This is a genomic window from Rhodoblastus sp., assembly GCF_019449565.1.
Lineage (GTDB): Bacteria > Pseudomonadota > Alphaproteobacteria > Rhizobiales > Beijerinckiaceae > Rhodoblastus.
Genome location: NZ_JAGRPM010000080.1, coordinates 57,672 through 115,159, shown reverse-complemented (window position 1 = coordinate 115,159; position 57,488 = coordinate 57,672). Strand labels below are relative to the sequence as shown.

Genomic DNA, 57,488 nt, shown 5'->3' with positions numbered 1-57,488 from the left:
GAAACGCTCAATCTGAAGGCGGTTGGTCGGCGCCGAAATGTCTTCCGCCGAAATGAAATGGCTCATCGCCAGAACCGGCGTGAACGAGTTCGACAGGGCGCGAGCGAGCTTGAGATCGCGCGCGGCGAGGCCGAGCCGGTTCATGCCAGTGTCGATATGCAGCCCCGCCGGGTGGGCGACGCCGTCAGAGGCGCAAAATTCCGCCCATTCGGCGATTTCCGGCAGCGAGCCGAGGATCGGAATCAGTTGCGATTCGACATAGAAACGCGCGGAAGCAGGGGCCAGGCCATTCAGGATGAAGATGCGCGGCTCCGGCGCGCTGTCTCGCAGGACCCGCCGAAGGATCTCGCCCTCGCCGAGATGAGCGACGAAAAAGGTCCGGCAGCCTACATCGAACAGGGCTTGCGCAACCGGCCCGATGCCGAGGCCATAGGCATTGGCCTTGACCACGGCGGCGCATTCGGCGCCCCGGGCGCGGGTGGAAAGGCGGCGCCAGTTCTCCGCCAGAGCGCCGAGATCGACCGTGAGGATGGATTGGCCCATCGCGCGGGTCTCTTCGGAAGCCGCCCCATCCGTCATGAAACGTCCTCACATATGAGCAGGCAGGTGATCGTCCTGCGCCAGATCGCTGAACCGGGTATATTCGCCCTCGAAGGCCAGCTCCACCGTGCCGGTCGGCCCGTGGCGCTGCTTGCCGATGATCACCTCGGCCTTGCCGTGGGCGCGCTCCATTTCGCTCTGCCAGGTCATGAATTCCGGCGTGCCCTCGCGCGGCTGCTTGTTCTTCAAGTAATATTCCTCGCGATAGACGAAAAGCACGACGTCGGCGTCCTGTTCGATCGAGCCGGATTCGCGCAGATCCGACAATTGCGGCCGCTTGTCGTCGCGCGATTCGACCTGACGCGACAATTGCGACAGGGCGATGATCGGCACATTCAATTCTTTTGCCAAGGCCTTCATGCCGGTGGTGATTTCCGTCAGCTCCTGCACGCGGTTGTCGCTGCGCGCGCGCGATCCTGACAGCAATTGCAGGTAATCCACCACCAGCAGATCGAGGCCGCGCTGCCTTTTGAGACGTCGCGCGCGGGCCGTGAGCTGCGCGATGGAAATGCCGCCGGTATGGTCGATATAGAAGGGAATGCTCTGCATTTCCCGCGCGGCGTGGGTTATGCGATGGAATTCGGCCTCGGTGATGTCGCCGCGTCGGATCTTGTAGCCCGGAACCTGGGCCTGCTCGGCGATAATGCGGGTGGCGAGCTGTTCGGACGACATTTCCAGCGAGAAAAAGCCGACAATGCCGCCATTGACCGTGAGATGCGTTCCGTCGGGCTGCGCCTCGCCGCGATAGGCGCGCGCGACATTGAAGGCGATATTGGTCGCCAGCGCGGTCTTGCCCATGCCGGGACGTCCCGCGACGATGATCATGTCGGACGGCTGAAGCCCGCCCATCATCCTGTCGAGGTCGTTCATGCCGGTGGCGACGCCGGAAAGGCCGCCATCGCGCTCCCAGGCCCGGGCCGCCATGTCCACGGCGCTGGTCAGGGCCTCCGAGAAGCGATGAAATCCGCCTTCATAGCGCCCCGTCTCGGCGATGGCGTAGAGCTTGCGCTCGGCCTCCTCAATCTGGGCGCGCGGACTCGCGTCTACGCCAGCGTCGAAGGCGGTGTTGACGACATCCTCGCCGATGGAGATCAGATCGCGCCGCAAGGCGAGGTCGTGGATGGCGTGGCCGTAATCCACCGCATTGATGATGGTGGTCGCTTCCGCCGCCAGCCGCGCCAGATATTGCGGGATGGTCATGCCGCCGAGGTCGATATCGCCCAAAAAGGTCTTCAGCGTGACTGGCGTGGCGAGCTTGCCGGCGCGGATCAGCTGCCCCGCGATTTCATAAATCCGACGGTGCAGCTCCTCGGCGAAATGCTCCGGCTTCAGAAAGTCGGAAACGCGGTCGAAAGCATCGTTATTGACGAGAATCGCGCCCAACAGGGCCTGTTCCGCCTCGATATTGGCGGGAGGCGTGCGAAAATTGGTTTCGGGAGCGGCGACCGTCATCAAAGCGCGGTCGAATTTCTTTTCAAGTGCGGCCATTGCAGCGCCATTCCTCGCGCAACGGGCTGACCGTCGCGCCGAATCATTGTGGATTATCGGATTGATGCGACGGAATACGCAATCGCCGCATTGTTCTGGCACGGCTTCGGACGGAATAAATCAACGAAACGTTAAGCGCCTCGCCTTGTCCACATTGTCCACATGGCCACGGCTAAATTGAGCGCGCGCGCCGAATTGGCTTGACCGCGCCTCTGGCGCCACGCACGAAAAAGCCGGACGGGATTGCGCCCGTCCGGCTTTGTGTTTCAAAGACTTGCTTGAGATCAGAGCTCGACGTCGCCGGCTTCGGCCAGGGCGGCGCCGACTTCCAGGCCCAGGTCGGCCATGGTGGTCTCTTCGCGCACGACGGCCGATTCGCCCTTGGCCTGACGCTCGGCTTCTTCGGCGGAGCGGGCGACATTGACGGTGATCTCGACATCGACTTCCGGATGCAGATGCACCGGGGTCTTGTGCAGGCCCAGCGTCTTGATCGGCGTATGCAGCACGATCTGATGACGCTCGACGGTGAAGCCGCCGGCCGTGGCGGCCTCGGCGACGTCGCGGGTCGAGACCGAACCATAAAGCTGGCCGGATTCGCCGGCCTGGCGCAGGATCACGAAGATCTGGCCGTTCAGCTTCTCGGCGACGGCCTCGGCTTCGCTCTTGCGTTCAAGGTTACGGACTTCGAGCTGCGCGCGCTCGCCTTCGAAATGCTTCTTGTTGGCTTCGGTGGCGCGCAGCGCCTTGCCGCGCGGCAGCAGGAAGTTGCGGGCGTAGCCGTCGCGCACGCGGACGACTTCGCCCATCTGGCCCAGCTTGGCGACACGTTCGAGAAGAATGACTTGCATGATTTGAACTCCAGTTTGATCAGATTTTGACGGTGGTAGAGCGCGCCTTGCGGGCGCGAAGGGAAAAGGCGGAATCGATCACGCCGAACACGGCGAGAACCACGACCGACCAGGGTTCGAGCACCAGGACGGCGGCATAGAGGCCCGAGAGCCAGGCGCCGCGAAAGCGGCTGTCGCGGGTCAGTCCATGAAGAGCGGCGAGGCCATGGAGCGCCAGGCCGAAGCCGGTCGCCGCAGCGACGGCGCCGCTGAGCACGCCGATCAGGCCGCCCTTGAACGCCAGGCCGGCGGCGAGCAGGAACGCCGGCGCGACGAGACGCGGCAGCGCGAGGTTTTCCGGCAACGACGGCCAGGGACGCCGCAGGCGGCCGGAAATTTCGATGGTCTTCGCCGCGAGCCAGAGGTTGACCGACAGAAGCAGCGTCTGCGAGGCGGCGACGCCGGCGGGCGCGCTGATGACCAGAAGGCGCTTGATCTTGTCCGCATCGAAATCCGGCGCCGCCGGGCGCAGGCTTTCAACCAGCTCGTCCAGAGCCGGGCCAAGGCGCTTCAGGATGGCGGTCAGCGTCGCGTCGAAACCGTGATAATGGGCGACCAAAGCGACGACGCCCAATCCGGCGACGCCGATGGCCAGCAGGATGATCGTCGCCAGCAGGGCGCCCGGCGTCATGAAACGAGGCGCGGGCGAGGGGGGATCGCGCGAGGGCAAGGGTGAGGAGCGCAAGGGGGCTTGAAGCAGAGCCGCGAGCAACAACGCCGGTCCCGCAAAGCCAAGGAAATAGCCGAGGCCAAACGGGAGTTGCGCGGCAAATACGAGCAGCGCCGCACCCGCGAGCGCGCCGGCCAAGGCGGCCGGAAATGAAAATCCGGCGGCGGCGATCATCAAGGGCAGCGGAGAAAAATAGGCGAGCGCCATCGCGAGGCTGGAGCCACGCGTCGAAACGACGAAAAGGAGGGCGCTGGCGAGCCCGGCGCCGAAAGCCACGGCGCGGTCGGGCCAATTGGCCGGCGGAAAATTGTCGTTCATTTACCCTGCTGTCCCGGAACCTTGCGCCTGACCTGTTCCAAATGCGGAATCGGGGTCCTGCGAGGGCGGTTAGAGACGGGTCACAGCCCGCCCCAACGAAAGCGGCGCCGCGCGAAAGGCCCGCGCGGCGCGAGTTTCAATTCAGACGATCACGTAAGGCAGCAGGCCGAGGAAGCGGGCGCGCTTGATGGCCTGGGCCAGTTCGCGCTGCTTCTTGGCCGAGACGGCGGTGATGCGCGAGGGCACGATCTTGCCGCGCTCGGAAATGTAGCGCGACAGCAAACGCGTGTCCTTGTAATCGATCTTCGGCGCGTTCGGCCCGGTGAAGGGGCAGGTCTTGCGACGGCGGAAGAAGGGGCGGCGCGCGGGGGCGGCGGCGGCGGTGGTCATCAGAACTGTCCTCCTTCGGCGTTGTCGTCACGGCGCGGGCGCGGCGGGCGGCCGCCGGGGCCGCCACGACCGGGGCGGTCGCCACGATCGCCGCGATCGCCGCGGTCATCGTCATCGCGCTTGCGCAGCATGGCGGACGGGCCGTCTTCGAGGGCGTCGACGCGGATGGTCAGGGAGCGCAGGATGTCTTCGCTGATCGACCACTGACGCTCGGCCTCGGCCAGGGCGGCCGGCGGGGCGTCGAGGTTGATAAGGGTGAAATGCGCCTTGCGGTTCTTCTTGATCCGGTAGGCGAGGGACTTGACGCCCCAATATTCCACCTTGCCGACCGTGCCGCCGAGGCTGGTCACAGTGGCCTTGAACTGCTCGGTCAGGGCTTCCGTCTGCTGGGCGGTAAGATCCTGGCGAGCAAGGAAAACGTGCTCGTAAAGAGCCATGTCATTGCCTTTCTCTATGATTTACGGCGGCTTGAGCCGCCAGTTTCATCCATCCCGGCGCGGAGCCCTTCGAGCCCGGAGAAAGGCTCGACGGAATTGTTTCGCATCTCGCTCTGGCGTAAGCCAAATGCTTGATGAAAAACGTCGAAGGCGGGAACACGGGAAGACGGGCAACCCCAGCCGCAAGCGCGGCCTTCCGTTCAGCCCCCGGCCGAGGGACGAAGCGCGCCTTATAGCGGGATTTTGCCGTCGATCAAGCGAAAAGCGCGCAATTGCGGGGCTTTTGCGCGCTCCGCCTTGACAGGGGCGACAGGCGGCGCCATTGGCGACAGCGATTTGACGTAAAACGAGGCAAGACCGCAAGTGACCGTCGCATTTCTCTTTCCGGGGCAGGGCTCCCAGGCCGTCGGCATGGGCAAGGCGCTTTACGAGGCTTTCGCCGCTTCGCGCGCGGTTTTCGAGGAAGTCGACGAGGCGCTTGGCGAAAAGCTCTCGACCCTGATGTTCGAGGGCGACGCGGCGCAATTGCAGCTGACCGCCAACGCCCAGCCGGCCCTGATGGCCGTGAGTCTCGCCGCCCTGCGCGCGCTTGAGGCTGAGAAAGGCGTAAAGCTGGAACGCGACGCGGTTTATGTCGCCGGCCATTCTCTCGGAGAATATTCCGCGCTCGCCGCCGCCGGCGCGCTGTCCGTCTCCGACGCCGCGCGCCTGTTGCGTCTGCGCGGCCAGGCCATGCAGAAGTCCGTTCCGGTCGGCGAGGGCGCCATGGCGGCCCTGCTCGGCGCGGAGCCGGAGCTGGCCGCGAAAATCGCCGGAGAAGCCACGGCGGCCTCCGGCAGCTTGTGCGAAGTCGCCAATGACAATGGCGGCGGGCAGATCGTGGTTTCCGGGGCGAAGCAGGCGGTCGATCTCGCGATTGAAATCGCCAGGGAAAACGGCATCAAGCGCGCCATGCTGCTGCCTGTGTCCGCTCCGTTCCATTGCGCGCTGATGGCGCCCGCCGCCGAGGCCATGCGCGCGGCGCTCGCGGAGACAACCATCCTGCCGTCGGTGGTGGAGGTGGTCGCCAATGTCACAGCCGCGCCGGTGCGCGATCCGGACGAGATCCGCAAATTGCTGGTCGCGCAGGTTTGCGGGACCGTGCGCTGGCGCGAGTGCATGGGCTATATGCATAAGCAGGGCGTCGATCTGTTCGTTGAAATCGGCGCCGGCAAGGTTCTGGCCGGTCTGGTCAAGCGCACGGCGGAAGGCGCGCGCGCGCTCAATGTCGGCGCGCCGGCAGAGGTCGAGAGTTTTTCCCTGACGATTTGATCTCTTATCCGGAGTTTCTCATGTTTGATCTGAGCAATCGCGTCGCGCTCGTCACCGGCGCCAGCGGCGGCCTCGGCTCCGCGATCGCGCGCTCCCTGCACAAGCAGGGCGCGAAAGTCGTGCTTTCGGGCACGCGCCGCGAGGCGCTGGACGTTCTCGCCGCCGAACTCGGAGAAGGCGCCTTCGTCGCGGTCTGCAACCTTTCCGACAAGGACGCCGTCGAAAAGCTCGTGCCCGAGGCCGAGGCTCTTGCGGGCCCGCTCGACATTCTGGTCAATAACGCGGGCGTCACCCGCGACGGCCTGTTCCTGCGCATGAAGGACGAGGACTGGGAGACGGTGCTGACCGTCAATCTGACGTCGGCGTTTCGTTTGTCACGCGCGGTGCTGAAGGGCATGATGAAGCGCCGCTACGGCCGCATCGTGAACATTACCTCCATCGTCGGCGTCACCGGCAATGGGGGGCAAGCCAATTACGCCGCCTCCAAGGCCGGCCTGATCGGGATGAGCAAATCGCTCGCCGCGGAGGTCGCGTCGCGCAACGTCACGGTCAATTGCGTCGCGCCGGGTTTCATCGCCAGCCCGATGACCGACGTCCTGACCGACAAGCAGAAAGAAGCCATTCTGGCGACGATTCCCTCGGGCCAACTCGGCAAGGGTGAGGATATTGGCGCCGCCTGCGTCTTTCTCGCCAGTTCGGAAGCCGCCTACGTCACCGGCCAAACCCTTCACGTCAACGGCGGAATGGCAATGATTTGAATGGCTTGTGTCTGCGGTTCGTGGGCGGCGGCTTTAGCAGCAAGTGGGCCTCGCAATCGTGACGGAAGTATGTTAGCAAGCCTCGGTTTGTACGTTCCAACGTGTGAAATTTCGCTGCGGGCTGAAATTTTCGCGTCGGCGGATCGGTCACTCCCCAGCGCGCCCAGGCCTGCCTTCAGGCGCGCCGTCAGTTCTATATAACGAGGAAACTAAAGATGAGCGATGTCGCCGAGCGCGTGAAAAAGATTGTGATCGAACACCTCGGCGTGGACGCCGACAAGGTAGTCGACAGCGCCAATTTCATCGACGATCTGGGCGCCGACTCGCTCGACACCGTCGAGCTGGTCATGGCCTTCGAGGAAGAATTCGGCGTGGAAATCCCGGATGACGCCGCCGAGACGATCGTGACGGTCGGCGACGCGGTTAAGTTCCTGGAAAAAGCCACGGCTCAGGGCTGATTTCAGCTCATGAGGACTTGTTCGCGCGCGTTCGGCCTGGCGTCGGGCGCGCGCGTTTGACATTGGGGGCGCCGGCTCCGTCCGGCGGGTTCGTCTGGTTGGTCCGCTCTGGCGCAAGATTGCGTCCGAGCGTCGAATGCAAAGCCCGAGGGAGCTAATGCGCAGGGTCGTCGTTACGGGATTGGGCATGGTTTCGCCGCTTGCGAGCGGCTACGAGGAAACCTGGAAACGTCTGCTGGCCGGCGAAAGCGGCGCCGGGCGAATTGAAGGCTTTGAAGCCTCCGATCTCGCTTGTCAGATCGCGATGCAGGTTCCGCGCAGGGACGCCCCCGACGCCTTCAATCCCGACGACTGGATGGAGCCCAAGGAACAGCGCAAGGTCGATGATTTCATCATCTTCGGCGTTGCGGCCGCCGCGCAGGCGCTCAAGGACGCCAATTGGGCGCCCAAGACCTATCAGGATCAGATCGAAACGGGCGTCCTGATCGGCTCCGGCATCGGCGGACTTGGCGGCATTTACGAGACGACCCTGGTTCTGAACGAGAAAGGCCCGCGCCGCGTGTCGCCGTTCTTCGTTCCGGGGCGCCTCATCAATCTCATTGGCGGGCATGTTTCGATCATGCATGGGCTCAAGGGCCCGAATCACGCCGTCGTCACCGCCTGTTCGACCGGCACCCACGCCATCGGCGACGCGGCGCGGTTGATCGCGCTCGGCGACGCCGAGGTCATGGTCGCCGGCGGCGCGGAATCCGCCTGTAACCGGATCGGAATCGCCGGCTTCGCGGCTTGCAAGGCTCTGGCCACTTCTTTCAACGACAATCCGAAGGCGGCGTCGCGCCCCTATGATCGCGACCGCGACGGCTTCGTGATGGGCGAGGGCGCCGGCTGTGTCGTGCTGGAATCGCTGGAGCACGCCCAGGCGCGCGGCGCGCATATCTATGCCGAAATCATCGGCTATGGCATGTCCGGCGACGCCTATCACATCACCGCGCCCTCCGAAGACGGCGACGGCGCCTTCCGCTGCATGCAGGCGGCGATCAAGCGCGCGGGCGTGACGCCCGCCGAGATCGACTATGTCAACGCCCACGGCACCTCGACCATGGCTGACGGCATCGAACTGCGGGCGGTCGAGCGCGTGGTAGGCGAAGCCGCCAAAACGATCTCGATGTCCTCGACCAAGAGCTCGGTCGGCCATCTGCTTGGCGCCGCGGGCGCGGTGGAGGCGATCTTCTCGATCCTCGCCATCCGCGACCAGATCGCTCCGGCGACGATCAACCTCGACAATCCGGCCTTCGAAACGGCGATCGATCTCGTGCCGCACAAGCCGCGTCCGCGTGAAATCAACGTCGTCCTGTCCAATTCCTTCGGTTTCGGTGGCACCAACGCCTCGCTCATCATGAGGCGTTACGCCTGATCGATCCTCAATTCGCCATAAATTAAGGCAAACTGTGGAATGATCTTTCGCCGCGCAAGCGGATCAGAGCAAGGCGCGCCAAAGGCATGAGCGAAAAACCGCGGGACACCGAACCGGGTGGCCAGGAATCTGGAAGCCACGATGGGGGCGGCCATGATTCGGGCGTCCAAGATCATGCGTCCCAGGATCATGCCGTCCAGCACACGCCTGAAAGCGCTCCGGCGGAACGGTCGGGCGCCAGCCTGTTTGGTCGTCGCGGGGCGCTGAGCCCCGCCGAGGCCCTGCATCCCCAAGACGCGCCGCCGCCGCCGCCCCCAGAAAAAAAGCGCAAGCCTTCGCGCCTCGGCGCCGCTTCCGGCTTCCTGACTTTTCTGCTTGCCGCTGCGCTTCTTGCCGGCGTCGGAGCCGTTTTCGCGGACCGCGCCGTGCGCGCGCCCGGGCCGCTGACCGCCGACAAGGTCGTCTACATCCAGCAAGGCTCGGATGCCGATCAGATCATTGAGCAATTGCAGACCCAGGGGGTTATCGACAGCCCGTTCCTGTTCACTCTCACCCTGTTCGTCGAAGGAGCCCGCTCCAAGCTCAAGGCGGGCGAATATCTGTTCAAGCAAAACGCCTCGCTGCAGGAAGTGATCGACACCATCGTGTCCGGCAAGGCGATCCTGCATTCGCTCACCATTCCCGAGGGTCTGACCAGCCAGCAGATCGTTGAGCGACTCCGCGAAAGCGATTTTTTGGCCGGCGATATCCGCGATATTCCGCGCGAAGGCGCGCTCCTGCCGGAAACATATAAGTTCCAGCGCGGCAACAGTCGCGACAAGCTTCTTCAGCAAATGGTGCACGACCAGAAGGCGCTGCTCGACGAGATCTGGCGCCGCCGCGCATCGGACCTGCCGCTGTCCTCGCCCTATGAATTGGTAACGCTTGCCTCGATCGTGGAAAAGGAGACCGGCAAGGCGGACGAGCGTCCGCGCGTCGCCGCCGTTTTCATCAATCGCTTGCGCAAACATATGCGGCTGCAATCGGACCCCACCATCGTCTATGGCCTGGTCGGCGGGCAGGGGCCGCTGGGCCGGCCGCTGACGCGCACGGACATTGACACCGCCAGCGCCTATAACACCTATGTCATCGATGGGTTGCCGCCTGGCCCGATCGCCAATCCCGGCCGCGCCGCGATGGAGGCCGTCGCCAATCCGTCGCGCACGCAGGATCTGTATTTCGTCGCGGATGGGACCGGCGGCCACGTCTTTTCCGATTCGCTCGATTCCCATAACCGCAATGTACAGCGCTGGCGCCAGATCGAGCAGAACAGCAAAGTCAAGGCTCCGGGAGCCCCGGCCGGTCCGGCTCCAGGCGCCCCTGCGACCGCGACTCAGGCTCCTGCAGCTCAGCCGCCGGCGGCGGTCGCTCCGGCCGCCCCGGCGCCTCGCCGCGACAAGGGGGCCGAGCGCGCAAGGCCCTCGCAATATGGCCTCGCGCCGAATGCGCCTGAATTTGACGCTCGTCGCGTCGGCCGGACGCCTTTGCCGCCGCGGCTGGCGCATGACCCGGCCCTGATCGCACGCGTCTCGCCCGTACTTCCCGGCGCGCCCGCAGGTCCGGTTCGCCTTGCCGACTATGTCCCGGCTCAGGGCCTCGCAACGCCGGCGCAATATGCCGGCGCGCTCGGCGACGTCCAGCTCGGCGGCATCACGCGGGCCGAAAATGATCTCGACGGGCCCGCCGCCGAGGTTCAGACGCCGAGGGCGCCGGACGCGCGCGGGCGCGTCGTCGCCGCCGCCGATCTCGACGGCCCGGCGGCGCCGGTGGAAAGCAGCGCCCTCGGCTATGCCGGAGGCATCGTCAATCCCGCCCCCAATGGCAAGCCGCGCATTTACGACGCCGTGGAAGGCACGGCGCTCGATCCGCTTCTGGATAAGGCCTGGGATCTCAACAGCCCCAAATCGGTCGATGCGCCGCCCGCGAAAACCAGCGCCAAGGCTGGAAAATAAGCCGGAAAACAGGCGCCAGCCGATCAGGCCCGGCCGCATAGATTTGCTGAGTTTTGCTTGACGAATCCTGCTATAGGCGATTGAGGTGCGATGGCTGGATCAGGCCATGCCCAATTGACGCCGGACAGGATTTTGAATGACGGTTTCCAGCATGACGGGTTTCGCGAGGGAGTCCGGCTTTTCCGCTCCCTATCGCTGGAACTGGGAGATCAAGACGGTCAATTCGAAGGCGCTCGATCTACGGCTGCGCCTGCCGCCGGGCTTCGACGATCTCGACAAGCCCATACGAACGGCCATTTCCGGGGCGCTGGCGCGCGGAGCCTGCTACGCCAATCTCAGCGTGACGCGCGAATCTCCCTCGCTCTCGGCGCGGGTCAATCGCGACCTGCTCGTCCATCTGATGGACTCGCTCGCTGACATCAAACGTCCGAATCATATCGGCCCCCTGACGCTCGATGGGCTCCTCGCCGTGCGCGGCGTGATCGAAACCGTCGAGACGGAAGAGGACGAGGCTGCTCAAGCGGCGGCGCAGGCGGAAATTCTCGCCGGCCTTGGACGGGCGCTCAAGCAGCTCTGCGCCATGCGGGCGGGCGAGGGCGCCGCTCTGGCGGCCCTTCTCAATCAAAGACTCAACCGGATCGGCGATCTCACAAAGGCCGCCGATCTTTGCCCCGGCCGCCATCCGTCGGCGGTGCGCGAAAGGCTGCGCGCGGCCGTCGCCCTGATCGCCGAAACGGGCCGCCTCGACGACGCCCGGCTGCATCAGGAGGCGGTTCTGATGGCAGCCAAGGCCGATATCCGCGAAGAACTGGACCGGCTGGTCTCGCATGTCTTCGCCGCGCGCAAGCTGCTGGCGGAAGGGGGCGCCGTCGGGCGCCGGCTGGATTTCCTGGCGCAAGAGTTCGGGCGCGAGACCAACACGCTCTGCGCCAAGTCCAATGATGCGGCTTTGACGGCGATCGGCCTTGATTTGAAGGTCGAAGTGGAGCAATTGCGCGAGCAGGCGCAAAATATCGAGTGATCTGAATGGAAATGGAAGCTACGGCGCTTCCCGGCGGCCGCCGGGGGCTGATGCTGATTCTCTCCTCGCCTTCTGGCGCGGGCAAGACCACGCTCACGCGCATGCTGCTGCAGAAGCAGGAGCTCGACTTCAGGCTTTCGATCTCCCTGACGACCCGCAAGCGCCGCTCCAGCGAGGCGGACGGCATCCACTATCATTTCATCGACCAGGAGGAATTCGCGCGCCGCCGCGACGCCGGCGAATTGCTCGAACATGCCGAGGTCCACGGCAATTTCTACGGCACGCCGCGCGGCCAGGTCGAGGCGACCCTGTCGCAGGGCCGGGACGTATTGTTCGACATTGATTATCAAGGCGCCCGGCAGGTGCGGGAGAAAATGCCGCGCGACGTCGTCACCATTTTCGTTCTGCCGCCGTCGATGCGCGAATTGCGGGCGCGACTCGAACGCCGCGCCGAGGACAGCCAGGACACAATCGCCCACAGGCTCGAAAACGCGCGGCACGAGATCGGACGCTGGGCCGACTATGATTACGTCCTGATCAATGACGACATCCAGAAAACCTTTGACGATCTGCTGGCCATCGTGCGCGCCGAACGGCTGCGCAGGCCACGCGTGGCGAAAGCCGTCGACGATTTCGTCGCCACGCTGCTGGCCGAAGACGTCTGACCATTTCGGCTCCGGCCACGGTTCTGCTAGACTTGAGGTCAATGGCGAGGTCGAAAGCCTTGCACACGCCCCCGGAGGCCGGCATGAGCTACAAGCGTGAACCCGAAATCCCGGATGACTCGAAGCCAGCCCCCGTCGCGGAAGCCCTTCGCGCCGTTCAGACGGCGATGGAAGATCTCGCCGCGCTTCTTGGCGTCGATTCCGCCGCCACCCTCGATGCGTTGAAACAGGCGCGCCATGCCGCCGCGAAAAACTTCGCCGGCGTCGCCGACGACGCGCGGGATCTCGGCCTCGCCAAGCTCGAAGACCTCAGCGCGGCGGTGCGCCGCAATCCGCTGGCATGGCTCGTGGGGGCCGTCGGCGTGGGCCTGATCCTCGGGCTCTGGCGGAAAGGGGATCGACGCTCATGAGCGGAATATTCGCGGCCATGGGCGTGGAGACCGCCGTTCTTTCCCGCCGTTTTCGGGTCTTCGCGCTCGCCGCGCTCATCGGCGCGGCGCTCGTCGTGCTGACCGTGGCCTTTCTGGCCTTCGCGGCCTATTTGGCCTTGCTCAGCCAAATCGCGCCCTGGCAGGCGGCGCTCGCGGTCGCTGGAGGAGCGCTGGTCGTCGGCGCGATCCTTCTCCTTGTCGCCGTCAAGGCGTTGACGCGCGCGACGGAGCAGATCGAGGTCGCCGTGAAGACCAATACGCTGGTCCGGGCGGCGCCCATCGCGGCGCGCCTCGCAACCGGCAATCCGCGCCTTGTCATGGGCCTTGCGGCGGCTGCGGCGGCGGTTCTTGCGCTGCTCCGCGCCCTGAGCGCGAAACCGAAGGCCGAAGGCGAAACTTGAGGCCTAGCCGCGTCGCGCCGCATAGGCGCGGGCGAGGGCGCAGAAGCCCGCCACCTCGATCTCCTCGGCCCTGCGGGTCGGCTCGATCGCGGCCTCTTCCAGCAAGGGCGCCGGATCGCCGATTCCCGGCAAGCTTTTCAGCGACTGGCGCAACATCTTTCGTCTTTGCCCGAAGGCGGCGAGCGTGACCATTTCCAGCGCCTTGGCGTCGCAGGGGATCGGTTCGGCACGCGGGCGCAATTCGACGACGCTTGAAACGATCTTGGGCGGCGGCGTGAAGGCCGAGGGCGGCACGTCGAACAGGATGCGCGACGCGCTGCGCCAGCCGGCAAGCACGCCAAGCCGGCCATAGTCGGCCCGCTCGCGCGGCGTCGCCACGATGCGCTCGGCGACCTCGCGCTGGAACATCAGCACCATGCGCTCGTAAAAGGGCGGCCAGGGCTCGGCGGAAAGCCAGCCCGCCAGCAATTGCGTGCCGATATTATAGGGCAGGTTTGCGCAGATCCGGATCTTGCCGGCAATGCCACGTTGGGCGAGAAAGGCTGGATAGTCGAGCGCCAGCGCGTCGCCCGGAACAATCTCGAGACGGCCGGGGTAGGCTCCTGCGATCTCCTCCAGCGCGGCGAGACAGCGTTCGTCGCGCTCCACCGCGATGACCTTTTTAGCGCCATTGGCGAGCAACGCGCGGGTCAGGCCGCCGGGCCCCGGTCCGATCTCGAGCACGGTCGCCCCTTCCAGCGGTCCGGCGGCTCGGGCGATCTTGCCGGTGAGATTGAGATCGAACAGGAAGTTCTGGCCGAGCGATTTCTTCGCCGCGAGGCCATGCTTGGCGACGACCTCGCGCAGGGGCGGCAGGGAATCGCTCATGCGCGCGCCCGCGCCATGCGGCCCGCAAGCGCCACCGCCTCCGCGAGGCTGGTCGGCCGCGCCGCGCCGGTCCCCGCGATATCGAAGGCTGTGCCGTGATCGGGCGAGGTGCGGATGAAGGGCAGGCCCAGGGTCACGTTGACGCCGCTGTCGAAGGCTAGCGTTTTCAGAGGGATGAGCGCCTGATCGTGATAGGCGCAGATGGCGACGTCATAGGTGGCGCGCGCGGCGGCGTGAAACATCGTATCGGCGGGCAGCGGTCCGCGAACGTCGTGGCCCTGCGCCGCGAGGCGCGCAACGGCGGGCGCGATGATTTCAATGTCTTCGCGGCCAATGGCGCCATCCTCGCCGGCGTGCGGATTGAGGCCGGCAAAAACCAGCCGGGGCCGCGCAATGCCGAAATCGCGCTTGCAGGCTTCGATCACGATCGCGCCGATCTCGACGAGCTCCTCCGTCTTGAGCAGGTTGGGAACGCGCGCCAGCGGGACATGAATGGTGGCCGGAACGACCACGAGATCGCGCGACCACAGCATCATGACCGGGCGGCAGGGGACGCCCCAATGCTCACGCGCCAGTTCGCCGAGATATTCGGTGTGGCCAGGATGCGCGAAGCCTGCGCGATACAGCACAGATTTGGCGATGGGATTGGTGACGATGGCGCTGGCGCGGCCGTCGCGGACCAAAGCGACCGCGCGCGAGATCGCCTCGATGACGGCAGGCGCGTCGGACGGGTCGGGCTGGCCCGGCGAGCCCTTGACCGGAGCCTTGAGCGGCGCGACCGGCAGCGCCGAGGTAAAAACCGAATGAGCCTGCTCGGGCGTCGCTTCGGCGATTTCAATCGCCAACCCAAGCAGTTCCGCGCGGCGGCGAAGCAAGTCCGGATCCGCGAGAACGAAGAAGGGCTCGCCGCTTTCCCGCCTTTGGCGATAGAGCGCCAAAGTGATGTCCGGCCCGATTCCGGAAGGGTCGCCCTGGGTCAGGCAAAGCGGCGGAAGCGCGCTCATTGCCCTTTCTTGACGATCACCGCATGGGAGCGCAACTCTTCATAGATCTTTTGCGCTTGACCCTCGACGATGCGCTGCAACAGCTTTTGCTGGGCGACTTCTTTCGCGGCGTCGGCGCCAGCCGCCTTGCGCGCGCAGATGGCGATCGCAACCAGACCTGTCGAATCGCGGCTTGGAGGGGTCAGGTGGCCGACAGGCGTCTTGTCGAGAAGGGCGACCAATTGCTCGCCAAGCTGAGATGAGCTTCGCGTGATGGGCTCGCGGACGACGAACTGACCGCTTTCCGTCGCGGCTTTCACGCCCGTATCGCAACTCGTGAAGCGGGCGCGCAGGCCTTCCATCTTCTTTGCGGCGTCCTGCAAAGCAGCCTCGCTTGCTGTCGTCGACAGGATCAGAACCACCTGGCGCAGTGTGAAGGACTGCTCATTGGCGAGTTTTTTATCGCGCCCGACCTCGGCGTCGACGTCCTGCTGGCTGACCTCAACGGCGCGATTGCGCGCCCGGGCGTAAAGGGTGAACGCCTGCTGAATCGCGAAAAAATTCTCGACATGTTTCGGGTCGATATGGGCCGCCGAAACCCGCTGCGACAGGGCGGCGACCGTCATATGGCCCTTTTCGGCGTAATAATTGAGAGTCGGCCCGAATTCGTTCGGCGAGACCTTGATGCCATATTTGTTGATCTCGCTCGCCTTGACACGGGATTCGATGAGGCTTTCGAGTGCGGCAGAGGGTGACGACGGCTGGCCGATCGCGCGGAGCAGCTTTTCGCGCTCGGAGATGTCAAGCGAGGTGATGGGATCGCCGTTGACGCTGGCGACGATCGTCTGGGCGCGGACGGCCTGCGCCGGACAGATCGCCAAAATGGCCAGCAAGGCCAAAGCGAATGCGCGCCAATTTTCGGCCCAGAACCGGTTATCCCTTTTTTTCATTCCTGCGATCCGTTTCAGCCAGTTTGCGTCGACGCCTCGCGCAGAGCCCAACAAGGCTACCGCGCGCGCCACGAGAATTGCGCCTCCTCCCATTTCCGAAAATTGCGGCAGCAATTCGATGCGAGGAAGCTGAGCCATACAGTTTTTCCGCGCGCTTCGCCAGATCGGGACGAGGCGCGCGGCAATTTGGCAAAATCAGTTGTAGCGCTGGCCGTCCTGAATTTGCGACGGCGACAGGGAGATCGGCGCCTTGATGTCGCCGAGCGTGCGCAAATCGAGGGTGAGTAGCACAGTCTGGTTGCGGGTGTAGACGGGCGGATTGCCGTAATTATCCGAGATTTGATTGATGTAATTGATCATCAATTTTGTGCAGTCGTCATTATAGCCCATGCCAAGGCCCCAGGTCGCGATCGAGTAGATCGGCTGCTGCGTGGGTAGGTAGGCCGGATAATAATAATGGCGGCTCAGATCGAAATTGATGCTGCCAGAGACGAAATAATGCTCCAGCACGTCATAACGCGTCGCGAGCTGCAAACCTTCGCGCCGGTAGATATAGCCAATCTGTGGCTGCTGCGTGTAATTGGCGAATTGCGCACTGAGATCCAGCGGGCCGTAATGAGCGTGGCCTCCGACGTCGAGACGATCGAGCGACCAGTTGGCCTCGTTGAAACGCGCCTTCGCGACGAAAGTATAGTTGGTGTTCGGCGTATAGGTCACGCGCCCGACATAGTCCGACATGCGTGTATTGAGGCCTGATTCGAGGCCGATATTGGCGGCGTCGGGCGTGGCGTAGGAATTCGTTCCCGCGAGCTGCGCCGACTGGCCGAACATGGCGTTCAGATAGCCGTTCTTGTTCATGTCGAGCGTGAACTGAGCGCCGTAATTGGCCCGAACGCCGGTCTCGAAACGGTCGTAACCGGAATATTTGTTCCATTCGAACAGGTTCGAATCGTCGAACACCAGACTCTGGGCGTCCATATTGACGATTGTGTTCGAAATCTGGGTGTTTGGACGGGCGATGATCTGACCGATGGGTTCTATGACCAGCGCGCCGATTGGCGTGCGCGCCAGAATGGGATAGCGCCAGTCGACGCCGACGCCCGGCGTGACGGATCCCATGAGCTGGTTGTTGTGGGTGAAGAAATTGCTCTGATAGGAATTGGCGATGGTGTCCGTGCCGAAGGTCGCCGAACCGGAGGTATCGTAGCTCAGATAATTGCCATTGGCGCGCATGAAAGCGAAAGGCGTGATCACCTCGCCCAGCGGATCGATATATTTACGCTGCCACGACAGCTGGATCGTGCCGCTGGTGTAGCTGCCGCCGATGCCGCGCACGAGGCACGACCCCGGGGTGTAATCCGACTTGCCGGTCAACGGATTCACGCAGACCGGATGCAGGCCATATTGATCGTCGAGCGAGATGGCGCCGACCTGCTGATAAGACGCCAAGGACGCCGAGGAACTGGTGAAGTTCGCGTCGATCGTGATCTGGCCGCCGATCCCAAAGGTCTTTTCTGGGGCGATGTCGATGGCCTTGTTATAGTCCAGGATTGGCCAGACGGCGGCGAGTTGGGGCTGGTAGTCGAAATTCGCCATGCCCTGGAAGGAAATGCCGCGCAGGTCGAAATAGCCGCGGTCGCCCTGGCCGTTCAGATAGACAGTCGATGAGGTTTCACGGAAGAAATTGCCGTTCAGCACTGGATTGGGCAAGCCGTAATCGTTCAGGAACCACTTGTCCGAAACGCGCGCCACGTCCCAGCCAAACTTCCAGTTCTGGCTCAGCCAAATCGCGCCCTGCGAGGTGATTTCGCCACGATTGGTCTGGTTGCCCGAACCCCACGGCTGGGCGGCGAAGGCGGAATCGTCCTGCTGATGAATTCCGCTCGCCTGAATGTAATAATAGCCGTTTTCCAGCCGATGACGGAATTCGATTTCGCCGAGGAAGCCCTGGCGCGACAGATAGGCCGGCGTCAGCGTCACGTCCATATTCGGCGAGAGCACCCAGAAATAGGGCGTGCCGGCGCCCATGCCGAGGGTCGACTTGTAGAAAACTCTCGGCGGGAGGAAGCCGGACTGGCGCGTCACGCTCGGGTCAGCCATCGACAGGAAAGGGAAATAGGCGATCGGCAGACCGTAAAGCTCGAAGGTCGCGCCTTCGTAATAGAGCATCTGCTCGTTGTTCTTGTGGATGACCTTCTGCGCGCGCAGACGCCAGATCGGCGCGCGCTCGGGATGTTCGGCGCAGCTCGGGCAGGCAGTATAGGTGCCCTTGTGGAAGACCGTCGTATCGCTGTCGATCTTTTCGGAACGCGACGCGCTGATATGAGTGCGCTCCTTGGTGTCGGCGCGGACGGAATCGACGAAGCCCTGCTTGAAGTCGCCGGTCAGCTCCATTTTGTCGGCATGGGTGACCGCGCCCTCCGGCTCGGTGAGCTTGACCGAGCCCTCGGCCAGGACGCGTCCGGTGTCCTTGAAATAGGTGACCCGGTCGGCTTCCAGCACCTTGCCCTGATAATAAATCTGGGCGTCGCCCTCCGCCGTGACCGAATGGGCCTGATCATTATAGACCACGCTATTGGCCTCAACGACCATCGGGCCTTTCTTGCCGGTCGCGCCGGCGAAACGGTCATTGAGGGTCTGCGCGCGCGCTTCGCCGAGGCAGGCGAGCAGGGCGAGGCCAGCGGCCAGGCCCATCGCGACGGCGGCGAAATGGCGCGGACGGGCGGCGGGCAGGGCGCTGCTGCGGCAAAAAATGCGACGGCTCAGGCGGCGGAGGAAGCGCATCGCCATCAGCCGTCCTCTCGATTCAGGAGTGTCAACGCGCCCAACATATTCGCCACGACCGCAGGCGACCATGCGGCGACGGGCGTGCTGAGCACCCCGGCTCCGCCAAGATCGGAAACGAGTTTCGTAGCGACATAAAGCACGAAGCCCGCGCCGACGCCACCCAAAACAAGAACGCCGACGCCGCCCATGCGCGAGAGCTTGAGCGAAAAGGACGCGGCGATCAACACCATGGCGACAAGCATTGCCGGCAAGGCGAGAAGGGACTGGAAACGCAAACGATACCCCATTGCATCGAGACCGGCGTCCTCCGTGTCGTCCACCACGTGGGGGAGCGACCAGAAGGGCACCGATTCGGGCGATACGAAACTCTGCATCACCTGACTGGGGAGCAGATTAGTCGCAAGATGGTAAACATCCGCTCTCCGCGGCTCAACGCCCGGCGCGGTAATGATGACATTGTTAAGCGTCCATTCCCTTTCGCCCATCGCGGCGCTGTCGGCGTCGACCCGTTCCAAAAATTTTCCATTGGAATCAAAGACAAATGCGGAGACGCCGGCCAGGCGCAGGCCGGAATTGGACGATGTCTCCGCACGAAGAATCGACTGGCCGTCGACGCTTCTCTGGCGAATCCACATGGCGGTGATGTTGGCGAGATATTTATTCTTGAAAATTCCCGTCTCGATCTCGTCGGCCTTCTGCTTCATCACCGCGGACAGCGGGTTATAGACGCCGACGGCGAACAGGCCGATGAGCAGGGCCGCCACCACCGGCGGCGTCAGGAATTGCCAGACCGAGACGCCAGCCGCGCGCGCCACCACCAACTCAAGCTTTCGGGTGAGGGTTATGAACGAGGCCATGGCGCCGAACAGAACCGCGAAAGGCAGGATCTGTTCCGAAACAGCCGGCGTATGCAGCAGGGAAAGCCACGCGACGAGCGCCGCGCCCGCCTTGGGGTTGTCGCTGGTCCGGCGCAGCATTTCGACGAAATCGACCATATAAATCAGGCCGAAAATCGTGAAGAAGACCACAGCGACGCTCTTGACGAAGCGTGACCCCAGATAAAGGCCGAGAGTTGGTCCGATCATTCAGGCCGCCGCAAAAACGGCGCGCACGCGCCTGAAGGGACGATCCAGAGCGAACCGGAACGCATAAAGCGCCGCGAGCGCGCTGGCGAGCAGCGGCAGGGCGTAGGCGGCCACAACCCCCATCGCGCCGCGCGCCATCATCGCCGAGGCGCCGAATCCGCCGACGCGCAATAAAAGCGTGGCGCCGACCGCAGCCGCGATCGCAAGGCCTCGATTCTGGCGTGTGGTCCTCGGCGCGCCCAAAGCGGCGAAGGCGATCATCCCCATCGCGACGGCGTAAAGAGGCGCGATGAAGCGTTCGTGGAGTTCGGCGCGGAAGCGGCCTTCGTTTTCTTTCACATAAGCATCCGACAGATCGTACCTGAGCAGATCCAGGGTTGCGCGCTCGCGCGGGCGCAGGGGCGCGCCCGTCGCGCGCGGGCCGAAATGGCTCAGGTCGAGCGCATAGGAATCGAACACGATCATGGCCGGCGTTTCCGCACCCTTGTCCTGGCGCTGGATCGTCCCGGTCTCCAGGACAAGATAATTCTGGTCTTCAACCTTGGAGGCGATTCCGGTTTCGGCGAGATAGACATTGTTTTGCCCTTCCTCGCGCCGGTCGAGCATGAAAATGCCCAGCAGGGCGCCGCCGGGTCCGCGCTCCCGATAATGGAAATAGAGCCCCGGCTCCAAATTGTTGAAAGTTCCGGGTCGCACGATTCGGGTCAGAAAATCGGATTGAACTTCGGTAATCGCGTCGCGCAGGGCGCGGAAGCTCGCGGGCATCGCCCAGAGCGACATCAGCCCCGAAAAAAGCGAGACCGCCATGATCAGCACGGCGAAGGGGCGAAACAGCTGGAAGGGCGAGAAGCCCGCCGAGGCCGTCACGACCAGCTCGCTGTCGCCATTGAGCCGGTTGAGAGTGAAGAGCGTCGCGATGAACAGAGCGATCGGCGAGATCACCATCACCAGCGAAGGTATGATCAAGCCCGTGACGTGAAAGAACACGATCAGCGACTGGCCCTTGGTGGTCATCAGGTCGAAATCGCGCATAGCCTGCGTCAGCCAGATGACTGCCGTCAGAACACCGAGTCCGACCAGGAAAGCCGAGCCGGCGATTCTGAGAATATAGCGTTCGACCAGCAACATTCCGGCTTCATTTCCCTTCGCGCGCCTTGCATAAATCAAATCGTGCTGCACCGCAAAGCGGCGTCAGAAAATCCCTCGACCAAATCAGCCGGCGCGACGAGGGAGCATTATTCCGGGCACAATGGCGTTTCCGTGGCCACGGCCGCGTCCGCGCCCCGTTTGCGGCCGGGCAGGACGATCTTTGTGTCCCGCCGTGACATTTTGAAAACAGCGCGCATTGACCCCCTTCGCCGGGGCGTCGCATAGTGGGACGACTCCCGTCCGCTCCGGCCTTACGCGAGGCGCCGCCAGGACGTCTCTCACAAGCATCCGGCGAGACGAATCCAGAATTTTTGCAAGAGGTACCAATGTCCGACTCCGTTACCCTCGGCGCCCTGACGATCGCCGAGGCCCTGGCCCCCGCGCCCGCGTCCGCCGGCTATGTTCTCGTGGCTTTCGCCGATGGGGCGCTCGGCCTTGGCGCGGCGACCTCCGCCGCCTTGGGCGTGGCCGCGGGCGTGATTCCTCGCGCCGCCGAAATTTCGTCCTTCAAGGGCAAGATCGGCTCGGCGCTCGATCTTCTCGCGCCCGCCGGCCTTGAAGCGCAAAGGCTGCTGGTGCTGGGAACGGCGCCGGACAAGGAGGGCGGCAAGACCGATTATCTGCGTCTCGGCGGCCTGGTCGCGGCCAAGCTCGGCAAGGCGAAGAACGCCCGCATCCTGTTCGATTTCGCCACGCCGCCGGAAGATTTCGCAACTGCGGCGAGCGATTTCGCGCTCGGCCTGCGACTGCGCTCCTATAAATTCGACCAGTTCAAGACCAAAAAGGCTGTCAAAGACGAGCCGGAAAACGGCGGCCCGGTCGATTTCCGCATCGCCGGCGCGGAAGCGGCCCCGATCGCCGACGCCATCGCCAAAGTCTCGGGTCTGGCCGACGGCGTCGATCTTGCCCGGACGCTCGTCAACCTGCCGCCGAACCTGCTTTATCCCGAAAGCTTCGCCGACAAGGCGAAGGAGCTGGAAAAGCTTGGCGTTGAAGTTGAAATCCTTGACGTTCCGGCGCTGGAGGCGCTTGGCATGCGCGCCTTGCTCGGCGTGGGGCAGGGCTCCAAGCGACCGAGCCGCGTCGTCATCATGCGCTGGAATGGCGGGGCGAAGGACGCCCAGCCCGTGGCCTTCGTCGGCAAGGGCGTCTGCTTCGATTCGGGCGGCGTTTCGCTGAAGCCCGGCGCTGGCATGGAGGACATGAAGGGCGACATGGGCGGCGCCGCCTGCGTCACCGGCCTGTTGTACGCGCTCGCCTCGCGCAAGGCGGCGGTCAATGCGATCGGCGCCATCGGCCTCGTCGAGAATATGCCCGACGGAGCCGCGCAGCGCCCCGGCGACATTGTCGCGGCCATGTCCGGCACGACCATAGAAATCATCAATACCGACGCGGAAGGGCGGCTGGTCCTCGCCGACGTGCTTTGGCATGTCCAGAGCGCCTTCAAGCCGGCTTTCATCGTCGATCTCGCCACGCTCACCGGCGCCATTCTCGTCGCGCTGGGCCAGGAATATGCCGGCCTGTTCAGCAATAATGACGAACTCGCCCAGCGCCTGACCGAAGCCGGAACGCAGACCGGCGAAAAGGTCTGGCGCATGCCGATGGGGCCGGCCTATGAAAAAATGATCGAATCGAAATTCGCCGACATCAAGAATACGGGCGGGCGTCACGCCGGCTCGATCTCGGCGGCGCAATTCCTTCAGCGTTTCGTCAATGACACGCCCTGGGCCCATCTCGATATCGCGGGAACCGCCATGTCGTCGCCGGCCGGCGATCTCAACCAGAGCTGGGGCTCGGGCTGGGGCGTCCGTCTGCTCGACCGTCTGGTGAAGGACTATTACGAAGGCTGATGGCCGAATTCTGGTTTTACCAATTGCAAAAGCGCACGCTCGATCAGGCCCTGCCGGTCCTTGTCGAGCTTGCGCTGAAGCGCGGCTGGCGGGCGGTTGTCCAGGGCCGGAGTCCTGAATTTCTCGCCGCGATCGACGATCTGCTCTGGACCTATGACGAGGAATCCTTCCTTCCGCATGGCGCGCAGGCCGATGGCGACCCCGAATTGCAGTCCGTCTGGCTCAGCTGTGGCCAGGATAACCCCAATGGCGCTCAGATCCGCTTCCTGATCGAGGGCGCCGAGGCCGCGCCTTTTCTGAACGCCGATTACCAGCGCCTGATCTTGCTGTTCGATGGGCGGGACGACGAAGCCCTCGCCGCCGCCCGCGCGCAATGGAAGATCCTGCGCGACGGCGGCGCCACGCTCTCCTATTGGCAGGAGACGGAGGAGGGCGGCTGGCGCAAGCAGGCCTGAGTCCAGGGCGGTTGGATCGCCTTCCGCTACGCTGCCCCATTTCCGCCAAAATGTCGGAGCCAATCTGAACAGGCGTTCACATTTCCGTGATATGATCCGTTCAGGCGGTCGCTTCACGGCAAGTGCGGGGCGCATGCGCGCCGTCACGGCTAGCGAAGGGTTAACTATTTGACTCAACCTTTTGGCAATTTTCCCGGCGCAATGTGGCGAATGATGTTTTCTTTCGCCAAAACAACTTCCGCTTCGACGCGCGCTCGCCGCATCGCCCGAGAGGGCATAGCCGGCCCCGCCGAAAACAGGATTATTGGCCCGTGACCAGCACGTCCGCCCGCTCCTTCGAACATTCCCTGGCCCTCCTCGCGGCGGCTCGCCGCGAAATCGCCGCCAAGGCCGGCTCCGTCATTGCTCTCGCCGGCGTGGTCGCCATGGCGGGCTGCGCGCAGGCCCCGCAGCAGGTCGCCCGCCATCACGGCAAGGAATATTTTCCCGAGAGCATTTATGGCCGCGCCAGCCAGCGCGTCGTCGCCGACGGCGAGGCCGTTCCCAAGGGCGGCGGCCAATATCTGGTCGGCAACGCCTATACCGTCGCCGGCAAGACCTATGTGCCGAGCGAGCGGAAATATTCCGCGGTCGGCCTGGCCTCCTGGTATGGCGACGCCTTCCACGGGCGCCGCACCGCCAATGGCGAGGTCTATGACCGTTTCTCCATCTCCGCCGCGCATCCGACCATGCCGCTGCCGAGCTATGCGCGCGTAACCAATTTGCGCAACCAGCGCTCGATCATCGTCCGCGTCAATGATCGCGGCCCCTATCACGGCGGCCGCGTCATGGATCTTTCCGCCAAGGCGGCGGAGGCGCTGGAGTACAAGTCTATCGGGACCGCCAAGGTCAAGGTAGAATATGTCGGCCGCGCCGCGCTGTCGGGCTCCGACGACCGCAAATTGCTTGCGACCCTTCGCGTCGACGGCCAACCCGCCCAGCTCGGCGATTTCGCCTATTCGCCGACGCGCGTCGCCGATCAGCGGGAACTGCCGCCTGCAGTCGCGCCGGATCGCGAAGGACAGCGCATGGCGCTCGAATCGACGCCCGAAGCCTATGCGCAGCGCAGTTCCGCGCCGCCGCGTCAGCGCGCGATCGAGGCCGCCGCCGAGCCGCCGCTGCCGCCCGAGCCGCCGCAGCGCCTTGCCCTTGCCGACACGGCTGGCCCCTCGGCGCCTTTGCCCAAAAATCCGCCGCTTCCGCCGCAGCGGCCCTTCGATCTGGGAACCATTCCCGGCGCGGATGTTCCCGTTTCGGTTGCTCGGCGCTGATCTCAATAGTCTGAATTGCACGGCGGCGCTGGCGTCGCGCGCTGAAAAAGCTTATCTCTCGGTGAGATGCGGCTCACACCCAGGTTCAAGCTCCTCCCGGGAAGACGCCGCCGAACTCACTTGAGCCATTTCGGCTCGCGCAGCGAAGAGGCGTTCGTGCCGTCACGTCCCTTGCCTTTTTTCTTCCGGCTTCTGCTCGCTTTGCCCCTGATCGCCGCTTTGACGGCCTCTGGCGCTCGCGCGCAAAATATTACAACGACCGCGCCGCACGCGGTGGTGATGGACGCCGGCACCCGAACTGTTCTGTTCGAGAAAGGCGCTGACGACCAGACCCCGCCTGCCTCGCTCGTCAAGCTGATGACGGCAGAAATGGTGTTGCGCGACCTGAAAAAGGGCTCGATCACGCTCGACACGCCCTTCTACATTTCCGAGAAAGCGTGGAAGACGGGGCAGAGCGGCGGGTCTATGTTCGCCCGAGTCAATACCAACGTCCGGGTCGAGGACCTGTTGCGCGGCCTGATCGTTCAGTCGGGCAATGATTCCGCCATCGCTTTGGCCGAAGGCTTGGGCGGTTCGGAAGAGAGTTTCGCGGCGATGATGAATGTCCGCGCTGCCGAAATCGGCATGACCAAATCGCATTTCACCGATTCCTGGGGCGGCGCCAATCCGGCTCAGCAGGTGACGGCCCGCGACATGGCGACGCTCGCCGAACACATCATCAAGACCTATCCGGAATATTATCATTATTTCGGCGAGAAAGAGTTCACCTGGAGCAAGATCCGGCAGCTCAGCCGCAATCCGATCCTGTTCATGGACGTCAATGGCGACGGCCTCAAGGTCGGCAACGAGAGGGACGGCGAGTATAACCTCGTCGGCTCCGCCGTCTTCGGCGGCCAGCGGCTGATTGTGGTCGTGCTCGGCTCCAAGACCGCCAAGGACCGCGCCGAGGAGGCGCGGCGATTGTTCAACTGGGGCTTCCGTGGCTTTGAGGCCAAGAACCTGTTCGAAGCCAATGAGACGGTGGGCGAAGCCAAGGTCTATGGCGGGGTGAAGACGGAAGTCCCGCTCGTCTCGGACACGACCATTCGCCTGATGATTCCGCGCGGCTCGCCAGAGAAGCTTACGGGCAAGATCGTCTATGTCGGACCGCTGATCGCGCCGGTCGCGGCGGGCCAAACCGTGGCGCGGCTGAAGATCTATCGCGGGACGAGCCTCGCCCTCGACGCGCCATTGAAAACGGCCGAGGCCGTGGAGCAGGGGCCGCTGGCCCAGCGCGCCCGCGACGCCGCCATGGAGCTTGGTCTGCAACTGTTCCACAAGGGGCTGGCGACCGCCATGCGCTCGATCGAGAAGAAGCCGCCAGCCACGCAGGCGCAGCAGCCTTGAACAGCCGCATTTTCGCGTTAAGACTGTAAGCCTTGGCTGTCGCATGGCGGCGCATGAATTTCAGCCCGATTTTTGAAACGGAGCGCCCTTGCGCCACGGACGATTCATCACTTTCGAGGGCGGCGAAGGCGCCGGCAAATCAACCCAGATTCGCCGCCTCGCCGCAACCTTGCGCAAACATGCGCCGGAGGTCGTCGTCACCCGCGAGCCGGGCGGCACGCCTTTCGCCGAAAAACTGCGTTCGGCGATTCTCGCGGGCAAGGCGCGCGATTTCGGCGACGTGGGCGAGGCTCTGTTGTTTTCCGCCGCGCGGATCGACCATATCGACCGCCTTATCCGTCCGGCGCTTGCGCGCGGTGCCTTCGTGCTGTGCGACCGTTTCGCGGATTCGACCCGCGCCTATCAGGGCGCGCGCGGCGGCGTGGAAGACAATATGCTGGCGACGCTCGAAAGGGTCACGCTCGCCGGGGTCCGGCCCGATCTCACCTTCATCCTCGACCTTGCGCCCGAGGCCGGCATGGAGCGGGCGCGTCTGCGGCGCGGGCAGGGCGCCGTCGATCGTTTCGAAGGTGAGGATCTGAGCTTTCACAGGCAATTGCGCGAGAAATTCCTCGAAATCGCGCGCGCCGAGCCGGAGCGTTGCCGGGTGATCGACGCCGCGCAGCCCGAAGAGGATGTCGCCCGCGCGATCTGGACCGCCTGCGTCGCGCAATGGCCTCAGCTCGCCTCGGACCAGAAGCAATGGGCGTGAAAGCCGGCGAGGACGGCCTGCCGGAAAGTGACCGTTTCGCGCCGGCGCCGCATCCGCGCGACACGTTTCAGCTGTTTGGGCACGAACATGCCGAGAGCGAATTTCTCGAAGCCTATCGGGCCGGGCGGATGCCGCAGGCCTGGATCATCGGCGGGCCGCCGGGAATCGGCAAGGCTACGCTCGCCTGGCGCATGGCCCGTTTCGTCGCCGCCCATCCCGATTCGACGGCGCTTGCCGTCCAGCAGGCCAAAAATCTCGCAGTCGACCCGCGCCACCCGGCCGCGCGGAAAATTTCGGCGCTGGCCTATGGCGATCTTGCGCTGCTCAGGCGGGAATGGGTCGAGAAGAACAAGAAATTCGCGACGCGCATTACCGTGGACGATGTGCGCCGCGCGCTGCATAAATTCGAACAGGCGGCGGGCGAGGGCGGCTGGCGCATGGCGCTGATCGACAGCGCCGACGACCTCAACGTCAGCAGCGCCAACGCCTTGCTCAAGCTGATCGAGGAGCCGCCGCCGCGCAGCCTGTTCCTGCTGGTCGCCCACCAGCCGGGGCGCCTTCTGCCGACCATCCGTTCGCGGTGCCGCATGCTGATGCTGCAACGGCTTGAGCCTCCGGCGCTGTCGGCTGCGGTTCGCGCCGCAGCCGACGCGGCGGACCTGCCCGCGCCCGGCGACGCGCTGGGCCGCGCCTGCGCCCGCGCAGACGGCTCTGCCCACGAAGCCTTGCGCCTGCTCGCGGCGGGCGATGGCGTCGTGGAGGGCTTGATGGAGCAGCTTCTGGGCAAGCTGCCGCAGATCAACTGGCGTTCCGCCTATCGCATTGCCGACGCCGTCACCGGACGCGAGGGCGAAGTGGAGTTCGACGCCTTTCTGCGGTCGTGTTTCGACTGGCTCGCCGCCGCCCTGCGGCGAAATCCGGGGCTTGGCCCGCGCGCGCTGGCGCCTTATGCGGAGGCGTGGGAATTTCTGGAGCGCGAAACCCGCGATCTTGAAATCTACAATCTCGACAAAAGGGCCTTCGCGATCATCGTCTTTTCCCGACTCGCGGATACCGAACGCGCCGCCCGCGCCGCGCTCGCCTGAGGATCTCATGACCGACACTTTCGGCTACCGGCTCATCGCCCGGGACGGCGGCGCCCGCCAGGGCGAAATTTCTACGCCGCGCGGAAATATCCGCACGCCGGCCTTCATGCCGGTTGGCACTGCGGCGACGGTCAAGGCCATGTATCCCGATCAGGTGCGGGCGCTGGGCGCCGATATCGTGCTCGGCAACACCTATCACCTGATGCTGCGCCCCGGAGCGGAGCGGGTCGCTTCGCTCGGCGGCCTGCACAAGTTCATGAACTGGCCGCATCCGATTCTGACCGACAGCGGCGGCTTTCAGGTCATGTCGCTGGCCAAGCTGCGCAAGCTGGACGAGAATGGCGTCACCTTCCAGTCCCATATTGACGGCGCGAAACATGTGCTGACGCCGGAACGCTCGATGGAAATCCAGCGTCTGCTCGGCTCGGACATCCAGATGCAGTTCGACGAATGCGTGAAGCTGCCCTGTTCGTTAGAGGAGGCCGAACGCGCCATGCGTCTGTCGCTGCGCTGGGCCGAACGCTCGCGCAAGGCCTTTGGCGAACAGCCCGGCCACGCCTGTTTCGGCATCGTGCAGGGCGGGGCGGAGCGATCCCTGCGCGTGGAGAGCGCGCGGGCTTTGGCGGAGATGGATTTCCACGGCCTCGCCATTGGCGGCCTCGCCGTGGGCGAACCTCAGGCGGTCATGCTGGCGATGATCGAGACGGTCATGCCCCATCTGCCCGAACACAAGCCGCATTATCTGATGGGCGTCGGCTCGCCCGACGATCTGATCGAATCGGTGGCGCGCGGGATCGATATGTTCGATTGCGTCATGCCGACCCGGGCCGGGCGTCACGGCCTCGCCTATACGCGCTGGGGCAAGATCAATCTGCGCAACGCCCGTCACGCCGACGATTCGCGTCCGCTCGATCCCCATTCCGCCTGTCCGGCGGCGCGGGACTATTCCCGCGCCTATCTGCATCACCTCGTGCGCTGTCAGGAAATCCTGGGCATGATGCTGCTGACTTGGGTCAACCTGGCCTATTATCAGGAGCTGATGGCCGGCGCTCGAACGGCAATCGCGGAGGGGCGCTTTGACGATTACCAGCTTCAGGTGAAGGCCGATTGGGAGCGCGGCGGCGAGCCGGACGCCGCAGCCTGAAATAGCACGTCAAGGGTCTGAAAAAAGCGCGTCGAGGGTCTGAAAAAAGAATGAGCGGAAAGACTATCGAGTCTTTCCGCTCCGCCTCACTTGTCCTGTTCCGCATCGAAAAAGCTATGCAGCTCATCTCCCCAGCGCCTTTTGGCGCAACGTCCGATGCGAAACGTCCTCCCACGACTTGGACAGCATGCAGGCCGTTTCTCGGCCATGGCCTCCTTTGGAGTGCGGGGCTACGTTAGTCGAAGCTTTTGGCCTTGTCATCAGGAGAAACGCCTAATTTTTCAAAAAATTGGCGTCGAACGGGACGAAAATCGAAAAAATATTCCCGCGGGCGCCCGAGGCGAACGCCTTCCAATTTCGCGCAGGAAGCCGCGCCTTGCTTCGGCGACACGCTTGGCTTAATCGGAACCTCTCGACGGGACCCATTCCATGACGCTTCTGCACGACGAAATCCGCCAGCATCACGACAAGGTTCTCATTGTCGATTTCGGTTCGCAAGTGACGCAGCTCATCGCGCGCCGCGTGCGCGAGGCGGGCGTCTATTGCGAGATCGCGCCGTTCCAGTCGGCGGAGAGGGTTTTCGACGCGATCCGGCCGAAAGCCGTGATTCTTTCCGGCGGCCCGGCCTCCGTCACCGAACCCGGCTCGCCCCGCGCGCCGCAGAAGATTTTCGATTCCGGCCTGCCCATTCTCGCCATCTGCTATGGCCAGCAGACCATCGCCGCCCAACTTGGCGGTGCGGTTGAAGGCGGCCATCCCGCAGAATTCGGCCGCGCCAACGTCGAGATCGTCGAGCCGAGCGCCTTGTTCGACGGCGTCTGGGAAATCGGCGGCGCCTATCAGGTCTGGATGAGCCACGGCGACCGCGTCACCAGCCTGCCGGAGGGCTTCACCGTCAAGGCGCTGAGCGAGAACGCGCCCTTCGCCGTCGCCTCGGACGAAAAGCGCAAGATTTTCACCACCCAGTTCCATCCCGAAGTCGTCCATACGCCGGACGGCGCGGCGCTGCTCGCCAATTTCGTCCATAAGGTCGCGGGCCTGAAATCCGACTGGACCATGGCGGCCTTTCGCGGCGAAGCGATCAAGGCGATCCGCGATCAGGTGGGGCAGGGCAGGGTTTTGTGCGGCCTCTCCGGCGGCGTCGATTCCGCCGTGGCCGCCGTGCTGATCCATGAGGCGATCGGCGACCGGCTCACCTGCGTCTTTGTCGATCACGGCCTGTTGCGCATGGGCGAGGCCGAGGAGGTCGTGACGCTATTCCGCGACCATTACAATATCCCCCTGGTGCATGTTCAGGCGCAGGACCTGTTCATCGGCGCGTTGGAAGGGGAAGCTGATCCCGAAACCAAGCGCAAGACCATCGGGCGGCTGTTCATCGAGACCTTTGAAGCCGAGGCGAAGAAGATCGCCGAGGACGGGCGCGGCGCGCCGGAATTTTTGGCGCAAGGCACGTTATATCCGGACGTGATCGAGAGCGTGTCCTTCACCGGTGGCCCCTCGGTGACGATCAAGAGCCATCACAATGTCGGCGGTCTGCCCGCGCGCATGAACATGAAGCTGGTCGAGCCACTGCGCGAATTGTTCAAGGACGAAGTGCGCGTCCTGGGGCGCGAACTCGGCCTGCCGGAAGCTTTCGTCGGCCGCCATCCATTCCCGGGTCCCGGCCTCGCCATTCGCTGCCCAGGCGGCGTCACCCGCGAAAAGCTCGACATCCTGCGCAAGGCCGACGCCGTCTATCTCGACGAAATCCGCAAGGCCGGGCTTTACGACAAGATCTGGCAGGCCTTCGCGGTGCTGCTGCCGGTGCGCACCGTTGGCGTGATGGGCGACGGCCGCACTTATGACCATGTCTGCGCGCTGCGCGCCGTGACCTCAGTCGACGGCATGACGGCGGACTTCTTCCCCTATGACATGAATTTCCTCGGCCGCGCCGCGACCCGCATCATCAACGAGGTCAAGGGCGTCAATCGCGTTGTCTATGACGTGACGTCGAAGCCGCCCGGCACGATCGAGTGGGAGTGAGGGGCGGCGGCCCCTCAATTCGGCATTGCTGGCGCGGCTGGCATCGGTCGGCGATTATCGTTCCGATAGTGTCGCGCTGAGCTACTCGACCAGCGAAACATATTGGGTCGTGTTCGAGGACGCGCCAAAGCCGGCGAGGCTGTACATGCCACAGCCACTTATGGCGATATTGCTGTTGCCGGTGAACGTGACGGTGTCGCCAATCCGCTGGAGACAGTTGTTCGCGCTCGTATTGCCCGCATAGAATACGGCGGCCTCCGGAAGATAAATCGCCCCGGTCAAGACCTGGGTCGAACCGCCATTGATCTTGTAGTTGAGTCCAACCGGCATATTACGGTCTCCATAGAAAAGGATGCCGTTCAGCCCGTTATTGCCCTTGGCGATATCGGCCGCCGTCGGCGCGATCAGATTGATGGTTCCTCCGCCATTGAATGTGACCGTCGGCCAATTCGAATTTGTGCTGGACGTGAACACGATCGTGACGCCGCTCATCCCGCCAACGGTAATGCTGGACAGGCTGGCCTGTCCGTTAACCGTGAAGGAGCCGCGGTCGATGATGTACAGGCCAGGCGCCATCGTGACCACAGCGCTCGAATTGATTTGTATTCCGCCGCAATACACGCCCGGGGTCAGCGCAGCATTCGTGCCGGTCGAATAATTTGTATGGTCGCAGCCGAGATAGGCCGGAATTACGACATTGGCATAGGGATCGGGAGTGCGCGCCGCGCCCATGTAGATTGCCTTGGACCCGTCCGGTTTCGTAGCTGTCGTGGTGATTTTTGACGCTCCCGACACGCCCCCGGTCACGTTGATCGTCCTTGCGACAAGCGTTGCGCTACCGCCGACGGCGAGGGCCGCGCTGTTGGAGGAATTGTCATAGATATCGCAGCTGGAGAGGGTCACGGTCGCGTTGCCATTGTCCCAGAAGGCGTCAACGGCGGAATTGTCGAGCGAAAGCACGCAACCGCTGCCGGGACCGACCGGGGCATTCTTGATCGCGCCGCCAGATTTCACACTAATCGGCACCGAATTTATCTGGGCGATGTTCATAACGGCCGTGGGGAGGGAAGTGCTCGCCGTGACTTCGTAATAGGCCTTTGCGCTCGTCGGATCCGATTCCCCGACGGTCGTCACATTGAGGCTGTTCGCCGTTGGTCCCAGAGCGGCGTTGAATGTAGCTTGCGCCAAGGCCAGCCGCTGGGCCTGCGTGAAGGCCGGAGATTGAACCGAGGATTGCGCGACGGCGACAGAGGCGGCGTCCACAGCGCTTTGCAGACGCGCTTTCGCGGATAAAGCCCGCCCGTAATCAATGGCGGCGCCCGTCATCATGAGGATCGGGAATAGCGCGAGGGAGAAATATATCGCGACGCTGCCGCGTTTTTCGCTCGGTAGCCGGCGGGCGGCGAGGACAAGATTGTTGACGACGTAAACCTGCATGGCGCCGACCCTATAATTCTGAAGCAACCCATCAATGACTTCCGTCACTAGTTACAAACGTAACCTCATTACGAAACGTAAATTTCGGCGTTAAACGTTGACGGCATTGCGCAAGAAGGCTGTTTGGATTCGCAATCACTTCTATAAGCCCGACATTAACCTTACCAATTTCTCGCCGCTGACTGGCCTCCCGAACTGGGGGCCGCCTAAACATGGGCCAGCGTCCGGCGCCTGTTCTCAAACTCGCGGAACTATCGCCGGCGCTGCTCGGTTAGAGGTTCGATCGCTGTGACGCCGCGAAAAATCACCGACCTCAGCGTCGGCCCGGCCGGCGATTACGTCGTGCTGGCGGACGCCCGGGCGCAATGCCTGGCAAAGGGGAGGTGGGGACGATGAAATATATGATCACCTGGAACGAGCGCCCGCAGGGATCGCCGGCGGATTACGAGAATGCCCAGAAGCGTATTCTGGAGGTTTTCCTGCAATGGCAAGCGCCCGCCAATTTCAAGATCGAGGTGTTCGTCATCCGCGTTGGCGACTGGGGCGGCTATATGCTGGTGGACTGCGACGATCCGCTGACCGTGCACAAATTCTGCTCCATGCTGCCGTCCTTCGTATTCGAGGCGCGCCCGGTGGTGCCGGTGATGGACGCCGTGCGCGTGGAGCAGGAGGCGATGGCCTTCCGCGATGCGATCGACGCCGGGACGGCTTAAGCAGGGCTCGTTTCGATCCCCGTTTCGTCAAATGGGCGTGGGCGCGGGGCGGCGGCCGAAATATTGGGCTTCCGCCGGGGAACCATTTTGAGCAAGCGTCGGTTAGGCCTTCGCTCCCTGGCGTTTACCATTGGCGGATCACAGCGCAAAGGGTGAGAGGCGGAGGCAAGCCGATGTCCCTGAGAATCAATTCCGAAGCTCCGAATTTCACCGCGGAAACCACGCAAGGGCCGATCAGTTTTCACGACTGGATCGGCGAAAGTTGGGTGATCCTGTTCTCCCACCCAAAAGACTTCACCCCGGTCTGCACCACCGAACTCGGCTATATGGCCGGGCTGAAGCCGGAATTCGACAAGCGCAACACCAAGATCATCGGGCTCAGCGTCGACCCCATCGACAACCACGCCCGCTGGGCGAAGGACATCGAGGAGACCCAGGGCCACGCGGTCACCTATCCGATGATCGGCGATCCCGAGCTCAAGGTCGCCATGGCCTATGACATGCTGCCCGAAGGGGCGGGGACAAGTTCGGAAGGGCGCACTGCCGCCGACAACGCCACAGTGCGCTCTGTTTTCGTCATCGGTCCGGACAAGAAGATCAAGGCAATGCTGACCTATCCGATGAGCACGGGCCGCAATTTCGACGAGGTGCTTCGGCTGCTGGAGTCCTGCCAGCTGACGGCGAAACATGCGGTGGCGACGCCAGTCAACTGGAAGCCGGGACAGGACGTCATCATCCCGACCTCGGTATCCGACGAGCAAGCCAGGGCGAAATATCCCGGCGGCTGGACGACCGTGAAACCCTATCTGCGCGTGGTCGCGCAGCCGAAGGATTGATCGCGCCCGCACGCGTGAATGGCTGCGTCGCGGCGGAAGGAGGGGTGGATGATTTTCGAAACCTTCGCCGCCGGCGGCTGCAAATCCTATATTGTCGGATGCGAAACGACCCGCGCGGCGGCGGTGATCGACCCCGAAATCTCGCGTATCGATTGTTACATCGGCTATGCCGCTCAACACGGCCTGCATCTCCGCTATATTATCGACACCCACACCCATGCGGACCATTTCTCGGCCAGCCGCGAACTGCGCAAGACGCTGTCGGCGCCTGTCGTCATGCACAGGCTGAGCCCCGCGCCTTACGCCGACCTGCGGCTTGACGACGGCGACATGCTGATCGTGGGCGAGTTGCGGCTGAAGGCACTGCATACGCCCGGTCACACGCGGGATTCCCTGTGCCTGGTCTTGCCGGACCGCGTCTTCACCGGCGACACGCTGCTCATCGGCGGAACGGGCCGGACCGATCTGCCGACCGGCGATCCCTACGCGCTGTACGACAGCCTGTTCCAAAAAGTGCTGACCTTGCCGCCGGAAACCCTCGTCTATCCGGCGCATGACTATAAGGACCTCGGCCATTCGACCATCGGCGCCGAAATCGAGCAAAATCCACGGCTGCAGAAGAAGGAGCGCGCCGCTTTCGTCGAGATGATGGAAAAGCTCGACCTCGCGGCGCCGACGCACCTCACCGAGGCGCTGCGCACCAATATGAGCGGCGGCAAATCCGTCGCGCAACTGCTGGCGGAGGCGGGCGCGAAGGTGCCGTTCATATCGCTGGCCGAACTCAATGCGCGGATCGGCGGCAACAGCCGCGATCTGGTCGTGCTCGACCTGCGCGAGCGTGACGCGTTCCAGACCGGGCACATCCCGGGCGCCAAACATCTTCCGCGCGGCCAGCTGGAGCTGCGGGTCAATGTCGAATTGCCCGATCCCACCGTGAGGGTGGTGACCTCCTGCGAATTCGGCAAGATCTCGACCCTCGCCGCAGCCACCTTGCGCGAGCTTGGCTATGGTCGGGTGGCCGCCCTCGACGGGGGCGTCAAGGCCTGGCGCGACGCCGGCTATCCGATGGAAGCCTAGGTTTCATCCCCGGGAAATCGATACACATTCCAGCTCGACCGCTGGCGCGGGGATTGCTCTCCGCGCGATGCGGGAGTCTGCGAGACGGGAAGCAGACAAACCGCGTCGCGAACAATTCAAAGTCGGAGGGCATGATGGCTGAAAGCAAGGTGACGATCGAGCAAAAGGACAATGGCAAATGGGCGTGCTTCCTGCACCTGCCCGAAGCCGAGGCTCCGGTCGATCTCGGCAAGGAATTCAAGACGGAAGACAAAGCTGAGATGTGGTCCGACACGTCGGAAGCCGTCACGGCGATCGACATGTTCACGCGCAAGTTTAAAAAATAGCAGAGCATTGCGGCGCCGGAGCAACACAGCCGGCGCGCGCCCCCGCGCGGAGCCGGCCCGACCTCTTGCGGTCGGCGCCGGATCTCTATTTTCTTTAATTTGAATTATTTTCAAATAGTTCTGGATAATATGCGATCTTGTATTGCAAGTCCGCGCCGGCGCAGGATCGCGCGGGGCAGGGAGAGGCCTCGTCCTTCGCCGCTTTCGCTAACTGCTTGGCCTCCGATCACAATTTCGTGTACGGTCCCCGCTTCGACCTTTGCGGCATAGCCGCGCGGGCAGGCGCCCACTCGAATTTCGCCATCGGAAGGAACAGGTTTTGCGTCGACCGACCATCGCTCTTCGTCTCGATCGCACCCCCGTTCCGGGCGCATGGAGCAGGGTCCGCGCCCTCTTCCTGCTCATGCTGCTCCCCGCGATGCTCGCGGCCTGTTCGCGCCCCGGCGTCAATGCGATGGTTCCCGTATCGGGCGCGGCGCCCGGCGCGACCGAACACACAATTCTGATCGCCACCACCCGCACGCGCTCGGCGGTCCCCGGCGCCATGTTCAGCGGCGAGCGCGCCCGCGAGCTGGACTTCGCGCAGGCGGTCGTCAGCGTGCCGCCGACCCATGTTCCGAGCCGGATCCAATGGCCGTCCCAGCCGCCTGGAAATCCGCAGACCGATTTCGTGACCCGTGAATCGATCTATCTCGACAGCGAAAAGCAGTTCATCGCCACTCTCAACCAGCAGCTTGCGCAGCGCCCGCCCGGCCATCGAAGCGTGATGCTGTTCATCCATGGCTATAACACGCTGTTTCCAGAGGGCCTTTACCGTCTCACCCAGGTCGCGCACGACGCCAACGCCCAGGGCGTGCCGGTCTATTTTAGCTGGGCTTCGCGTGGCGAATTGCTCGGCTATGTTTACGATCAGAACAGCGCGACCGCCGCGCGTGACGGTCTTGAGCATCTTCTGGACGTGCTCGCCCACAGCAATGCGGAACACATCAATATTATCGCGCATTCGATGGGCAATTGGGTAACCGTCGAAGCTTTCCGCGGCATCAGAATTTCCGGAGCGGCCAAGAATGTTGCGCCGAAGCTGGGCACAATCGTTCTAGCGTCGCCGGATATAGACATCGACGTTTTCCGCTCGCAGATGCGCCGGATTGGCGTGCCGAAAAAGCCGTTCCTGGTCGTCCTTTCGCGTGACGACCGCGCGCTGGCGGCGTCGAGGCTGATTGCCGGCAACGAACAGCGCTTGGGCGATTACAAGAACGCCGCCGACTTGACGAAATTTGGCGCGGTTGTGGTCGATCTCAGCGATTTGAAGGGCCAGGACTCGTTTAACCACGACAAATTCGCGGAACTCGCCCAAATGGCGCCGCAACTCAAGGAAGTGCTTGCGCAGGGCGTCGGGAAGAAGGAAACGATTGACGAAGTCAATCCCGTGAATGGCGCCCCCGACGTGGTCAAGACGGTGATTTCATTGCCCTTCGCCGTCGTCGCGGCGCCGATCGTCATTATCGCGCGTCAGGCGCAATAAGAGGAAGCCGGCGCGCGCCACGCGCGGGCAGGGCCGAGAGACGCCATGGACGCGGCGATTACGGAACGATTGGTAGAGACCTTCCAAAGTTTCGAGCGCATGCGCTTCGCGCCTATCGCGGCGCAGGCGCTGGCGCCGGCCTTTCTTCTATCGGCATGCGCCGCGGTGCTTTCCGTCCTGATGAACCGGCTGTGGCGAATTCTCGACCAGTTCCGCGCGCTCGACAGCGATCGCTCGACGCCCGAAAGCCGGCAGGACGCTGCGCGGCTGCTGGCCCGGGCGCGTCTCATCTATCGCGCCATCCGTTCCACCATTGGCTCGGCCCTGGCCATTGCGGCCGTGGTTCTGGTCGTCTTTCTCGATACCTTTTTCGGCATGACGCATGAATGGGGATCGGCCCTGTTGTTCCTGCTGGCGTTCGGTCTGTTCTCGCACGCATTCATATGCCTTTGGCGCGAAGTACGGATCGCCATGCTGAAATTCGGCGAACTCGTGATCTCGAGCGACGCGAACAGCCCAAAACCGGAATGAATGCGGGCCGGACAAGCGGGCCGCGAAGGGATCTGGCGCCAATTCCAAAGAGCGCGGTTTAGATCCTTGCTCCGATCATTTGTCCAACCGCGATAGCCAAACACGCTCAAGGCCCTGTTCATCCGGAGCTTTTGCGGCTACGGGATGGCGATCTCGCGCAAAAGGTCGGTGTAACGTGAAAACGACAAAGAGCCCGGGCGGACCGGGCGGCCGTGAACTCAAGACGCGGGTCAAGACCGCCCGCAAACGCACCCTCTCCTCGACGCTTTGGCTGCAACGCCAGCTGAATGATCCCTATGTGGTGCGCGCCAAGCGCGAAGGCTGGCGCTCGCGAGCCGCCTATAAGCTGCTTGAAATCGATGAAAAGCACCATCTCCTCCAGCCTGGGCAGCGAATCGTCGATCTCGGCGCGGCGCCCGGCGGCTGGTCGCAGGCGGCGGCGAAGAAGGTCGGCTCGGTTCATGGGCATGGTAAGGTGGTCGGGATCGACCTGCTCGACATCGAACCCATCGCTGGCGTCGAATTCGCCGTGCAGGATTTTCTGGCGCCGGAAGCTCCGGACCTGCTGAAGACCATGCTGGGCGGCGAGGCCGATGGCGTCATTTCGGACATGGCGGCCAACACCACCGGCCACAAGAAAACCGATCACCTGCGAATCGTGCATCTGGGCGAGCTGGCGGCCGAATTTGCCGGCGAGGTGCTGAAGCCGGGCGGCTATTTTTTATGCAAGCTGTTCCAGGGCGGAGAAACAGGAGAGCTGGTCGCGCGCCTGAAGCGCGATTATGCCGTCGTGCGCCATATCAAGCCCAACGCCAGCCGCGCCGATTCCTCGGAGCTCTATGTTCTAGCCACCGGCTTCCGCGCGAAAACGGCCTGATCGCCGAGGATTTGAACGCTAAGCGGTTTGAACGCAAAAAAAGAGCCCGGCCTGTTGGCCGGGCTCGATCGGGTTACCCCTGATCCTTACGGATCTCAGTACTTGGCGACGACCGGAGCCGGAGCGCTGAACAGATAAGCCAGGCCGACGCGGACGGTGTTGACCGAGGTCTGCAAGCGGATGGGGGTATAGGCGGCAGCCCAGGGGGTCACGTTGTAGTTGCCGAAGTCGTAGTAACGATATTCGACGCGACCAACCCAGTTCGGGGTGAAGGCGTATTCCACGCCGCCACCGACGTCGAAGCCGGACAGATTGGCGTCCTTGGAGACCGAACCGATGAACAGGCCGCTCGGAGCAGCGCCCGACAGGGACGCGCTGCCCTGAGCCCAGGCCGCGCCGCCGATGGCGTAGAACAGGGCGCGGTCATAGGCGACGCCGAGGCGGCCGTTGATCGAAGCCAGCCAGTTCGTCTGAACCTTGGCGGTGTAGACATTGGCGTCGCCAGCGAAGTTGCTGCCAACCCACGACCAGGACTTCGAAGCCGAAGAACCCTGGAAGTCGCCTTCAACGCCGATCACGAAGTTCTGGTTGACCTGGTAGTTATAGCCGACGTAGCCGCCGCCCAGAACGCCCGAGGTGTCGAGGCTGTGGGAGTTCCAGTTGGTCCAGCTATTGTGGAGCGAGGTCGAGCCGAACTCGCCGCCGATGTCGGCGCCGATGTAGAAGCCGGTCCAGGAGAAGACGGGAGCCGGCGCGATATAGACCGGGGCTTCCTTGCGCGAGGGCAGGTCGGCGGCGAAGGCCGAGCCCGCCAGAGCCGCAAGAGCGACCGTGGAGAGAAGAAGATGACGCATTGAATTTTCCTTCCTTGCTAAAGCCCATAACGACCGCAAGCCGCTATCGTGGGCAGACCATAATTCGACTTACCAACCAAGGCTAGGCGAATAAAACTTCGTCAGCTTGATTGTCACGGCGTGTTGCAAAACTGCCTCACTCGGGGGCCGTATTCCCCGAGAAACCTGGGCAAACGCGGCGTAATGACAATCAATGACAAAAATTTGATATCCCGTTAAGGACGACGCGTCGAGCGTAAATTTTCTGTGTTGCTGCGCATTTCGGTTTGTTTTGCCGCCGCGTTTCTTAAAAACCACACTTCGGATTGTGGCGATTCGTTGGCGGGGGATTAAGAAGAAGAGAAAAGCCTTGTCGCCCTTAAGGGTTGTTTGAAAATATACCTTCCCAATCGTTAACCCGGTTTCGCGGCGCTCCACCGATTGCCTAAAAATGTTTCAGGCGAAGACGGGAAAGCGTGTTTTTTCCTCACGCGGATTCGGCCCGGGGAAATCGGCGCCCATAGCGCGGCAGCATTCTTGCGTCGGGCGAGCGCGGTTTTTTAAAGCGCTTCGGCGGGTTCAAACTCGCCTTAGCTGGCGGCCTTGCGTCCGGCGAGACTCGCTCCGGCGTCGGGCGAAAGCCTGCGGAAAATCAAGGCGGATGCGGCCGTGATAGCGGCGACGACGAAGAATGCGGGCGGAAAGTCGCCGAATTCGATCTCGCCGCTCGGGGAAAGGCGGCGGGTCTCCTCGACGACCGCGGCGGCGATGGCCACACCCGAGGACAAGGATAATTGCTGGACCACGGCGGAAAAGCTGGTCGCCTTGCTGACGTCCGAATCGGAGACGTCGGCATAGGCGAGCGCGTTCAGGGCCGTGAATTGCAGGGATCGGAAAAAACCGCCGACAAACAGGGCGAGGAGCAGCACGAACTGGGGCGTGTCGGGCTGGAACCAGCCATTGCCAGCCAAAAAGGCGGCGCTGATCACCGCGTTGAAGACGAGCGTGGACCGGAAACCGAACCGGCCGAGCGCGGTGGCGGCGGTCGCCTTCATCACCAGAGCGCCTGCTGTGGCGACAAAGGTCGTCAAGCCGGACTGGAAAGGCGTCATGCCAAATCCGAGCTGAAAGAACAAAGGCAATAGGAAAGGCGTTGCGCCGACGCCGATTCGGAACAGGAAGCCCCCGGCCACGCTGGCCAAAAAAGTCGGGATTCGCAGCAGCCGGAGTTCGAGAATCGGATTGGGGGCCTTGAGCGCGTGGCGGATATAGAAGCCCATCAGAATGAGTCCCGCCGCGATCAAGGCGATATTGATTCCCAGCCCAATGGAGCCGCGTCCGAGCACGGTGAGGCCGAAAATCAGGCTCGGCAGGCCGAAGCCGGACAGGAGAAAGCCTCGCAGATCAAAGGCTGCGACATTTTCGTCGCGGATATCGGGGATATAGAGGGTGGTGAGAATCACGCCCACAATGCCGACGGGCACATTGATCCAGAAATTCCAGCGCCAGTGCAGATAGGTCGAGATGAAGCCGCCGAGCGGCGGACCGAGAATCGGCCCGATCAGCGCCGGCATGGTGAGATAGGCCATCGCGCGAACGATTTCGCTGCGTTCAACGGAGCGAAACAGGGTCAGGCGGCCGACCGGCGTCATCATCGCCGCGCCGCAGCCCTGAAAGATGCGGGCGCCGACGAATTGCGGCAACGTGCTGGAGAGAGCGCAAAGAATCGAACCGAGGGTGAATACGACGAGGGCCGCACGAAAAACCTTTTTTGTGCCAAATCGATCTGCGACCCAGCCCGACGCCGGGATGAACACCGCCTGGGCCAAGAGATAGGAGGTCAGGGCCAGTTTCAGCGCGATCGGGTCCTGCTTCAAATCGGCTGCGATGGCCGGCAGCGACGTCGCGATGATGGTCGAATCGAGATTCTCCATGAACAGCGCGCAGGCGACGATCAGCGGCGTGAGTATGAATGGGCGCAAGGTTCGTCCCGACGATTCATTATGCGGCAACAATGTGTTGCGGATGGTATTTTCAGCGCTGCTGGAAGTGCGGCCGGGCCGCCGCCCGCACATCGCCTTCTCTGGACGGCTATCCTGCGCGCCTGTCTTTAAACATAGAAGCCTGGGATGCGAAATCGCGCGGACGCCTGCTTCCCGGTATTTTGGCCGCAGTGGCGCGAAAATATGCGCTTGCGCGGCGCCATGGTTTGAAACCCGCGAAAGAGATGCTATGAGCAGCCGCCAACTCGGATGGCCACGCGCCATGCGTCCTTTTCGCCGATGGAGCTGGCAATGAACGGTTTTCCCCAATTGACCGAAGCGCTGACCTTCGACGACGTGTTGCTGCGTCCCGGTCATTCCGAAGTCATGCCCTCGGGGGTCTCAATCAAGACCCGGCTGACGCGCGATATCGAACTGAACCTGCCGATCTTGTCCTCGGCCATGGACACGGTGACCGAGGCGCGCCTCGCCATCGCCATGGCGCAGGCGGGCGGCATCGGCGTCATTCACCGCAATCTGGAACCCGCCGAGCAGGCCGAGGAAGTCCGCCGCGTCAAGCGCTACGAGAGCGGCATGGTGGTCAATCCGATCACCATCTTCCCCGACGAGACTCTCGCGGACGCCCTGAGCCTGATGAGCAGGAACTCCATTTCCGGCATTCCGGTCGTCGCGCGCGGCGCCGAAAACCGGCCGGGCAAGCTGGTTGGCATTCTTACCAACCGCGACGTGCGCTTCGCGGACAATCCGGCCCAGCCCGTCTCCGAACTCATGACCAAGACCCTCGTCACCGTTGGCGAGGGCGTCCAGAAGGACGAGGCGCGCCGCCTGCTCCACCATCACCGCATCGAAAAGCTGCTCGTGGTGGATTCGGAATTCCGCTGCGTCGGGCTGGTGACGGTCAAGGATATTGAAAAAGCCACGCTCCATCCCTCCGCCAGCAAGGACGAGGCGGGACGCCTGCGCGTCGCCGCCGCCTCCACGGTCGGCGACAAGGGCTTTGAGCGGGCCGAGTTGCTGATCGACGCCGGAGTGGACTGCATCGTGCTGGATACTGCGCATGGCCATTCCCAATCCGTGCTGGATCAAGTCGTCCGCATCAAGCGCATTTCCAACAAGGTCGGCGTGATCGCCGGCAATATCGCCACCGCCGAGGGCGCCAAGGCGCTGATCGACGCTGGCGCCGACGCGATCAAGGTTGGCATCGGCCCGGGCTCGATCTGCACTACCCGCATCGTGGCGGGCGTTGGCGTGCCGCAACTCACCGCGATTCTCGAAGCGGCTTCGGAGGCGAAGAAAGCGAACATCCCGGTCATCGGCGATGGCGGCATCAAATATTCCGGCGATTTCGCCAAGGCGGTCGCGGCTGGCGCGGACTGCATCATGATTGGCTCGCTGCTGGCTGGCACCGAGGAATCGCCCGGCGAGGTGTTCCTGTTCCAGGGTCGCTCCTTCAAGGCCTATCGTGGCATGGGGTCGGTCGGCGCCATGGCGCGCGGCTCGGCGGACCGCTATTTCCAGCAGGACATCAAGGATTCGCTGAAGCTGGTGCCGGAAGGCATCGAGGGGCAGGTGCCATATCGCGGGCCTGTCGGGCCGATTCTTCATCAGCTCGCGGGCGGCTTGCGCGCCGCCATGGGCTATGTTGGCGCCGCCTCCATTCCCGAATTCCAGAAGCGCGCGAGTTTTGTGCGCATCACCAACGCCGGCCTGCGCGAGAGCCACGTTCACGACGTGGCGATCACCCGCGAGAGCCCGAACTATCCGACCGGGCTCTGATCTGGCCGCTGTCGAAAAGAAGCGGTTGAAATCGCTTCTTTATTGGCGTTGTCCAAAATCTGGGCCACATTGACGCCTTCTGGGGGGCGATGCGAAAGGCGGGTTTCAAGCTGCCTTTCCTCCGCGCAAAAGGAGGGGCCATGACGCCGTCTTGCCTGTGTTTCAGAGCCGGGGTTTTAATTCTCATCGCCGGAATGGCCTGGGGCCTGCAGATGGGCATCTCCGGCGAGCATTCAGCCCTCGCCGCGCACGCCCATTTTAATCTGCTTGGCTTCGTCGCTCTTTTCCTGATCGGCATATTCTATCGCCTCAATCCGTCAGTGGAATCGAATGCGCTGGCCAAGCCTCAGGTCTGGATCTGGATCGCCGGAACGCTGCTGCTGACCTTCGGTGTGGCGCTCCTGCACTTGGGCCATCCCATCGGCGATCCCTTCGCGGGAGTCGGCTCCATTATCGTTCTGCTCGACGCGATCCTGTTCGCATGGCTGGTGTTCCACGCGCCTCCGGGGGAGGCGAGCGCGCTCTGACAGCGGCCGATTTGGGTTGCGCGCGGGCGAGGACTATGGAACGACGAGCGCAATGAAGGGCCGGCCCGCGCGCCACTCCCCCGTTTTTCCTATAGGTCAAGATGCATCCCTCCGCCCGGATCGCCGCTGCGATTGAAGTTCTCGACGATCTCGAAACGCGCCGCCGCCCGGCGAATGACGCCATGAAGGATTGGGGCCTCGCCCATCGTTTCGCAGGGTCGAAGGACAGGGCGGCCATCGCCTCGCTAGTCTATGACGCCCTGCGCCGCCGCGCCTCGGCGCGCTGGCTCATGAAATCCGAGACGCCGCGCGCGGAAATGATCGGCGCGCTGGTTCTTGCCCGCGGTTATTCGCCCGGCGAGGTTGAAAGTCATTTCAGCGGAGAGGGTCATGCGCCCTCGCCCTTGAGCGAAGACGAGCGCGCGGCGCTCGACGCCGCCAATCTCGCAGACGCGCCGGTCTGGGTTCGCGGCGATTTCCCGGAATGGCTGGCGCCGCAGCTAGAGCGCGCCTTCGGCGAATGCGCGGCGGACGAGGGCCGGGCGCTCGCCGCCCGCGCTCCGCTCGACCTGCGCGTCAATGCCTTGAAAGCCACGCGGGAGCAGGCCCTGGCCGAGCTTTCGCATCTTGGCCCGTCGGCGTGCCGCTTCGCGCCGCTCGGCTTGCGGATAGCGCAGGGGCAGGACGGCCGCGCCCCGGCGCTCGCCGCCGAACCTGCCTATGTGCGCGGTCTGGTCGAGATTCAGGATGAGGGCTCGCAGATCGCCGCGCGCCTCGCCCGCGCCGCGCCGGGCGAGCAGGTGCTCGACCTTTGTGCTGGCGGCGGCGGCAAGAGTCTCGCCATGGCGGCGCAAATGGGCAATAGCGGCCAGATCTACGCCACCGATTCTGACGGCCGCAGGCTGACGCCGATCTTCGCGCGGCTGGACCGGGCAGGGGTCCGCAATGTGCAAGTGCGGGCGCCGCGCGGCCCCGCGCATGACCCAGTTGGAGACATCGCGGGCGGCTGCGATCTGGTGCTGGTCGACGCGCCTTGCACGGGCGTCGGCACATGGCGGCGCAATCCCGACGCCAAATGGCGTATGCGCCCCGGCGCCCTGGAACAGCGGATCAAGGCACAGGATGAAGTCCTCAACCGCGCCGCGCCCTTCGTGAAGCATGGCGGGCGGCTGGTCTATGTCACCTGTTCGCTGCTATGCGAGGAAAACGAGGACCGCGTGGCAAGTTTTCTGGCCGCCCATCCGGATTTCTCCGCCGAACCGGCTGACATATCGCTTGCGCGCGCGGGACTCGATGCGTTGGCCGGAAGCGAATCGCCGCATGGCCCCGGCCTGCGCCTAAGCCCAGCGCGCCATGATACCGACGGGTTTTACGCCGCCATCCTGCTCCGCGCCGGGGCCTGAGGCCCTCTGGCGTCCCCGGCTCAGGCGCTCGCGACGATTTTCAGCGCCGAATCGCCGATACGGCGCACCAGGGGGCGCAGGTCTTCGGCGATGCGCCAGCGCCCGTGACGTCCGCCGCAGGCGTTGCTCGCCAATTCGCCGCAAAATTGCGCGCGACTCATGGTCGCGCATTGCAGTCGCGTCGCCAGATTCGATGGTTTCCGAATGTCGATCAGCGCGAAATTCCAGCGCTGCAGCTGAAAAGCCAGATTATTGACGGCGTGGACGAGCGAGTCTTCGTCGAGCGCGAACATGCGCTCGATGGTGAAGACGCCGCCGGCCGCGACGCCGATGAGGCCCGCGATCAGGACGCCATTGCGGTCGCGCACCTCCAGAGAGTGAGCGAATCCGGCGTCATAGAGATCGCCCAGCGCCATATCGAGCGCGGGCTTGCGCCAATGCGCCGGCTCCGCTCTCCCGCAGGCCGCGAGCACGACATCGAAGGCTTCGTCGAGGCTGACGCGTTCGCCCTCGGGGCGGATTGCAGCGATGCCGCGCGGAAAATCCCATGGCCGGAGCACGGCGCGGTTGGCCGGCGCCCAAAGCGTCGGCGTTCCCAAAAAATTGCGCAGGGTCAGGCCACGCGCATAGGCGTCGATCAAATATTCAGGCTCGAGCGAGGCCGCGCGTCCGCAGAATCCTTCCGGCGCGCGGGAGGCGCGAGCGGGTGAGGGCATCTGGTGCGCAGTCATCCAATCATGGGACATGCGCGCAAAGGCCAGGATCGCGGCGGGCAGATTCTTCGGCGAGAGCCAGTGAAAGGTCCCGCGCAATTTGCGCGACAGGGCTGCGATCGGGCGTTCCGCAAGCGTTTCTTCGCGCGCCTTGCGCCGATTCGCGCGGCTGGGGGCGGGGTAATCATTCTCGACGCCTTCGGCGAACAGCTCCGCAATTCGGGCGGCGCGCTGCTTCAAGGGCAATTGAGTCAATTCAAAAAAACGGGGGTCTGACACTTCTGGCTCCCAACGTGACGCTGGGAAAGATTGCACGATCAAATTGCCGTCCCGTTTGGGCATTAACTAAATTGCGTCCTAAATGGCGTTAAGACTTTTGCCGTCCGCGCAGGATTTCGGCCTTGTCGGAACGCCCGAATCGGACAAGTTTCCGAACTGTCCCAAGGGTTTCGTTTGCCGCTCCAGGCTTGCGGCCGGCGAAATGAGGGATGGCGTCGGGAAAGGTCTTTCTTTGCGCGCAATTCCGGACTATCTGCGAAGAAAATGCGTCGAACCCGGCGCGCTCGCCGCTTGGGGCGCCTCGCGCTCGCTTTTGCTTCCGCCTCGGAGCCTGATGACCCAATTGAGATCTATTTTTTCCGGTCGCGGCGGCGAAGGGCCGGGCGCCGCGCCGTTCGGCGCCTATGAGCGCATGCTCGCGCTGCGCTACATGCGCTCGCGCCGGAGCCGTTGGCTGCCCTCGGCCATCGCGGGGCTGTCTGTCACGGGTATCACCGTCGGCGTGATGGCGCTGATCGTGGTCATGTCGGTGATGAACGGCATGCGCGATGAAATGATGTCCAAACTAATCGGCGTCAACGGCCATATTTTCGTCCAGCCCATCGACACGCCGCTGACCGATTACCGCGACCTGACCGACCAACTCGCTAGTATTCCGGGGGTGACGCTCGCCTTCCCGATGGTCGAGAACGCCGCGGGCATTTCCTCGCCCCAGCAACAGACTGGCGCCCTTGTGCGCGGCGTGCAGGAGGCCGATCTCAAGCGCCTGCCCGGCATTGTCGGCAATGTGAAGCAGGGGACGCTTGAGCATTTCGACGACGAGGTCGGCGTCGTGCTCGGCCAGAGGATGGCCGAGGTGTTGGGCGTTCAGGTCGGTGACAAGGTTTCGATTCTCACCGCGCGCGGCGCCCAGACGCCCTTCGGCATGACGCCCCGGCTCAAGGCCTATCCGGTCAAGGCGATCTTCCAGTCCGGCCTGTTCGATTTCGACCAGCTGATCGTCTTCATCCCGCTGGCAGAGGCGCAAGCCTTTTTCGACCGGCCCAACGAAGTCAACATCATCGAGGGTTTCGTCGCCCATCCCAACAAGGTCGACGATGTGCGCACTGAAATCGTCCAGAAAATCACCCGGCCAATCATGCTCACCGACTGGCGCCAACGCTACAAGAGCTTTTTCGACGTGCTGAAGGTGGAAAGCGACGCCATTTTCCTCATTCTCGCGATCATTGTCGCCGTCGCCTCGCTGCTGATCGTGCAGGGGCTGATCCTGCTGGTGAAGGACAAGGGCCGCGACATCGCCATTCTGCGCACCATGGGAGCGACCCGTGGGGCGATACTGCGGATCTTCATCCTGACGGGACTGTCGATCGGGGCGACCGGCGCCGTACTGGGCGTCGCCCTGGGCGTGCCGCTCGCCTTGCAGCTCGAAGGCATCAGGTCGCTCATCAATCGCGTTTTCGGCCTCAACCTCTTCCCGGCCGACATTTATCATCTCTCGCAGCTGCCCTCGTCGCTCGATCCGCATGAGGTGGTCGGCGTCGCGATCATGACCCTGTGCCTGTCCTTCTTCGCCACGCTCTACCCGGCATGGCGGGCCGCGCGGCTCGATCCGGTGGAGGCGCTGCGCCATGAGTGAAGTCACGCAAGAAGCGCAAACGAGGGCCGCAAGCAACGCGATCTCGCCGACCTTGAGGCTGGAAGGCGTTGTACGCCGCTACCGCGAGGGCGATGGCTATCTGGAGATTCTCCGCGGCGTCGACGGCGCGCTCTGGCCGCATCAGGCGGTCGCGCTGGTCGCGCCGTCGGGCGTCGGCAAATCCACCTTGCTGCATATCGCCGGTCTGCTAGAGCGTCCGGACGGCGGCGAGGTCGTCATAGACGGGCTGTCGACTTCCACGCTCAGCGATTCGCAGCGCACCGCCCTGCGCCGCAACCGGATCGGCTTTGTCTATCAGTTCCATCATTTGCTACCGGAATTCACGGCGGTGGAAAATGTCATGACTCCGCAGATGATCGCGGGATTGCCGGCGGTCGAGGCGCGACGTCGCGCGCTCGAGCTGCTCGACTATCTCGGTCTTGCGGCGCGCGCGAATCACCGGCCGTCGGAAATGTCGGGCGGCGAGCAGCAGCGCGTGGCTATCGCCCGCGCGGTCGCCAATGCGCCCGCTCTCCTGCTGGCCGACGAGCCGACCGGCAATCTCGACCCTGAAACGGCGGATCGGGTCTTCACGGCGCTGATGTCGCTGGTGGAGGCGACCGGCCTTTCCGCGCTGATCGCGACGCATAATCTCGAACTCGCGGCGCGGATGGACCGGAGAGTAACGCTTCGCAACGGACTTCTGGTCGAGCTGCCTTGACGCTGCAACTCTCCGGAGAGGCGGGGCCGCGCGGGAGGCGAGCTTGTGCGCGGGCAAAGTGGGCGATTTCAAGGCGTTGACCCGTTGCGGATTGTTCTCGTGGAAAAATTGTCCACAAGAAAAAATTGAACTTATCCACAGGCTATCATCCTCTAAGAATTTGTTTTCACGGCCCTTGCGTCGTCGAAGAAAAAAATTTCAGAAAATTCTGGCGAACGGAACATAAGACGAATAAAAATAGAACATTCGTTCGGGCCACTTATCCACCGCATTGTGACGCGCAGCCTTGTCCGCAATGCCGCCGGAGGCGACAAGTTCGAGGGTTTTGACTATGCTGGCGCGTATTTTGCGGCGACGGGGAGGGTTGGAATGATCGACGAGACGATCGCGAAGGTCGGCTTCGTCCATCTTCACGTCCACACCGCCTATTCGCTGCGCGAGGGCGCGCTGCCCGTCGGCAAGCTGCTCAAGCTGGCCACCGCCGACGCCATGCCCGCGGTCGCCGTAACCGACGCCAATAATCTGTTTGGCGCGCTCGAAATTTCGGAAAAATTTGCCAAGGACGGCGTGCAGCCAATCGCCGGTTGCCAGCTGACGGTGGAATTCGGCGACGGCGAGGCTCTTCGTACGCGTGGCGAGATACCGCCCGCCGACGCGGGCCGCGGCAATATCGTGCTGCTGGCCCAGAGCGAGCAAGGCTATTCCAATCTCATGCGGCTCGTCTCGCAGGCCTGGCTTGAAGTCGAGGCCGGGGAAACGCCCCATGTCGGAATCGCGCAACTCACTGCGGCAAGCGAGGGGTTGATCGCGCTCAGCGGTGGACCGACCGGCCCGCTCGACCGCGCCTTTCTGCTCGGCAAGCCGGAAGTCGCCCGGGCGCGTCTGGCGGCTCTCGCGCCGCTGTACCCGACGCGATTCTACGTCGAGCTGCAAAGGCACGGACTGGAGAGCGAGCAGCAAGTCGAGCCTTTGCTGCTGGACCTTGCCTATCGCGAAGAACTTCCGCTTGTTGCGACCAACGAGCCTTTTTTCGCCAGCGCGGTCGATTACGAGGCCCATGACGCGCTGACCTGCATCGCGGACGGCACTGTTGTCGGGCAGGACAACCGCCGGAGGCTCACGCCAGAACATCGCTTCAAGACCCGCGAGGAAATGGTCGCGCTCTTCGCCGATCTGCCCGAAGCGACGCGCAATAGCGTTGAGATCGCCATGCTCTGCGTCTATCGACCGCGCACGCGCAAGCCGATTTTGCCGAATTTCACCCAGGGGACCGACGAGGCCTCGGAACTGCGCGCCCAGGCCGAGGCTGGCCTGACCGCGCGGCTGGCGGCCCATGGGCCGGCGCCGGGACAGACCGAGGAGGACTATCGCCAGCGGCTTGCGTTCGAGCTGTCGATCATCGAAGGGATGAAATTCCCCGGCTATTTTCTCATCGTCTCGGACTTCATCAAATGGGCGAAGTCAAAGGGCATTCCGGTGGGGCCCGGGCGCGGTTCGGGCGCCGGCTCGCTGGTCGCCTATGCCTTGACCATCACCGATCTCGATCCGATCCGCTTTTCGCTGCTGTTTGAACGCTTCCTCAATCCGGAACGCGTCTCGATGCCGGATTTCGACATCGACTTCTGCCAGACCCGGCGCGACGAGGTGATCGCCTATGTTCGCGAGCGTTACGGCAAGGACCGTGTGGCGCAAATCATTACTTTCGGCTCGTTTTTGGCGCGCGGCGTGCTGCGCAATGTCGGGCGTGTGTTGGAGATGCCGCTCGGCCTCGTCGACAAGCTCGCCAAGCTTGTGCCGCAGAACCCCGCGGCGCCGATCACGCTGCAACAGGCGATCGACACGGAGCCGCGCCTGAAGGAGGCCGCCGAGCAGGATTCGCGCGTGCGGCAATTGCTGGAGATCGCGCGCAAGCTCGAAGGACTTTATTCCAACGCTTCGACCCATGCGGCGGGCATTGTGATCGGCGACCGTCCGCTCGACCAGCTAACGCCGCTTTATCGCGATCCAAAATCGGACATGCCGGCGACCCAATATAATATGAAATGGGTCGAACAGGCGGGGCTGGTCAAATTCGACTTTCTGGGCCTCAAGACGCTCACCACGCTTTCGACCTGCGTTGCTTTGCTCAAGCAGCGCGGCGTCGAGGTCGATCTGGCCAAAATTCCGCTCGACGACAAGAAAACCTTCGACATGCTCGGGCGCGGCGAGACGGTCGGCGTGTTCCAGCTGGAAAGCGCGGGCATGCGCAAGGCTCTGGCCGAAATGCGCGCCGACCGGTTCGAGGACATCATCGCGCTGGTCGCGCTTTATCGTCCCGGCCCGATGGCGAACATCCCGACCTATTGCGCGGTGAAGCTCGGCGAGGAGGACGCCGATTACATCCATCCCATGATCGAGCCGGTGCTGAAGGAGACCTTCGGCGTCATCATCTATCAGGAACAGGTGATGCAGATCGCGCAGATCCTTTCCGGCTATTCGCTCGGCGAGGCGGACATGCTCCGACGCGCCATGGGCAAGAAGATCAAGGCCGAAATGGACGCCCAGCGCGCGCGTTTCGTCGACGGCGCCATGAAGGGCGGCCTCGAAAAGGCCAAGGCCGACGAAATTTTCGATCTATTGGCGAAATTCGCCGATTATGGCTTCAACAAGAGCCACGCGGCGGCCTATGCGCTGGTCGCCTACCAGACCGCCTGGTGCAAGGCCAATCACCCGGTCGAGTTCCTCGCCGCCTCGATGACGCTGGACAAAAGCAATACCGACAAGCTGGCGGAATTCCGCAACGAGGCCATTAGGCTCGGCGTCCGGATCGAACCGCCCTCGGTCAACAGGTCCGGCGTGGATTTCGACGTCCATCGCGATTCCGACGGCGAATTGATCATCCGTTACGCGCTTTCCGCCGTGAAGGGCGTCGGCGAGGGGCAGGCGGGCGCGTTGGTCGCCGTGCGCGGGGACAGACCTTTCCGTGATCTGTCTGATCTCGCCAAGAGGCTCAATCCGCGCGAGGTCAACAAGAAGGTACTGGAGGCTTTGGCCGCCGCGGGAGGGTTCGATGAGATCGAGCGTGACCGCGCCCGAGCCTTTGCGGCGGTGGAGCAAATTCTCGGCCTCGCCAATCGCGCGCAGGAGGATCACCTCGTCGGCCAGACCGGCCTGTTCGGCGCCGGAGAGCCGGAAGCTTTGCGCATCACACAATATGAAAACTGGTCGGCGGAGGAGCGTCTACGCCGGGAATTCGAGGCGATCGGCTTTTTCGTCTCGGGCCATCCGCTCGACGCCTATCAGAAGGTCCTTCAGCGGCTCAAAGTCATGAGCTGGGCGCCTTTCGTGCGCAGCGTGAAGCAGGGCGCGGTCGCCAATCGCCTAGCTGCGACCGTGCTCGACCGCGCCGAGCGCCGCACCAAATCTGGCAATAAGATGGGCATCGTGACCCTGTCCGACCCCACCGGCCAATATGAGGCGATCCTGTTTCAGGAGGGCCTGAACCAATATCGCGACCTGCTGGAGAAGGGCGCCTGCGTGCTGGTCACGATTCAGGCCAATGTCGAAGGCGAGGACGTGCGCGCGCGCATTACCATGGTCGAAAAACTCGATGAGGCGGCGGCGCGCATCCAGAAGGGGCTGCGCATCACCTTGCGCGATTCGTCGCCACTGCCGAAGCTCTCGGAAAAACTGAAGGGACGTCCCGAAGGCGAGGTGTTTCTGGTGTTGCGCCTCGATGCGCCGGAGCGCGAGGTCGAAATCAAGCTGCCCGGCCGCTATCCGATCAACCCGCAGGCCTCGGGCGCGATTAAGTCGATTCCGGGCGTGGCAGAAGTGGAGCTGGTATAGCGACGAAAGGCCAAAACGGCCCACTCCATGGGCAGTGTGGCTTTGCGGAAACGCCAGGTGTTTTCTTCAAGCTGAGACTGGACAGGGCTTGGGTGTTTTCAATAGCGTGTCGCCGGCAATGCCCCAGGAATGGCCGCGATGACGTCCGTCAATATAATCGATCCAGAACGATTCCGCTTCTCCTCGTCCGCCGCCGCCTTTTTCTCCCATCTCCGATATTCGCTGCAAAATGTCGCCTTTCTCCTCGGGATATTCGGGCTGCTCGCCGGCGGAATCTGGCTATGGCTGCCCTTCATTGTTTTTGTCGTCGCGATCCTCATCGGCAATGTCAAATTCAAGCTCGACATTTCCGAGCCGGAAAACCCGCCCTACGCCCTGCATGATTTCCTGCTGCGCGCTGCGCTGCCGCTGCTGCTGACCAATGCGCTGCTGTTCGCGCATTATTTCACCAATGCCGATCCCTTCCATATCGTCGCCGGGCTGAAGCATGTCGGCGTCAATCTCGACGCCGCGCGAGCCTCGACACATCACGCCGACAGGGTCCTCGGCATTTTCGCTCAGGGCTTTTATTGGGGCATCGGCCAGACGGCGGGGCACGAACTCTGCCATCGCCTGAATTCGCGGCTCGATCTCGGACTCGCGCGCTGGATCGGCGGACTGGCGCTCGACCCGGTCTTCCACCTTCATCATCCTTTCTGCCATCATCGCCGCCTCGGTCTGCTGAGCGATCCGGGCACGGCGCGGCGCGGCGACAACCTCTATGGCTTCACCATTCGCTGCGCCATCGGCAACACTCTTTACGTCGCGCAGGCCGAAGCGGAGCGGATGCGTCGGACCGGCCGGCCCGTTTTCTCGCCGCACAATAGATTCATAACCGCCTGGGGCATTTGCCTCCTGTATTTGGGCGTCTTCATCGTCATCGCCGGGCCGCTGGGCGGATTGGTCTTTCTCGCGGCCGGGTGCTTCAGCCGGCTGCTGCTTGAGAGCACCGCCTATGTCGAGCATTACGGATTGTTCCGGCTTGAAGGCGAACGCATTGATAATCGGTTGAGCTGGGACGTCTATACCTTCTTCAGCAATGCGATCCTCTATAATGTCGCTCGCCACACCGATCATCACCTCCACCCGCTGCGCCATTGCGCAGATCTGAAAATTGATCCGGGCGCGCCGCGTCTCAACCATGGCTATATTGCGCTGGTGCTGATCTCGCTCGTCCCGCCGCTTTACTGGCGCGTCATGCAGCCCCATCTCGACGACTGGGACCGCCATTTCGCGACGCCCGCTGAACTCGCCTATATGCGCGACCATAATATCCCGCACGCCGAACCTCTTCCGGCGAGCTGACGCTCTCGACGCCGCGCGTGGAATTGGCGCTCAAACAGGGGGCAATGGCGGCCGGGCGGAAAAAGAGCATAATGGCCGCCTCTGCGAAGCAAGCGGTTGGTTGCTCCGCGCGACTTGCGCAGTTGAAGCCATGACCTGTCCGCCTCCATGAACTCTGTCCGCCTCCATGACCTGATTGGCCTTCTCCTGCTCGTCTCAATGGCAGCGGGTCCGGCGCTGGGCGAGGGCGGCGCGCATCACGGTCACGTTCCGCGCGGTTACCGGAGCCTTAATCCGAATCGCAATCTGCCGCGCGTGCCTCCCGGCCCAATCCCCGCCCCGAATTTTGTGCTGCCCGAACCGTCCCGCGGCCAGCCGATGGCGCCGGACATGCCCTCCTCGTCTAGGTTGGCGCCGTTACGCGAACCATCCTATTCAGGCGTGGCGCCTTCCCTGTCGCAGGGGATGGTGATGACCATCGAAAAACTATTGTCCGATAAGGACAGGCCCGAGAACGCGCAATCCTCCTCGCCCATCACCCGGCCGATCGAGGCGGCGCGGGCGCTGGCGAAATGTTGGGAGCCGCCCATTCCGGCCAAAGGCGAGACCGTCGAGGTCACGATACGCTTCGGCTTCGACAGCGGCGGTTCGGTGCGCTGGCCGCCGCGAGTCACCTATCTGAAAGCAGCGGAAGGGTCGTCGCAGGACGTGGTGCGCACATCGATCCTCGATGCGCTCAAGGCTTGCACGCCCCTCAATTTCACGAAATCCATGGCCGCCAGCGCGCCCGGATACCCCTTGACCATTCGGTTCATCGGCCGGCGCGCGGCCGAGTCCGAGGCTCCCGCCGACAGCCACTGATGGCCTGCAGCGCGATTCCGAAGGGAAGATCGCCAAGCCGGAAAGCGCGAAATTCTCGATCCGCCTTGCCAAATGGCCCCGGCTGATATAGGAGGGCCGTCCATCCCACACGCGAATTCAGGCGGGCCTGTTTCAAGGTTTCGCTCCGGTGGCCGCAAGGCCCAAAAATTCGCGGAGGTTCAACCGGAGAATAGTTTATGTCGCTTCCCGATTTTTCCATGCGCGGCCTTCTCGAAGTCGGCGCTCATTTCGGTCACCAGTCGCATCGCTGGAACCCGAAAATGGCCCCCTACATCTTCGGCACCCGCAATAACATCCACGTCATCGATCTCGCCCAGACCGTGCCGCTGCTGCACCAGGCCCTTAAGGCCGTGTCGGACACAGTGGCCAAGGGCGGCCGCGTGCTGTTCGTCGGCACCAAGCGTCAGGCGCAGGAGCAGATCGCCGACGCCGCCAAGCGCTCCGCGCAATATTACATCAATTCCCGTTGGCTGGGCGGCATGCTCACCAATTGGAAGACCATTTCGGCGTCGATCCAGCGCCTGCGCAAGCTCGACGACCAGCTCGGCGCCGGCGCCTCCGGCCTGACCAAGAAAGAGCGCCTGATGCTTTCGCGCGAGCGCGAAAAGCTCGAAAAGGCCCTCGGCGGCATCAAGGACATGGGCGGCGTCCCGGACCTGATTTTCGTCATCGACACCAACAAGGAGCAGCTGGCGATCAAGGAGGCGGCCCGCCTTCACATTCCGGTCGCCGCCATCCTCGACACCAATTGCGATCCGGACGGCATCACCTTCCCGATCCCCGGCAATGACGACGCCGGCCGCGCCATCGCGCTCTATTGTGACCTGATCGCCCGCGCCGCGCTCGACGGCATTTCCCGCAGCCAGGGTTCGCTCGGCGTCGACACCGGCGCCTTCGAGGAGCCGACGGTCGCCGAACTGCCCGCCGACGCCGAAATCGGCGAAGCCGCGGCCGACCAGTTCGAACTGCTGACCGCGCCGCGCGGCGCCCCCGACGATCTCTCCAAGCTGGCTGGCGTCGGCCCGCAGGTCGAGAAGAAGCTGAACGAAGCCGGCCTGTTCCATTACTGGCAGTTCGCGGCGATGACCGCCGAGGATTCCCAGAAGGTCGACGCCGATCTGAAGCTGAACGGTAAAGTCGGCGGCTGGGTCGAGCAGGCGCGCGGCCTGATCGCCGGCTGATCCAAACTTTCGGCTGGGAGATTCGCGGCGCGCCGGGTCCTGCTTGGCGCGCCGTCCTTTTGAACGGGCGGCCGTCGCCTTGCGCGACTGTCTCCCGGACGACTGTCTTCCAGTTTTCGCATTTTCCCGATTTTCATACGGCAGAGGCGCCAAAGCGCCGGCCTAACCCCTGAAGGAAACGTTTCCATGGCCAATATCACCGCCGCAATGGTGAAAGACCTGCGCGAAAAGACCGGCGCGGGCATGATGGACTGCAAGGGCGCGCTCAACGAGACGGGCGGCGACATCGAAGCCGCCGTGGACTGGTTGCGCAAGAAGGGCCTCTCCAAGGCCGCCAAGAAGTCCGGCCGCGTCGCGGCTGAGGGCCTGGTCGGCGTCGCCGTTCATGGCGAGAAGGGCGTGGCCGTCGAGGTCAATTCCGAAACCGATTTCGTCGCCCGCAACGAGGAATTCCAGGCTCTGGTCAAGACCATCGCGCTGGTAGCGGTCGAAAAGGGCGAGACCGATGTCGAAGCCCTCAAGAACCAGCATTATCCGGGCGGCGCCGGCTCGGTGGCCGACGCGATCTCCAACGCCATCGCCACCATCGGCGAGAACATGACCCTGCGCCGCGTTTCCGCGCTCAGCGTCTCGCAGGGCGTGATCGGCCAATATGTCCATAATTCGATCGGCGACGGCCTCGGCAAGATCGGCGTCATCGTCGCGCTGGAATCGACCGGCGACAAGGACCAGCTGACCGAACTCGGCCGCAAGATCTCCATGCATGTCGCCGCCGCCGGCCCGCTGGCGCTGGACGCCGCCGGCATCGACCCGGCCGTGCTGGAGCGCGAGAAAAACGTGCTGCGCGAAAAGAACGCCGGCAAGCCGGATCATGTGCTGGAGAAGATCGTCGAATCCGGCCTGAAGACCTATTTCAAGGAAGTCACGCTGCTTGAGCAGCCCTATATCCACGACAATGGCAAAACCGTGTCGCAGGCTGTGGCGGAAGCCGCCAAGACCGTCGGCGCCCCGGTGGCGCTGAAGGGCTTCGTTCGCTACGCGCTCGGCGAGGGCATCGAGAAGCAGGAATCGGATTTCGCGGCGGAAGTCGCGGCGGCGGTTTCTGGCGAAGCCTGAGCTCTGGCCTCACTGGCATTTCAGGGAAAGGCGGCCGCTTTGGCCGCCTTTTTCATTTGCGTAGATCGAAAGGCAGGGCGTCGGCGCGGGCGTGGATGACCGCATTGCGGTCGGCGTAAATCCTGTTCCAGCCGGGCCGGGCGTCGAGCGTCCGCACGACGGGGGAGGCTGGCGGAAAGATTGTCCAGACGATGGCGTCCTTTTCGACCGCTGCGTCCAGCGCCTTGGCGTTTCCCGCTGCGATGCGGTCGAAATTGTCCAGGAAGGCGTCGCCGAACAAGTCAGTGCGGCCATCGATATAGGGCCTGACGCCGGAAAAAATCAGATAGCCGCCAAAGTCATAATGATTGAGCACGGGACGCGCGCGCAGTTCCGCCGGAACGGCGGCGAGGGCGGAGATGGGCGCCATCGGGCCATCTTCGCGCGTGACCGGAATCGCGAGGCGCAGGCCCGCCAGAACGACGAAAAGCGCGAGCGCGAGCGCCGCCTGAAGGCGAGTGATGAGGCGCCCCATGTCCGGACTTTGAGCCAAGGGCGCGGGCGTTTGCGCCAAGGCTTCGGCGATCGGGCGAGCCAGGATCATCGGCGCGAGCAGTCCGAGCAGCATCCCATGCCGCGTGTGATGCAGGGCGAGGTGGATCAACCCGATCAGCAGCAACAGCCGCACCGGGGCCACCCGCAGGGGGCGCAGCAGCGCGAAGCCGATCAGGGCGAATAGCGCGATTTCCAACGGGCCGACATGATCGAAGGCTTCCGGCCGCCATTCGCCGACGCCCGCCAGGCTCTTCAGGCCCATGAGGCGGATCGGGAACAGCAGGGCCTCGAGTCCGAGCGGGTTGATTAACGCCGAGCCGAGCGCCAGCAGGCCGAACACGATCCAG

At 63.5% G+C, this 57,488-nt stretch carries 52 protein-coding genes (2 of these 52 cut by a window edge); 34 read left to right on the top strand and 18 right to left on the bottom strand.

All coding sequences use genetic code 11. The features are described 5' to 3' along the window. The 6 genes from alr to rpsF all read right to left on the bottom strand — a co-directional run. Positions 1-579: the 5' end (the start) of an alanine racemase gene (alr, locus tag QZ409_RS17870; RefSeq protein WP_296713979.1), read on the bottom strand. Its footprint begins 612 nt before the window's first position; the window shows 579 of its 1,191 coding nt (coding positions 1-579); the start codon lies at positions 577-579; its stop codon lies beyond the left edge, outside the window. A 9-nt stretch (positions 580-588) separates the two neighbouring features. Further along, positions 589-2,052 carry a replicative DNA helicase gene (locus QZ409_RS17865; protein WP_296714048.1) on the bottom strand — a complete coding sequence of 488 codons (1,464 nt, stop codon included), beginning with the start codon at positions 2,050-2,052 and terminating at the stop codon, positions 589-591. A gap of 320 nt (positions 2,053-2,372) precedes the next feature. Beyond that, entirely contained in the window at positions 2,373-2,936 is a 564-nt protein-coding gene (rplI, locus tag QZ409_RS17860; RefSeq protein ID WP_296713977.1) for a 50S ribosomal protein L9, read from the bottom strand. A gap of 19 nt (positions 2,937-2,955) precedes the next feature. After that, complete coding sequence (locus tag QZ409_RS17855; protein WP_296713973.1) at positions 2,956-3,963, bottom strand: hypothetical protein; 1,008 nt, start codon at positions 3,961-3,963, stop codon at positions 2,956-2,958. 141 nt (positions 3,964-4,104) lie between these two features. Continuing rightward, positions 4,105-4,353 (bottom strand): 30S ribosomal protein S18, encoded by a 249-nt coding sequence (rpsR, locus tag QZ409_RS17850; RefSeq protein WP_296713971.1) that lies wholly within the window; start codon positions 4,351-4,353, stop codon positions 4,105-4,107. Continuing rightward, entirely contained in the window at positions 4,353-4,790 is a 438-nt protein-coding gene (rpsF, locus tag QZ409_RS17845) for a 30S ribosomal protein S6 (RefSeq protein ID WP_296713969.1), read from the bottom strand. The genes rpsR and rpsF overlap by 1 nt, the downstream gene beginning before the upstream one ends. 363 nt (positions 4,791-5,153) lie before the next feature. On the opposite strand from rpsF, the gene fabD reads away from it, so the two are divergent. The 9 genes from fabD (at position 5,154) to QZ409_RS17800 (ending at position 13,240) form a co-directional block, all read left to right on the top strand. After that, positions 5,154-6,101 carry an ACP S-malonyltransferase gene (gene fabD, locus QZ409_RS17840; protein WP_296713967.1) on the top strand — a complete coding sequence of 316 codons (948 nt, stop codon included), beginning with the start codon at positions 5,154-5,156 and terminating at the stop codon, positions 6,099-6,101. Between the two features lie 20 nt (positions 6,102-6,121). Continuing rightward, entirely contained in the window at positions 6,122-6,859 is a 738-nt protein-coding gene (gene fabG / locus QZ409_RS17835) for a 3-oxoacyl-[acyl-carrier-protein] reductase (RefSeq protein ID WP_296713965.1), read from the top strand. A 215-nt stretch (positions 6,860-7,074) separates the two neighbouring features. Next, positions 7,075-7,317, top strand: coding sequence for an acyl carrier protein (locus QZ409_RS17830; protein WP_283364988.1), 243 nt, complete (start codon positions 7,075-7,077; stop codon positions 7,315-7,317). A gap of 157 nt (positions 7,318-7,474) precedes the next feature. Continuing rightward, positions 7,475-8,731, top strand: a complete 1,257-nt coding sequence (gene fabF, locus QZ409_RS17825; RefSeq protein ID WP_296713961.1) for a beta-ketoacyl-ACP synthase II — start codon at positions 7,475-7,477, stop codon at positions 8,729-8,731. 86 nt (positions 8,732-8,817) lie between these two features. After that, entirely contained in the window at positions 8,818-10,722 is a 1,905-nt protein-coding gene (gene mltG / locus QZ409_RS17820) for an endolytic transglycosylase MltG (protein WP_296713959.1), read from the top strand. Positions 10,723-10,858: 136 nt separating this feature from the next. Beyond that, positions 10,859-11,743 (top strand): YicC/YloC family endoribonuclease, encoded by an 885-nt coding sequence (locus QZ409_RS17815; protein WP_296713957.1) that lies wholly within the window; start codon positions 10,859-10,861, stop codon positions 11,741-11,743. 5 nt (positions 11,744-11,748) lie between these two features. Beyond that, positions 11,749-12,408, top strand: a complete 660-nt coding sequence (gene gmk / locus QZ409_RS17810) for a guanylate kinase (protein ID WP_296713956.1) — start codon at positions 11,749-11,751, stop codon at positions 12,406-12,408. An 83-nt stretch (positions 12,409-12,491) separates the two neighbouring features. Next, positions 12,492-12,818 (top strand): hypothetical protein, encoded by a 327-nt coding sequence (locus QZ409_RS17805; protein ID WP_296713954.1) that lies wholly within the window; start codon positions 12,492-12,494, stop codon positions 12,816-12,818. After that, positions 12,815-13,240 carry a hypothetical protein gene (locus QZ409_RS17800; RefSeq protein ID WP_296713952.1) on the top strand — a complete coding sequence of 142 codons (426 nt, stop codon included), beginning with the start codon at positions 12,815-12,817 and terminating at the stop codon, positions 13,238-13,240. Before QZ409_RS17805 ends, QZ409_RS17800 begins: the two co-directional genes overlap by 4 nt. Positions 13,241-13,243: 3 nt before the next feature. Here the strand turns inward: QZ409_RS17800 and rsmA are convergent, their stop codons facing one another. The 6 genes from rsmA to lptF all read right to left on the bottom strand — a co-directional run bounded on the left by rsmA (position 13,244) and on the right by lptF (position 21,040). Further along, a complete protein-coding gene (rsmA, locus tag QZ409_RS17795) occupies positions 13,244-14,107 on the bottom strand; it encodes a 16S rRNA (adenine(1518)-N(6)/adenine(1519)-N(6))-dimethyltransferase RsmA (protein ID WP_296713949.1) in 864 nt (287 codons plus the stop codon). Continuing rightward, positions 14,104-15,111 (bottom strand): 4-hydroxythreonine-4-phosphate dehydrogenase PdxA, encoded by a 1,008-nt coding sequence (pdxA, locus tag QZ409_RS17790; RefSeq protein WP_296713947.1) that lies wholly within the window; start codon positions 15,109-15,111, stop codon positions 14,104-14,106. Before pdxA ends, rsmA begins: the two co-directional genes overlap by 4 nt. Continuing rightward, entirely contained in the window at positions 15,108-16,040 is a 933-nt protein-coding gene (locus QZ409_RS17785; RefSeq protein ID WP_296713945.1) for a hypothetical protein, read from the bottom strand. The genes pdxA and QZ409_RS17785 overlap by 4 nt, the downstream gene beginning before the upstream one ends. Before the next feature lie 195 nt (positions 16,041-16,235). Continuing rightward, positions 16,236-18,830, bottom strand: coding sequence for an LPS assembly protein LptD (lptD, locus tag QZ409_RS17780; protein ID WP_296713943.1), 2,595 nt, complete (start codon positions 18,828-18,830; stop codon positions 16,236-16,238). Next, positions 18,830-19,912 (bottom strand): LPS export ABC transporter permease LptG, encoded by a 1,083-nt coding sequence (gene lptG, locus QZ409_RS17775; RefSeq protein WP_296713941.1) that lies wholly within the window; start codon positions 19,910-19,912, stop codon positions 18,830-18,832. Before lptG ends, lptD begins: the two co-directional genes overlap by 1 nt. Then, positions 19,913-21,040, bottom strand: coding sequence for an LPS export ABC transporter permease LptF (lptF, locus tag QZ409_RS17770; protein WP_296713939.1), 1,128 nt, complete (start codon positions 21,038-21,040; stop codon positions 19,913-19,915). Between the two features lie 347 nt (positions 21,041-21,387). Here lptF and QZ409_RS17765 point away from each other — a divergent pair, with 347 nt between their 5' ends. The 8 genes from QZ409_RS17765 to guaA all read left to right on the top strand — a co-directional run bounded on the left by QZ409_RS17765 (position 21,388) and on the right by guaA (position 31,064). Continuing rightward, the gene (locus QZ409_RS17765) at positions 21,388-22,911 is read left to right on the top strand and encodes a leucyl aminopeptidase (protein WP_296713938.1); all 1,524 of its coding nucleotides are present in this window, start codon (positions 21,388-21,390) and stop codon (positions 22,909-22,911) included. After that, entirely contained in the window at positions 22,911-23,366 is a 456-nt protein-coding gene (locus QZ409_RS17760) for a DNA polymerase III subunit chi (protein WP_296713935.1), read from the top strand. Before QZ409_RS17765 ends, QZ409_RS17760 begins: the two co-directional genes overlap by 1 nt. A 311-nt stretch (positions 23,367-23,677) precedes the next feature. Then, positions 23,678-24,676 carry a septal ring lytic transglycosylase RlpA family protein gene (locus QZ409_RS17755; RefSeq protein WP_342394856.1) on the top strand — a complete coding sequence of 333 codons (999 nt, stop codon included), beginning with the start codon at positions 23,678-23,680 and terminating at the stop codon, positions 24,674-24,676. Positions 24,677-24,832: 156 nt separating this feature from the next. Next, a complete protein-coding gene (locus QZ409_RS17750; RefSeq protein ID WP_296713934.1) occupies positions 24,833-26,062 on the top strand; it encodes a D-alanyl-D-alanine carboxypeptidase family protein in 1,230 nt (409 codons plus the stop codon). Between the two features lie 88 nt (positions 26,063-26,150). After that, positions 26,151-26,813, top strand: coding sequence for a dTMP kinase (gene tmk / locus QZ409_RS17745; protein WP_296713933.1), 663 nt, complete (start codon positions 26,151-26,153; stop codon positions 26,811-26,813). Continuing rightward, a complete protein-coding gene (locus QZ409_RS17740; RefSeq protein WP_296713930.1) occupies positions 26,804-27,898 on the top strand; it encodes a DNA polymerase III subunit delta' in 1,095 nt (364 codons plus the stop codon). Before tmk ends, QZ409_RS17740 begins: the two co-directional genes overlap by 10 nt. A gap of 7 nt (positions 27,899-27,905) precedes the next feature. Next, on the top strand, positions 27,906-29,042 hold the full coding sequence (gene tgt / locus QZ409_RS17735) for a tRNA guanosine(34) transglycosylase Tgt (protein WP_296713928.1): 1,137 nt from the start codon (positions 27,906-27,908) through the stop codon (positions 29,040-29,042). Between the two features lie 429 nt (positions 29,043-29,471). After that, positions 29,472-31,064 (top strand): glutamine-hydrolyzing GMP synthase, encoded by a 1,593-nt coding sequence (guaA, locus tag QZ409_RS17730; RefSeq protein ID WP_296713926.1) that lies wholly within the window; start codon positions 29,472-29,474, stop codon positions 31,062-31,064. A gap of 81 nt (positions 31,065-31,145) precedes the next feature. Here the strand turns inward: guaA and QZ409_RS17725 are convergent, their stop codons facing one another. Beyond that, complete coding sequence (locus QZ409_RS17725; protein WP_296713924.1) at positions 31,146-32,501, bottom strand: pilus assembly protein TadG-related protein; 1,356 nt, start codon at positions 32,499-32,501, stop codon at positions 31,146-31,148. A gap of 392 nt (positions 32,502-32,893) precedes the next feature. Here QZ409_RS17725 and QZ409_RS17720 point away from each other — a divergent pair, with 392 nt between their 5' ends. The 7 genes from QZ409_RS17720 (at position 32,894) to QZ409_RS17690 (ending at position 38,386) form a co-directional block, all read left to right on the top strand. After that, positions 32,894-33,214 carry a DUF3303 family protein gene (locus QZ409_RS17720; RefSeq protein ID WP_296713922.1) on the top strand — a complete coding sequence of 107 codons (321 nt, stop codon included), beginning with the start codon at positions 32,894-32,896 and terminating at the stop codon, positions 33,212-33,214. Positions 33,215-33,387: 173 nt separating this feature from the next. Next, on the top strand, positions 33,388-34,050 hold the full coding sequence (locus tag QZ409_RS17715; RefSeq protein ID WP_296713918.1) for a peroxiredoxin: 663 nt from the start codon (positions 33,388-33,390) through the stop codon (positions 34,048-34,050). A 48-nt stretch (positions 34,051-34,098) separates the two neighbouring features. Next, positions 34,099-35,127 carry an MBL fold metallo-hydrolase gene (locus QZ409_RS17710; protein WP_296713917.1) on the top strand — a complete coding sequence of 343 codons (1,029 nt, stop codon included), beginning with the start codon at positions 34,099-34,101 and terminating at the stop codon, positions 35,125-35,127. 134 nt (positions 35,128-35,261) lie between these two features. Next, positions 35,262-35,453 carry a hypothetical protein gene (locus tag QZ409_RS17705; RefSeq protein WP_283364964.1) on the top strand — a complete coding sequence of 64 codons (192 nt, stop codon included), beginning with the start codon at positions 35,262-35,264 and terminating at the stop codon, positions 35,451-35,453. 319 nt (positions 35,454-35,772) lie between these two features. After that, positions 35,773-36,978 (top strand): alpha/beta hydrolase, encoded by a 1,206-nt coding sequence (locus tag QZ409_RS17700; RefSeq protein WP_296713913.1) that lies wholly within the window; start codon positions 35,773-35,775, stop codon positions 36,976-36,978. 45 nt (positions 36,979-37,023) lie between these two features. Beyond that, a complete protein-coding gene (locus tag QZ409_RS17695) occupies positions 37,024-37,509 on the top strand; it encodes a DUF2721 domain-containing protein (RefSeq protein WP_296713911.1) in 486 nt (161 codons plus the stop codon). A gap of 175 nt (positions 37,510-37,684) precedes the next feature. Further along, a complete protein-coding gene (locus QZ409_RS17690) occupies positions 37,685-38,386 on the top strand; it encodes an RlmE family RNA methyltransferase (RefSeq protein WP_296713909.1) in 702 nt (233 codons plus the stop codon). Positions 38,387-38,481: 95 nt separating this feature from the next. On the opposite strand, the gene QZ409_RS17685 is transcribed toward QZ409_RS17690, so the two are convergent. Next, on the bottom strand, positions 38,482-39,240 hold the full coding sequence (locus QZ409_RS17685) for an outer membrane beta-barrel protein (RefSeq protein WP_296713906.1): 759 nt from the start codon (positions 39,238-39,240) through the stop codon (positions 38,482-38,484). A gap of 569 nt (positions 39,241-39,809) precedes the next feature. Then, entirely contained in the window at positions 39,810-41,201 is a 1,392-nt protein-coding gene (locus tag QZ409_RS17680; RefSeq protein ID WP_296713903.1) for an MFS transporter, read from the bottom strand. Positions 41,202-41,513: 312 nt separating this feature from the next. Here QZ409_RS17680 and guaB point away from each other — a divergent pair, with 312 nt between their 5' ends. The 3 genes from guaB (at position 41,514) to QZ409_RS17665 (ending at position 44,928) form a co-directional block, all read left to right on the top strand. After that, a complete protein-coding gene (gene guaB, locus QZ409_RS17675) occupies positions 41,514-42,998 on the top strand; it encodes an IMP dehydrogenase (protein ID WP_296713901.1) in 1,485 nt (494 codons plus the stop codon). A 140-nt stretch (positions 42,999-43,138) separates the two neighbouring features. Further along, positions 43,139-43,525 (top strand): hypothetical protein, encoded by a 387-nt coding sequence (locus QZ409_RS17670; protein ID WP_296713899.1) that lies wholly within the window; start codon positions 43,139-43,141, stop codon positions 43,523-43,525. A 101-nt stretch (positions 43,526-43,626) separates the two neighbouring features. Then, positions 43,627-44,928, top strand: a complete 1,302-nt coding sequence (locus QZ409_RS17665) for an RsmB/NOP family class I SAM-dependent RNA methyltransferase (RefSeq protein ID WP_296713897.1) — start codon at positions 43,627-43,629, stop codon at positions 44,926-44,928. A gap of 20 nt (positions 44,929-44,948) precedes the next feature. On the opposite strand, the gene QZ409_RS17660 is transcribed toward QZ409_RS17665, so the two are convergent. Further along, entirely contained in the window at positions 44,949-45,920 is a 972-nt protein-coding gene (locus QZ409_RS17660) for a hypothetical protein (RefSeq protein WP_296713896.1), read from the bottom strand. A 334-nt stretch (positions 45,921-46,254) separates the two neighbouring features. Between QZ409_RS17660 and QZ409_RS17655 the strand changes: the two genes are divergently transcribed. Continuing rightward, positions 46,255-47,556 carry a lipoprotein-releasing ABC transporter permease subunit gene (locus tag QZ409_RS17655; protein ID WP_296713895.1) on the top strand — a complete coding sequence of 434 codons (1,302 nt, stop codon included), beginning with the start codon at positions 46,255-46,257 and terminating at the stop codon, positions 47,554-47,556. Next, positions 47,549-48,277, top strand: coding sequence for an ABC transporter ATP-binding protein (locus QZ409_RS17650; RefSeq protein WP_296713892.1), 729 nt, complete (start codon positions 47,549-47,551; stop codon positions 48,275-48,277). Before QZ409_RS17655 ends, QZ409_RS17650 begins: the two co-directional genes overlap by 8 nt. Before the next feature lie 198 nt (positions 48,278-48,475). Here QZ409_RS17650 and QZ409_RS17645 read toward each other — a convergent pair whose 3' ends face one another. Further along, positions 48,476-48,685, bottom strand: a complete 210-nt coding sequence (locus tag QZ409_RS17645) for a hypothetical protein (protein WP_296713890.1) — start codon at positions 48,683-48,685, stop codon at positions 48,476-48,478. On the opposite strand from QZ409_RS17645, the gene dnaE reads away from it, so the two are divergent. The 5 genes from dnaE (at position 48,647) to tsf (ending at position 56,607) form a co-directional block, all read left to right on the top strand. Beyond that, on the top strand, positions 48,647-52,105 hold the full coding sequence (gene dnaE / locus QZ409_RS17640) for a DNA polymerase III subunit alpha (protein ID WP_296713889.1): 3,459 nt from the start codon (positions 48,647-48,649) through the stop codon (positions 52,103-52,105). The genes QZ409_RS17645 and dnaE overlap by 39 nt on opposite strands. A gap of 138 nt (positions 52,106-52,243) precedes the next feature. After that, positions 52,244-53,449: a fatty acid desaturase gene (locus tag QZ409_RS17635; protein ID WP_296713887.1), complete on the top strand. Its 1,206-nt coding sequence runs from the start codon at positions 52,244-52,246 to the stop codon at positions 53,447-53,449. Between the two features lie 147 nt (positions 53,450-53,596). Next, entirely contained in the window at positions 53,597-54,289 is a 693-nt protein-coding gene (locus QZ409_RS17630; RefSeq protein WP_296713885.1) for a hypothetical protein, read from the top strand. Between the two features lie 197 nt (positions 54,290-54,486). Next, on the top strand, positions 54,487-55,491 hold the full coding sequence (locus tag QZ409_RS17625) for a 30S ribosomal protein S2 (protein WP_296713883.1): 1,005 nt from the start codon (positions 54,487-54,489) through the stop codon (positions 55,489-55,491). 186 nt (positions 55,492-55,677) lie between these two features. Beyond that, positions 55,678-56,607 carry a translation elongation factor Ts gene (tsf, locus tag QZ409_RS17620; RefSeq protein WP_296713881.1) on the top strand — a complete coding sequence of 310 codons (930 nt, stop codon included), beginning with the start codon at positions 55,678-55,680 and terminating at the stop codon, positions 56,605-56,607. 52 nt (positions 56,608-56,659) lie between these two features. Here the strand turns inward: tsf and QZ409_RS17615 are convergent, their stop codons facing one another. Next, positions 56,660-57,488 carry the 3' portion of a hypothetical protein gene (locus QZ409_RS17615; protein ID WP_296713878.1) on the bottom strand. 659 nt of this gene lie beyond the right edge of the window, so the window shows 829 of its 1,488 coding nt (coding positions 660-1,488); its start codon lies off the right edge, out of view; the stop codon is at positions 56,660-56,662.

Bases quoted from the DNA above. Each gene is read 5' to 3' on its own strand.
- QZ409_RS17865 (WP_296714048.1), bottom strand. From the start codon at position 2,052: ATGACGGTCGCCGCTCCCGAAACCAATTTTCGCACGCCTCCCGCCAAT.
- rplI (WP_296713977.1), bottom strand. From the start codon at position 2,936: ATGCAAGTCATTCTTCTCGAACGTGTCGCCAAGCTGGGCCAGATGGGC.
- QZ409_RS17855 (WP_296713973.1), bottom strand. From the start codon at position 3,963: ATGAACGACAATTTTCCGCCGGCCAATTGGCCCGACCGCGCCGTGGCT.
- rpsR (WP_296713971.1), bottom strand. From the start codon at position 4,353: ATGACCACCGCCGCCGCCGCCCCCGCGCGCCGCCCCTTCTTCCGCCGT.
- rpsF (WP_296713969.1), bottom strand. From the start codon at position 4,790: ATGGCTCTTTACGAGCACGTTTTCCTTGCTCGCCAGGATCTTACCGCC.
- fabG (WP_296713965.1), top strand. From the start codon at position 6,122: ATGTTTGATCTGAGCAATCGCGTCGCGCTCGTCACCGGCGCCAGCGGC.
- QZ409_RS17830 (WP_283364988.1), top strand. From the start codon at position 7,075: ATGAGCGATGTCGCCGAGCGCGTGAAAAAGATTGTGATCGAACACCTC.
- fabF (WP_296713961.1), top strand. From the start codon at position 7,475: ATGCGCAGGGTCGTCGTTACGGGATTGGGCATGGTTTCGCCGCTTGCG.
- mltG (WP_296713959.1), top strand. From the start codon at position 8,818: ATGAGCGAAAAACCGCGGGACACCGAACCGGGTGGCCAGGAATCTGGA.
- QZ409_RS17815 (WP_296713957.1), top strand. From the start codon at position 10,859: ATGACGGTTTCCAGCATGACGGGTTTCGCGAGGGAGTCCGGCTTTTCC.
- gmk (WP_296713956.1), top strand. From the start codon at position 11,749: ATGGAAATGGAAGCTACGGCGCTTCCCGGCGGCCGCCGGGGGCTGATG.
- QZ409_RS17805 (WP_296713954.1), top strand. From the start codon at position 12,492: ATGAGCTACAAGCGTGAACCCGAAATCCCGGATGACTCGAAGCCAGCC.
- QZ409_RS17800 (WP_296713952.1), top strand. From the start codon at position 12,815: ATGAGCGGAATATTCGCGGCCATGGGCGTGGAGACCGCCGTTCTTTCC.
- rsmA (WP_296713949.1), bottom strand. From the start codon at position 14,107: ATGAGCGATTCCCTGCCGCCCCTGCGCGAGGTCGTCGCCAAGCATGGC.
- pdxA (WP_296713947.1), bottom strand. From the start codon at position 15,111: ATGAGCGCGCTTCCGCCGCTTTGCCTGACCCAGGGCGACCCTTCCGGA.
- QZ409_RS17785 (WP_296713945.1), bottom strand. From the start codon at position 16,040: ATGAAAAAAAGGGATAACCGGTTCTGGGCCGAAAATTGGCGCGCATTC.
- lptD (WP_296713943.1), bottom strand. From the start codon at position 18,830: ATGGCGATGCGCTTCCTCCGCCGCCTGAGCCGTCGCATTTTTTGCCGC.
- lptG (WP_296713941.1), bottom strand. From the start codon at position 19,912: ATGATCGGACCAACTCTCGGCCTTTATCTGGGGTCACGCTTCGTCAAG.
- lptF (WP_296713939.1), bottom strand. From the start codon at position 21,040: ATGTTGCTGGTCGAACGCTATATTCTCAGAATCGCCGGCTCGGCTTTC.
- QZ409_RS17765 (WP_296713938.1), top strand. From the start codon at position 21,388: ATGTCCGACTCCGTTACCCTCGGCGCCCTGACGATCGCCGAGGCCCTG.
- QZ409_RS17760 (WP_296713935.1), top strand. From the start codon at position 22,911: ATGGCCGAATTCTGGTTTTACCAATTGCAAAAGCGCACGCTCGATCAG.
- QZ409_RS17740 (WP_296713930.1), top strand. From the start codon at position 26,804: ATGGGCGTGAAAGCCGGCGAGGACGGCCTGCCGGAAAGTGACCGTTTC.
- tgt (WP_296713928.1), top strand. From the start codon at position 27,906: ATGACCGACACTTTCGGCTACCGGCTCATCGCCCGGGACGGCGGCGCC.
- guaA (WP_296713926.1), top strand. From the start codon at position 29,472: ATGACGCTTCTGCACGACGAAATCCGCCAGCATCACGACAAGGTTCTC.
- QZ409_RS17725 (WP_296713924.1), bottom strand. From the start codon at position 32,501: ATGCAGGTTTACGTCGTCAACAATCTTGTCCTCGCCGCCCGCCGGCTA.
- QZ409_RS17720 (WP_296713922.1), top strand. From the start codon at position 32,894: ATGAAATATATGATCACCTGGAACGAGCGCCCGCAGGGATCGCCGGCG.
- QZ409_RS17715 (WP_296713918.1), top strand. From the start codon at position 33,388: ATGTCCCTGAGAATCAATTCCGAAGCTCCGAATTTCACCGCGGAAACC.
- QZ409_RS17710 (WP_296713917.1), top strand. From the start codon at position 34,099: ATGATTTTCGAAACCTTCGCCGCCGGCGGCTGCAAATCCTATATTGTC.
- QZ409_RS17705 (WP_283364964.1), top strand. From the start codon at position 35,262: ATGGCTGAAAGCAAGGTGACGATCGAGCAAAAGGACAATGGCAAATGG.
- QZ409_RS17695 (WP_296713911.1), top strand. From the start codon at position 37,024: ATGGACGCGGCGATTACGGAACGATTGGTAGAGACCTTCCAAAGTTTC.
- QZ409_RS17685 (WP_296713906.1), bottom strand. From the start codon at position 39,240: ATGCGTCATCTTCTTCTCTCCACGGTCGCTCTTGCGGCTCTGGCGGGC.
- guaB (WP_296713901.1), top strand. From the start codon at position 41,514: ATGAACGGTTTTCCCCAATTGACCGAAGCGCTGACCTTCGACGACGTG.
- QZ409_RS17670 (WP_296713899.1), top strand. From the start codon at position 43,139: ATGACGCCGTCTTGCCTGTGTTTCAGAGCCGGGGTTTTAATTCTCATC.
- QZ409_RS17665 (WP_296713897.1), top strand. From the start codon at position 43,627: ATGCATCCCTCCGCCCGGATCGCCGCTGCGATTGAAGTTCTCGACGAT.
- QZ409_RS17655 (WP_296713895.1), top strand. From the start codon at position 46,255: ATGACCCAATTGAGATCTATTTTTTCCGGTCGCGGCGGCGAAGGGCCG.
- QZ409_RS17650 (WP_296713892.1), top strand. From the start codon at position 47,549: ATGAGTGAAGTCACGCAAGAAGCGCAAACGAGGGCCGCAAGCAACGCG.
- dnaE (WP_296713889.1), top strand. From the start codon at position 48,647: ATGATCGACGAGACGATCGCGAAGGTCGGCTTCGTCCATCTTCACGTC.
- QZ409_RS17645 (WP_296713890.1), bottom strand. From the start codon at position 48,685: ATGGACGAAGCCGACCTTCGCGATCGTCTCGTCGATCATTCCAACCCT.
- QZ409_RS17635 (WP_296713887.1), top strand. From the start codon at position 52,244: ATGACGTCCGTCAATATAATCGATCCAGAACGATTCCGCTTCTCCTCG.
- QZ409_RS17630 (WP_296713885.1), top strand. From the start codon at position 53,597: ATGAACTCTGTCCGCCTCCATGACCTGATTGGCCTTCTCCTGCTCGTC.
- QZ409_RS17625 (WP_296713883.1), top strand. From the start codon at position 54,487: ATGTCGCTTCCCGATTTTTCCATGCGCGGCCTTCTCGAAGTCGGCGCT.
- tsf (WP_296713881.1), top strand. From the start codon at position 55,678: ATGGCCAATATCACCGCCGCAATGGTGAAAGACCTGCGCGAAAAGACC.